The organism is Methylobacterium sp. P1-11 (assembly GCF_008329595.1).
Classification (GTDB): Bacteria; Pseudomonadota; Alphaproteobacteria; order Rhizobiales; family Beijerinckiaceae; genus Methylobacterium.
Genome location: NZ_NPKS01000028.1, coordinates 55,823 through 97,959, shown reverse-complemented (window position 1 = coordinate 97,959; position 42,137 = coordinate 55,823). Strand labels below are relative to the sequence as shown.

The following is a 42,137-nucleotide window of genomic DNA, read 5'->3' as shown; positions in this document are numbered from 1 at the left end:
ATCCGGCCTCCGAAGGGGCCGCTTCCGCGAGGAGGCGGCCCCTTCGCCGTTGCGGCCATCCCTGATGCGCCAGGAGTGCGGGAGGACCGGATGAGGACCCCACCAGGACCGCGCGCCCATACCATGGACGAAGGCCGCTGCCGGCCGTGACGGTCGCACCGATCACGGGGATCGCCGACGTGGAGACGACCGGGGCGTGGGCGACCCGGCTCGCCTGAACCGGCTCAGTAGCCCTTCCAGAGGCCGGGGGTGGCGAGTTCGAGCAGGTGCCCGTCCGGATCGCGGAAGTAGACGCTGATACCGCCCCTCGGCCAACGCGTGCGCCCCTCGATGGCCACGCCGGAAGCCGCGAGATGATCCTCCCAGGGCGCGAGGGCATCGGCGTCGATCGCGAACGCGATATGGGCCGGACCGCGTCCGTCATGGGGCGGGATGAGGCCGCCCGGCGTCTCGATCGGCTGCAGGGATCCGCCTTCCGGAAACAGCAGGAGGACGCCGCGGCTGCCGACGTCGAAGGCACGCATGCGGAAGTCGGAGTAGAGGCAGGACAACCCCATCGTGTCGCAATAGAAGGCTTCCGCGCGGACGAGATCCGCGACGTACAGCGCCGTCTCCAGGATGGCGTTGAGCTTGGGCACGGCGATCTCCGGTCGACGGTGCGGGTCTCACGGTCCGCCGGCAACGGCGCCCGCGATCACCATCAGCAGGGCCTCGAGGTCGATCCGTCCCGTGATCCGCACGTAGCCGGGCTCCGACAGGTCCACCTGCGGCGCGGGATCCTCCGCCTCGGCCTGACGCTTCAGCTCTGCCACGATGGCGTCCCGCAAGGCGTTGTCCAGGTTCATGGTTCCGGCTCCCGGTCCTCGACGCGCCCGGCAGCCGGGCCCCGATCCGGTGCGGATCGGCCCCGTGCCGGACGATGGCTGCACCAGGGCCAACCGTCCGGTCCGGACCCGGTTCGCGACCGGACCGGGTTCAGGCCGCCGAGGGGCGCGGCGCGCCCTGATCGGGCCGCGGGGCCCGGCCCGGCACGAGCGATAGGCCAGCGGAGAGCAGCGCGAAGATCACCAGGGGCACGAGGCTCAAGGTGAAGCTGCCGGTCCCGTCCTTGATCGCGCCGATCAGGTAGGGGCCGAGGAAGCCGCCGAGATTCCCGACCGCGTTGATGGCCGCGATACTCGCCGCCGCCGTCGCCGGCGGCATCTGCTCGGTCGCGAGCGCCCAGAACGGGCCCTTGAGCATGTAGACGCCGACCGCCGCGATCGTCAGAGCCGCCACGACCGGACCGAGCCCCGAGAGGACTGTCCCGCCCGCGAGCCCGAGCGCCAGGACGATGAACGAGAGCGCGAGGTGCCAGCGTCTCTCGGCGGTCCGGTCGCTGTGCCGGCCCCAGAGGACCATGGCCACCGACGCGAAACCGTACGGGATGCTGTTCAGGAGCCCGGTCTCGATATTGCCGAGGCCGAAGCTCTTGACGATCTGCGGTGTCCAGAACGACAGCCCGTAGCTGCTCGCCGTCGAGCCGAAATAGATGGCCGCGAACAGCGCCAGCCGCCGGTCGCGCAGGATCTCCCACAGCGGCGGCTTCGCCGCCTGGCCGCGCCTCGCGTTGCGCGCCGCCTCGGCCTGGAGCTGTCGCTGCAGCCAGTCCCGCTCGGCCGCCGGCAGCCAAGCCGCGTCCCGCGGGCCGTCCGGCAGCAGCCACAGGACCGCGACGGCCAGGAGCACCGCCGGCAGGCCCTCGAGGATGAACAGCCATTGCCAGCCGGCGAGCCCCAGCCCCGTCACGTTGAGCAGCGCGCCGGAGATCGGCGAGCCGAGGAACGACGAGATCGGAATCGAGATCATGAAGATCCCGATGATCCGCGCCCGGTAGGCGGAGGGGAACCAGTAGGTGAGGTAGAGGATTACGCCGGGGAAGAAGCCCGCCTCCGCGAGCCCCAGCAGGAAGCGCAGAGCGACGAACGACCACGGCCCCTGCACTAGGGCCATGGCGGCGGAGATCAGCCCCCAGGTCGCCATGATCCGGGCGATCCACAGGCGCGCCCCGAAGCGCTCCAGCATCAGGTTGCTGGGGATTTCCATCAGGAAATAGCCGAGGAAGAAGATCCCGGCGCCCCAGCCGAAGACGGTCGCGGACAGGCCGACATCATGGTTCATCTGGATCGCCGCGAAGCCGACATTCACGCGGTCCAGGAAGGAGACGAAGTAGGCGAGGATCAGGAACGGCACGAGCCGCCAGCTGATCCTGCGTATCGCCGAGCGTTCCAGGGCAGCCTCGTCCGGGGAGCCTGTCATCGGGCCTATCCTCGTCGCGCGTCGTGGGATCGGGATCGATCCGGGTCAGCGATCCAGGTCGTGGCCGGCCTCACACGGACGGATAGCGCCGATCGCCGCCACACGGACGGGGGGGTACGCAGGCCATCTCGGGCTTCCTCGCGGGCCGGTCATCTCTGCGGTGACCTGTGCGGACCCTGCTTAACCCGTTCCCGATGCGGCTGGGAAGCGCTCGCGACGCGTAGAAGCATCGGATCCGTTGAGCATGAGGGCGTATTCGTAAGCCGCAATGCCGTTGAAGATCGCCCGGCTGGGCCTTGCCGGCCTCCTGCAACGCTATCGGTTGGCCCTCGTCTTTGGGCGCAGCGCAGAAACCCAGGGCGTCACGCCGCTGGATCGCTGCGCCACGTCCGCAAAGATCGGGAGGCGGGCGGCGCTCGACCGCCCGCACCGCCTTCAGCCCTTCTTGACGTTCCAGAACACCGGCACGCCGTTGAGCACGCCCGTCAGGGACGGCTTGAACGAGGTCTGGTTGAAGTATTGCCCGAGGGGCAGGTAGGGCAGATCGGTGAAGGCCTGCTGCTGAAGGGTCCCCGCGAGCTGTTTGCGCGCGGCGGCGTCGGGCGCATCCAGCCACTGATCCCGCAACGCCTCGATCTTCTCGCTGGTCGGCCAGCCGACCGCGGCGCTCTGGCCCGTCCCGCGCAGGAAGGCGCTGACCGCCGGGTTGGCCTGATCGAGCCCGGCCCAGAAGGTGCAGAAGGCGCTCCAGCCGCCCTGGGCGACCGGATCCTTCTTGGCGCGCCGCTGCACCACCGAGCCCCAATCCATGACCTGATAATCGACGTTGAAGCCGGCGCGCGTGAGCATGTCGGCCGCCACGTCGGCCAGCGCCTTCAGGCTCGGGAAGTCCGAGGCGCCCATCAGCACCACCTTCTCGCCCTTGTAGCCCGCCGCCGCCAGCGCCTTCTTGGCGCCCTCGTAATCGCGCTTGCTCGTCAGGACGTCGAGGCCGACATCGCTGGCCATCGGCAGTCCGGGGCAGAAGAAGCCGGTCGGCACGTGGATCAGCTTCGGGTCGGTGCCGGTCACCGCCTGCATGAAGTCGGTCTGGTCGACGACCTTCAGCAGCACCTGGCGGATCGCCGGATTGTCGAAGGGCGGCTGGAGCTGGTTCATCCGCAGGCAGCCGATGAGGCCGGTCGGGTCGGTGATCCGCGTCGTCAGCCCGCGGAGGGTGGGCACGAGGTCGGCCGGCGGCTGCTCCCACCAATCCATCTCGCCCGTCTGCATGGCCGAGGCGGCGGTGGCCTGATCGGGGATGACGTTCCACTCGATCCGATCGACGAAGACGCGCTTCGGACCCGAGGTCCATTGCGGCTCGCCGCCCTCGCGGGGGACGTAGCCGGCAAAGCGCTCGTAGACCACCCGGGCGCCGACCACGCGCTCGTCCGCCTTGAAGCGGAACGGGCCGCTGCCGACCATCTCGGTCACCTGCGTGAACGGGTCTGTCTTGGCGAGCCGCTCCGGCATGATGGCGCAGATCGAGGAGCCGATCTTGCCGAGCGCGTCCGGCAGGAGCGGGAAGGGTTTCTTCAGCCGGAACTGGATCGTCCGGTCGTCGGGAGCCGAGAGGTCGTCCGTGTAGGCCATGAGCGTCTGGCCCATTGCGTCGCGCTTGCCCCAGCGGGCGATGCTCGCCACGCAGTCGCGGGCCAGCACGGGGCTGCCGTCGTGGAAGGTCAGCCCGGGCCGCAGGGTGAGCCGCCACAGCGTCCCGTCAGTCTCCACCGTGTGGCCCGCCACCATCTGCGGCTGGGCGGCGTAGCTGGCGTCGGTGCCGTAGAGCGTGTCGAACACGGCGAGCCCGTGGTTCCGGGTGACGTAGGCGGTCGTCCAGATCGGATCGAGCACCGTCAGATCGGCCTGTGGGATGAACTTGAGCGTCCGGGCGGCGCTGCCCTGTGCCAGGGCTGGAGCCGCGAGTGCGGCGCCCGACAGGGCCATGAAGGATCGTCTGTTCAGCATGCCGACTCGCCCAAGCGTTGCAATCCGGCGGAGGTTAGCACGTGGCGGGCCAAGGGCATCACGCGCGCGCTTGGCATTTTCGGTCCGCCAGCCCCGCAGGCCACGACCGTCGCCTTGAGCGATCCGGCGCTGAAGGCCCGGGCGGATGCGCTGCTGTCGGCCCCGGGGCGGCTGGCATGGCCGCAGGGCGTGGAGCGGCGATGGCGTCTGACCTGAAGGCAGACCCATCCGTACCGACGCGTTCGCAAAGCACTGAAATCGAGCAATCAATTCCGGGCGCTCTTGCTTGAAAAGCGGGCACGAACAAGCTTTCGTCAAGATAACGACTCTATTAGCGGCGAGCAGGCGCGAGGACGCGGGATGTCGAGGCCGCCATGCAGCCCGCTCCTCATCCGCACGCCGTTGCCGTCCGATGTCCGCCGGGGCTCGGAGTTCCAGGATTGCCGTCATGAACTTCACCGTCACCGCACGCCTGTCCGCGCGCCGGATCGCCTACCAGCACGCCTCGGTTCTGACCGCCCTCGATCAGGGCATGAGCCTGATCGCGGCCGGCATGGCCGAGGTGACGATCACGGACGGTAGCGGCCAGGCCCGGACACCAGCCGCACTGTACCAATCCCTCTTCGGGGCATCCCGTCCCGCGTCGCTGCAGTGCTGGCCGGCCGCCGCGCAGGCGCAGGCCGCCTGATCGGGACAGATCCGGTGCTGCGCCGCCTCTTCCGCACAGTGGAAGGGGCCCGCCGCGTCAGTCCGGCCCGGATGCGCCCATCTTCCAGCAGAGCGCAACGCCTTCGGGGGCGGCCTCTGGCAAACACGACTTCCGCTCCCGGGCTCATTGCCTGGATAGGACGGCAGCCGATCTCAACTACAAAGAAATCTGACCAGTACGGGTCCGTCTTTCTGGACAACGGCCGAGATCAGGCTTAACCTCAGTGTGTTCGTGCCGCCGAAGTGCGGGTTCGAATGCTTCCAAGGATCAACTTACATGAAGCGCCGTAGCGCGCGACCGTTCATGGTCGAAGTCAAGCAGACTCGTTCGGCCCGCACATCGCTGACTGCCACCACGGCGCGCCAGCGCCCGGACAAGAGCCTCTGGCCGGAACTCGCCCAGGCCGCGATGGAGCCGCCCGCGCCCGCCCCTCAAGCGGCGCCGGCTCCGCGTCCGGAGCGGAAGGCGCCGGACGCACCGGTCCGCCGGGTCCTGCCGAGCCTCGTCCCGATGTTCGAGATCCCGGCCGAGCCGGCCACGGAAGCCGCGACTGAAGCGGTGACCGCGCCAGCGGCCGAGACCGCTCCCCGAGTGCGGCGTGTGCGCAGCGCGCGGGTCGCCGCGGCCGGACAGGACCTCGCCCCTCGGGTGCAGACGGCAAAGCCGCATCAGGCCGCACAACCGACTCCGCCCGTCGACGAGGCGCCGCCCGCCTGCGCCGCGCCGGCCGCGTCCGGTCGGGGTCCGTCGTCGCGGCCGACGGCCGGGCGGCGGGCGAACGAATTGCGGCTCGGGGAACGCTGGAAGCGGCGCCTACCGCATTTCCTGCGCTGATCGGGCCCGTTCGGGCTGCGCCGTCAGGCGAAGAACGGCCTGAAGTTCTCGAGCCATCCGCGCAGCCAGGCTTCGCAGCCCTGCTTGGCGCCCTCGGCATCCTGGCCGTGGCCCCAGATGTCCTCGGTCAGCGGGCTCCACCAAGTCCAGAATCGGCTCGATCCGTCGTACGCGCAGATCCCAACGACGACCACCCCGACCCGCCCGACAAAGCGCGGAAGTGGAACGCCGGCGGTCTCGTCCTGCGTCCAGGTGATCAGGCTCCGGGGCATCCCTCTAGAACGGCGACCGCCTCCGGATGTTCAACCGAGCAACTTCGCGCGGCGCGGCGCGGGCTTACGCCGCCTGCCGCTCCGGCACCGGTCCCGCGGCCAACCGCGAGTTGCGGTAGCGCGCATCGTCGGTGACCTCGCGCTCGACCCACGGGGGCAGCACCACCGGTTGGTCCTCGCGCTCCAGCTCGATCTCGGCCAGGATCAGACCCGTGAGGTCGCCGCCGAATACGTCGACGTCCCACACCGCCCCGGCATGCGCGACCCGGAAGCGGGTCTTCTCCAGCCGCCGACCGGGCGGCACCGTTGCGAGGAGGGCGGCGCCGTCCTCCGGCGCGATGGCGAACTCGATCTCGTCCCGGCAGGCGCCGCGACGCGGGCTCTTCCACGTGATGAGCGTGCGCTCCCCGGCGCGGCGAATCCGGATCGTGTTGGCCGCGTCGGTGAAGAGATAGCCCTGAACGAAGTGCGTTCCCGCCCGGCACAGCGCCAGAACCGACGGGTCCGCAATGAACTTGCGCTCGATCTCGACAGCCATGCCGCGCCTCGTGGACGTTTGACGCGCAAGCCTTCGCGGACAAGCCGGCCCGAGACAAGCCGGCTGGCGGGGATGAGCACAGCGTTACAGACATGGCTCGGTGCCGATGCACCCGGGATGCATCGGGATCGTGTTAAACTTATGTAAAAGCGCGAGGAACCTATCGCTTGCACAAACATCATCAGACATCGCAGCCCCCCCGCCCCAGAGGTCGGCACTGAAGACGGCATCCAAACGGCCAAATTTGAAGAAGCTGCTCCGGAGGGCGCATGTCAAACCGCTCAAGCAGGTGGCGGCCCTGCCGTTTCGCGTCGGCTCGGACGGTCGGATCGAGGTTCTGCTGATCACCTCGCGGGATACGGGCCGCTGGATCATCCCGAAGGGCTGGCCGATGACCGGCCGCAAGGCCCATCAGGCCGCCGCACGGGAGGCCTTCGAGGAGGCCGGGCTCGAAGGACAGATCGCCGCGAGCCCGGTCGGCCGGTACCAGTACCAGAAGCGGTTCGATCACGGCCGTGCCTTTCCCTGCATGGTCCGCGTCTACCCGCTGCGGGTCGAGGCCCAGCACGCGCGCTGGCCGGAGCAGGATCAGCGCACGCTGCAATGGTTCCCGCCCGAGGAGGCGGCGCGCCTCGTCCATGAGGACGAACTCCAGGAACTCCTGGCTGGCTTCGAGGCGCGGCCGGTCGACGAGCGCGGCTGAAGGCCGGCGCCTCTGGCCCATCACCACGACCCGAAAGACAACCCTAGATCGATAGCCTGGCCGTCAAGGGTCGGCGCGCGCGTTCGCTCGCCTGACCGCGGAACACACCGGCCGGGCGGTCGCTCCGGCGGCCTGAGCGTCGACTTGGTGGCGGCGCCCGAATCCGGGACGGATGCGGAGCCCCTGGACCGCGCCTCGCCTCGAGCGAGGGCCAAGGCCCGCGATGCGTTCTCGATCTTCACCCCACCATGGACGAGGTGGCCGAGGCGCGACGGGTGCTCGAGCGCGACCGGCACCGCGCCCGCGACGACGAAGCCCCGAGCCTGCACGACCAGCCGCAGGTGGACCGCCACAGGGGGTCTCCGCGTCGGGTCCGAGGCGCTGCTGCGCGGGACGCGCCCGGTTCACGGCGGCATTCTGCCGGCCATCTTCGGGTCATTCGCCGAGGAGACCGGCCTGATCGCGGCGGAACTCTGGCATCCGGATCCGCATGGATGCCTTCACCTGAGCGGAACCGCCGGCTCCCCGGCCGGGAACCCACCGGATCCCCGCGACGTTGGCCCGACAGTTTGGATCTTTTCTAAGGTCCAAGCCCTCCGTTCCCTGCCGGGACGGCCCACGGGCCGCTGGCCTCACAGGAGCCTGACCATGAACGCCAAGTGCGAGACCTGCCGGTTCTTCGACGAGCACAAGGGCAACGGCGCCGTCGCGCAGAACGATGCCGGCCTGTGCCGCTTCAACCCGCCGGTCAGCCAGCCGGCACCCGAGTCCAAGGGTCTCTGGCCGGTGGTCGCCGCTCAGGACTGGTGCGGCCACTACACCCCCGAGATGACGGCGGCCGAGTAAGAATTTCCGCAGCGCGGACGATCGGGGCCGGCCTTCGGGTCGGCCCTTTCGTTTGGGAGCGCCACGCGACCGGGACTCCAGCGCGGCTCTTGAACCCATAGCCGCATCCCCCCTGACCAACGCGGGCCCGGGCACTACCTTGGAGCTGATCCAGGGTGTCGGTGTTTGCCCGAAGCCCCCGCCCTCGCGCCGGCACGCGTCGACCGCCGCGCCGGGCTCGGAGACCGAGATGCTCCGTCCCGCCTTTGTAAACTGAACCGGAGAGAGACTTGATGGTGGGAGCTGCCGCCGCACCCAGGGACCCGGGTGCCAGAACCGCACGGACCGATGCACCGGTTCTCGTCACGGTCACGTTCACAGTTAACGGCGAGCGGCGCACGCTCGAACTCGACACCCGCACCAGCCTGCTCGATGCCGCGCGCGAGCACCTGCACCTCACCGGATCCAAGAAGGGCTGCGACCACGGCCAGTGCGGCGCCTGCACGATGATCGTCGACGGCCGGCGCATCAATGCCTGCCTGACGCTGGCGATCATGCACCAGGGCGCCGAGATCACCACCATCGAGGGGCTCGGCCAGCCGGACAACCTGCACCCGATGCAGGCGGCCTTCATCCGGCACGACGGCTACCAGTGCGGCTACTGCACGCCGGGCCAGATCTGCTCGGGGGTCGCGGTGCTGGAGGAGATCAAGTCCGGCATCCCGAGCCACGTCACCGCGGATCTCGGCGCCGCCCCCCAGGTGACCGAGGCGGAGATCCGCGAGCGCATGAGCGGCAACATCTGCCGCTGCGGCGCCTATTCCAACATCGTCGAGGCGATGACCGAGGTCGCGGGAGCGCGGGCATGAAGTCCTTCACCTACGAGCGCCCCAGCTCGCCCGCCGAGGCGGCCGCCGCCGTCGCGGCCATGCCGGACGCCAAGTTCATCGCCGGCGGCACCAACCTGCTCGACCTGATGAAGCTGCAGATCGAGACGCCACGCCACCTCGTGGACGTGAACGGGCTGGGCCTCGACACGGTCGAGCCGACCGAGGAGGGCGGCCTGCGCGTCGGTGCGCTGGTGCGCAACACCGACCTTGCCGCCCATCCGCGGGTGCGCAAGGATTACGGGGTTCTCGCCCGAGCGCTCCTCGCGGGCGCCTCCGGGCAGCTGCGCAACAAGGCGACCACCGCCGGCAACCTGCTCCAGCGGACCCGCTGCCCGTATTTCTACGACACCGCCCAGGCCTGCAATAAGCGCCGGCCGGGCTCCGGTTGCGCGGCGCTCGACGGCGTGAACCGGTCGCTTGCGGTGATCGGTGGCAGCGAGGCCTGCATCGCCACGCATCCGGGCGACATGGCGGTGGCCATGCGGGTGCTCGACGCGACGGTCGAGACGGTCGACGCCTCCGGCACCGCGCGCCGGATCCCGATCGCCGCATTTCACCGCCTGCCCGGCGACGCGCCCGAACGCGACACCAACCTCGAGCCCGGCGAGCTGATCACCGCGGTGACGCTGCCGAAGCCGGTGGCCGGCACGCACATCTACCGCAAGGTCCGCGACCGCGCCTCCTACGCCTACGCGCTGGTCTCGGTGGCCGCCATCTTGGCCAGGGACGGCACCGGCCACGTCGCCTTCGGCGGCGTCGCCCACAAGCCCTGGCGGGTCGAGACCGCCGAGGCCGATCTCCCGAAGGGCGCCAAAGCGGTGACCGATCAGGTCTTCGCCGACGCCAAGCCGACGCCCGAGAATGCGTTCAAGCTGAAGCTCGCCGAGCGGACCCTCTCCGCGGCGCTCAACCAAGCGAGGGCCTGAGCCATGAAGTTCGACTCCCCCGCGGGCCTGAATCCGATCGACCGCCTCAAGGTCGTGGGCCAGCCCACCGACCGCATCGACGGCAAGTACAAGACGACCGGCACCGCGCCCTATGCCTACGAGCGCCACGACGTGGCTCCTGACGCCGCCTACGGCTACGTGATCGGCTCGGCCATCGCCAAGGGGCGCGTGCGCCGCATCGATACCGCGGCGGCTCAGGCTGCCCCCGGCGTCATCGCGATCGTCACGACCCTCGACACGCCCCGGATCGAGCGCGGCGTCATGAATGTCGCCTACCTGTTCGGGGGCGACGTGATCCAGCACTACCATCAGGCGATCGCCGTCGTGGTGGCCGAGACCTTCGAGCAGGCGCGGGCGGCCTCCTTCCTGGTCAAGGTCGATTACGCCCCCGAGGCCGGCGCATTCGACCTCACTGAAGCGGCGAAATCGGCCGAGCCGGTCCCGGCCGATAGCGGCGAGGGCAGCGGCGGGAACGGCGAGGAGCGCGTCGGCGATTTCGAGGGCGCCTTCGCGCAGGCCCCCGTGACCCTCGACGCGACCTACACGACCGCCGACGAGAGCCACGCGATGATGGAACCGCACGCCACCACGGCGGCCTGGCACGGCGACAAGGTCACGCTCTGGACCTCCAACCAGATGATCGGCTGGGGCCACGGCAGCCTCGCCAAGATGCTCGGCCTGCCGAAGGACAAGGTCCGGCTCGACGCGCCCTATGTCGGCGGCGGCTTCGGCGGCAAGCTATTCGTGCGCGCCGACGCGGTGCTGGCGGCGCTGGCCGCGAAGGCCACCGGGCGGCCCGTGAAGGTGGCGCTGACGCGCCCGCTGATCGCCAACAACACCACGCACCGCCCGGCCACGATCCAGCGGGTCCGAATCGGCGCCACGCGGGACGGCACCATCACGGCGATCGCGCACGAGAGCACGTCGGGCAACCTGCCGGAGGGCGATCCCGAGACGGCGGTGAACCAGACCAAGTACCTCTACGCGGGGGCGAACCGCCTGACCGCCATGAAGCTCGCCCGCCTGGACTTGCCCGAGGGCAACGCCATGCGCGCGCCCGGCGAGGCCCCCGGGCTGGCGGTGCTCGAGGTCGCCATGGACGAGATGGCGGAGAAACTCGGCCTCGACCCGGTAGAGTTCCGCATCCGCAACGACACGCAGGTCGTCCCGACCCAGCCGGACCTGAAATTCTCCCACCGCGACCTCGTCGGCTGCCTCAAGCGCGGCGCCGAGACGTTCGGATGGGCCAAGCGCAACCCGAAGCCCGGCCAGGTGCGGGAGGGGCAGTGGCTCGTCGGGCACGGCATGGCGGCGGCCTTCCGCGACAACATGGTGCTGAAATCGGGCGCCCGGGTGCGGCTCTCCGCCGACGGCACGGTCACGGTCGAGACCGACATGACCGATATCGGCACCGGCAGCTACACGATCATCGCGCAGACCGCCGCCGAGATGATGGGCGTGCCCCTCGACCGGGTCGTGGCGCGGCTGGGCGACTCGGACTTCCCGGTCTCGTCGGGCTCGGGCGGCCAGTTCGGCGCCAACTCGTCGACCGCGGGCGTCTACGCGGCCTGCGTGAAGCTGCGGGAGGCGGTCGCGCAGAAGCTCGGCTTCAACGCTACCGACGCGGTGTTCGAGGATGGCGAGGTCCGCGCCGGCAACCGCGCCATCCCGCTGGCCCAGGCCGCCGCCGACGGCGAGCTCGTGGCCGAGGACGCGATCGAGTTCGGCAAGTTCTCGAAGACGCAGCAGGTCTCGACCTTCGGGGCCCACTTCGTCGAGGTCGCGGTGGATGCCTATACCGCGGAGGTTCGGGTGCGGCGGATGCTGGCGGTCTGCGCGGCGGGCCGCATCCTCAACCCGAAATCCGCCCGCAGCCAGGTGATCGGCGGGATGGTCATGGGCACCGGGGCGGCCGTGATGGAGGAGCTGGCCGTCGACACCAAGCGCGGGTTCTTCGCCAACCACGACCTCGCCGGCTACGAGGTGCCGGTCCACGCCGACATCCCGCACCAGGAGGTGATCTTCCTCGACGAGGTCGACCCGATGTCCTCGCCCATGAAGGCCAAGGGCGTGGGCGAGCTCGGCATCTCGGGGGTCGGCGCCGCGGTGGCGAACGCGATCTACAACGCCACCGGCATCCGCGTGCGCGATTACCCGATCACACTCGACAAACTCCTCGACCGCATGCCGGACGCGGCCTGAGCCGGTCTGCGGGGACGCCCGGCACCGGGCGTCCCCGCGAAGGCCCGCTCTACGGGTCCACGATGTGGAAGCTGGCCCGGGCCCGCATCACGAGGCGGCCGTCCTCGTCGTAGGCCCGGGCGGTGAAGTCGTTCACCCCGGTCGCCTCGCTCTCGTCGTGCAGGAGCGCCGTCAGGGTCCGGCGCAGCAGGTCCCGCAGGGCCGCCCGGTCCGCCAGCACGGTGCCCTCGTCGTCCCGGACCTCGACGTGGTCGACGGTGTCGATGAAGTAGCGCGGCATGGAGATCTCCGGGACCGGGATGATCGGGGCGGGGGCGCCCGCAAGCCTCACCAGCGGCCGATCATGGATACAGATCGGATCGGCGGCCGCACTTATCTGAGTTTGAAATACCGGGCCTTATCTCTCGGCCGCGAAGACCCCTAGACCTGATGAATCCGGGGACCCTTCCATCGTCGTTTCCTGGACGGGATCAGTACTTCCGGATGATCGGCTCCGGCGCCATCGGCACCGGATCCGCCCCGAACCGGTAGGTCAGGCCGGCGTAGATCGAGAGCGGCTGCGCCAGGGTCGTGGTCCGCGGCTCGTTGATCGACAGGTTGCCGGCGACCGTCCCCGTCTCCGCGAAGGTGCCGAACGTGGCGTAGCGGTTGTTGGTCAGGTTGGTGATCAGCCCGAAGATCTCCAGGTTCTTGCTGACCTGATACTTCGTCGTCAGGTTCATCACGTAGTAGGCCGGCAGCTTGCGGTTGAGGTTCGATTCGTCGCCCCGGTAGTAGGACGACGAGAAGGCCGAGACGTTGAGGCCGAAGCGCCAGTTCGGGGTGATGCTGTACTCGAAGCCCGCCTTGATCTGATGATCGGGGATCAGCGGGATCTTGTCGCCCGGCCGGACGCGGATGCCGCCGTTCGGGATCACGTCGCCGCCCACGGTGCCGCCGGCCGCCCCCGTGCTCGCCAGCGGGTTGTTGGGCGACGAGAGGGTCGCGTTGAACTGGAAGGTCGCGTCGACCAGGGCATAGTTGGCGTAGATCAGCAGGTCAGGCGCGACCGCGTACTCGGCGCTGACCTCGATGCCCTGGCGCCGGGTCGCCGGGACGTTGATGTAGTAGGCGCGGGCGGCGTTCCCGGCGACGGCGACCTGATAGAGGTCGTTGCTGAGGTCGGTGCGGTAGACACCGGCCTTGTAGGTGAGGGCGCCGCCGGACAGGAAGGCCGGGATCACGCCGCGGAAGCCGGCCTCGTAGGTCCGGCCGGTAACCTGCTTGAGCGGCGGATCCGCCACCAGCGAGTTCGGCAGCAGGCACGGCTGGGTCGGGCTTGAGCAGGACAGTTCCAGCGGGGTCGGCGCGCGGTTCGACTCCGAGTAGCTGCCGTAGAGGTTGAGCGCCGGGTCGAACTGGTAGGTCAGGCCCGCGAGCGGGTTGACCTTGGTGTACTCGTGCACGCCGGTCACGTCCGGCGAGAATCCGGTCTGGTCGCGCGTCTGGATGCGGGCGTAGTTGAGCCGGAAGCCGCCGGTCAGCGACAGCCGGTCGGTCACGTCCAGCGTGTCGGTGGCGTAGAGGCCGAGATACAGGGTCGAGCCGCTGACATTGCTCGGCGCGAGGCCGATCGCCCCGAGGGTGCGGATGTCCGGCGTGCCGAGGCCCGGGATCGTGCCGTAATACGGGTTGTTCGGGTCGGTGGTGATCGACAGGTTCGGGTTGATCACCCCCAGCTGGCTGGACGACTTGAACGCGAAGGTGGAAGCGTCGACGCTGCCACCGACCACGAAGGCGTTGTTCAGGCCGAAGATCCGGTCGCGGTTGGCCGCCTGGAGCGAGCCGCCGTAGGATTCAGCCTGGGTGAGGGTCGTGTCGATCGTGCCGTACGGGATGCTCCGCAGGAATGGGATCGTCCGGTTGTTCAGGCCGAGGATCGCGAACTGGTTGGCGTAGGCCCGGCGCGCCGCCACCTGGCTAGTGGGCGGCGCGTTCACGTTGAACGCGTCGTCTTGGTAGCAGAGCGAGCCCCGGAAGCTTGAGCGGCTGCTGCAATTCTCGAAGTTGCCCTGGTTGCCGTCGACGTAGGTCTCGCTGAAGCGCCGGTAATAGGCGTTGCCGGCGAGGTCCCAGGTCGGCGAGAGGTCGACCCGGCCGGTCAGCTGAAGCGTGCCGACCTGCGTCGTCTGGGTCTGCGGGTAGGTGAAGATCGCCCGCGGATCGACATGGGTGAAGTCGACCGGCGTGGCCGCGGCCGCGCCGTAGAAGCTGCGCGCGGCGAGCCCGATCAGGTGGAACTCCGAGTCCTGCGAGCGGTAGCCGATATCGCCGTAGAGCCGGCCGATCGTGCTCGGGTTCTCATAGCGCCAGCCGCGGTCGTTCAGGCCGTCGCCGGTGAAGTAGAAGCTCCAGGGGCCGGAGATCTTGCCGTACTCGAGGTAGCCGGCGGTGCGCGCGTCCGAGCCGCCCCAGGCCGAGATCTCGGTGCCCTGCCAGGTGAAGCCGTTCTTCATCTGGATGTTGACCGCGCCGCCGATGGCGTTGAGGCCGAAGACCGGGTTGCCGGTGACGACGTCGATGCGCTGGATCGCCTGCGGCGGGATCAGGTCGAAATTGACGACGTCGCCGAAGGCCTCGTTGATGCGCACGCCGTTCTGGTAGACGGCCAGCCCCTGCGGCACGCCCTGCACCGACGAGGCCGTGAAGCCGCGGTAGCTGAGGTCGACCCGGTTCGAGTTGCCCTGCGAATCGTTGAGGTTCACCCCGGGGGTCCGCCGCGCCAGCGTGGCGATCACGTTGTCGGAGCCCTGATCGGCCGCGATCTGCCGCGCCGTCACGGTCTCGACGGTGCTGGGGATCTTGTTGAGCGGCTGCTCGGAGCCGCGCAGCCGCACCCCACCGGCCGGGGCCGGCAAGGTCGGCGCGGCCTGGGCGACAGTATTGAGATTCTGGGCACCGCTGGACGTGCCGCCGCCCGCACCCACTGGCGACGTCGAGACGACGCTGATCTCGCCGAGGGTGACGGCTTGTTGAGCCTGCGCGACACCGGGCAACAGTGCCACGGACGCGATCAAGCTGCCTCGTAGGGCACGCATATCTTCCCCCAACCTGCATTCAAGGCACGCGCCGCTTCTCGTCGGCTGCGTGAGCCTCACTGATCTCGGGTCGGGTCGCGACCTCAATTCACATTCTGTTTAATCCCTGCCGGGGACGGCCTGGAGGCGCGAATGATCGGGCCCGTGGCACAAAGACCACAAAGCGCAAAGCTTAGCGCAAGTCTTCGGGACTATTGTGAAGGAAATACCGGGATAATTGCGCAATGAGAGCGGTGGCCAGCGGCGTCCGATGCCCCGCGCCCGGCCGCCGGGACAAGACCCGGGCTCACAGCGGGGGCAGGCGGACGGCGACCTCGTTCCGGCGCAGGAACGGGATCGCGAAGGGCGGGTCGTACCCCATGACGAACGGCGCCCCCGCCGGTGCGCGGCCGGCCGCCGCCAGGACCGCGGCGAGGATGCGCGCCTGCGCGGCCCGCGCCTCCGGGGTGAGGCGGCCGGAGAAGCGCAGGGCCGCGATCCGCTCGGCCGGGACCTCGACCAGCCGGACCCCCGGCTCGGTCGGCGCCGGCGCCCCGGCCGCCGCCGCCGAGCGCGGCAGGAAGAACCGCATCGTGCCGGTCCCGGCCTGCTCCACCGGGACCGTCATGGCGATGCGCTGGCCGCCGCTCTCCACCGGCGCCGTCATGGCGATGCGCTCGCCCGCCCGGTTCGCGCCGGTGATGTAGCGGAACAGCCGCCCGAAGGCGTCGCCGTCGCCCTGCCCGCGCGCGTCGGTCTCGACCGCGCGGCGCGGCGCGTAGGACCGGATCTCGACCCCGCGGTCGAGGCGCTCGACGACCGTGTAGGCGGGCTGCTCGTAGAGCGCCCGCACGCCGAAGATCCCGAGGATCGCCTCCACCAGGGTGACGAGCGCGTACATGACCCTGTCCATGGCGGAACCTCCGGGAGCCGGCGCGGGCGACGCCCGTGCGGCCTTTCGCACAGATGGCGCCGCGTCTGCCGGTCGCCTCCGGGTTGCGGCATCAGGCCCCCATCAGATCGGGGATCGCGCTCCGGAGGCGGAAGAAGCCGCGGGTAGCCAGGGGCCAAGCCCGGGAATCCCAGGATCGGCGGACCCGAAGGCAGCCCGGCGGCAGGGCCTCCGCCGAGGGGCCGACCGGTGCCCAGGGGGTTACCACAGGCAGCGCGCCGGCCCAGCCGTCGTCCACGGGCGCGGCCGGGCAGCCGAAATGGGCCTCGGCGCGGGCCAGGGCATCGGCCAGAGCCGCCGAGTCGGCCGCGCGGACTTGATCGACCGCCCCCTCGGCGTGGGCGAGCAGGCCGCCAATGCGGGCCACCCCCGCGGGCCCGAGGGGAAGGCTCTCGGGATGCAGGTCGTCGAGATGCAGCAGGAGGGCGACCGCGCCGTCCGGCGGGGAATCGGCCGGGGCAAGGGGCACCTCCCGCGGCGGCATCGCCTCCTCCAGCGGCGCGGCGGTCTCGTCGAGCCCGGCGGGATCGTGGCGCCCGTCGGTGTAGTGCCGGATGTTGTCGCGTCGCGCGCGGTAGGGTTTGCCCCGGGTGTGGAGGCCGGCCACCCACCGCCAGGACAGGGTGTTGCTGGCCGGGTCGCCGTCGAGCAGGTGCCGCAGGAACAGGTCGGCCCCCAGCTCCCAGGGCAGGCGCAGGGTGAAGATCCAGATCGAGGCGAACCACATGCGGGCGTGGTTGTGCAGCCAGCCCTCCTGGGTGAGCTGGGAGGCCCAGGCATCGAACCCGTCGAGGCCCGTGCGCCCCGCCGCAGCCTGTTCGTAGGTCCGGCGCAGGCCGGGCTCGGCCGAAAGGCGCGCCCGCGCGGCCGCCAGCCCGTCGCGATAGGCCGTCCAGGCGCCAGGATGGGTTTCGAGATGGCCCTTGAAATAGGTTCGCCAGAACACCTCCGAGACGAAGGCCGTCGCACCCGCGGGGCCGAAGGCGCGCTGCGCCGCCCGGGCGACCTCGTCCTCGGTCAGCAACCGGCGGCGCAGGTAGGGCGACAGGGCGGAGGTTGTCGGCGTCGCGCCGGGCCCGCGATCCGTGTTGCGAGCCGCGGCATAGGCGGCGCCGGGACCGGCCAGGAAGGCCGCCAGGGCCTCAAGGCCGGCCGCGCGGGTCATGGGAAACGGCGGGGACATGGACCTGATCTAGGACCCCGATCCCGCCCGGCAGCGGCCCGACGCCCGGCATGTGACGATTCGGTCCCGGTGCAGGTCCGCCCCGGCGGGATCCGCCGGTGCGTCAGGTCCGCGTGGGTTTCGGCCGCGCCCGCCTCCTGCCGATGACCTTGCGCAGCACGCGCGAGACCTGGTCGGCCGAGTATGGCTTGTGCAACAATTCGAAGCCGCGGGTCCCTTCCTGGGCGAGGACATGGCTGTAGCCGGATGCCAGCACCACCGGCAGGTGCGGCATCCGCCGACGGAGGATCCGGGCCAGTTCGATCCCGCCCATGCCGGGCATGACCACGTCCGAGAACACGACGTCGAAGGTCGCGCCGTCGGCCCCGAGCTGATCGAGCGCCTCCTCGGCATTTGCCGCCCAGGTCGTGGCGTAGCCGAGATCCTCCAGGATCTGCGTGGCGAAGCGGCCGACCTCGATATTGTCCTCCACCACCAGCACCCGTTGCCCCGCGCCGCCCGGATCGATCTCGGCCGCCTCCGCGGCAGCGTCGCCGCCGGACGACTCGGGCTCGACCTGCGGCAGGTAGAGCGTGAAGGTCGCGCCGCGGCCGGGCGCGCTCTCCACGGCGACGTCGCCGCCCGACTGCTTGGCGAAGCCGAAGACCTGGGACAGGCCGAGGCCGGTGCCCTTGCCGACCTCCTTGGTGGTGAAGAACGGCTCGAACACCCGGGCCAGGACGTCCGGCCCGATGCCGGTGCCGGTGTCGACGAGGGCGATCGCCGCGAACGGGCCGGAAGCGCCCGCATGGCCGCGGATCGGCGGCAGCGCCGCGCCGCAGCGCAGCCGCAGGGTCAGCGTGCCGGCACCGTCCATCGCGTCCCGGGCGTTCACCGCCATGTTGACCAGGGCGGTCTCGAACTGGCTGAGGTCGACCCGGACGAAGCAGGGATGGTCCGGCAGCTCGGTCACCACGGTGATGCGGGCCCCCGTGACCGTATCGAGCAGGTCGGCCACGCCGCGCAGCCGCGCCCCCACATCGAGGGTCTCGGGTTTCAGCGCCTGCCGCCGGGCGAAGGCGAGGAGCTGCCCGGTGAGCTTGGCCGCACGGTCCACCGTCTCCGAGACGGCGTTGAGGTAGCGGGACCGGCGCTCCTCCGCGAGATCCGGCCGGCGCAGGAAGTCCACCGACGAGCGGATGATCGTCAGGAGGTTATTGAAGTCGTGCGCCACGCCGCCCGTGAGCTGGCCCACCGCCTCCAGCTTCTGCGATTGCCGCAGCGCCTCTTCGGCATGCCGGAGCGCCTCGGCCTGGGCCTTCTCGGCGGTGACGTCGCGGCCGTAGGCGTAGACGCGGTCGCCCTCCACGGAAGTGCGCCAGGAGATCAGGCGCGGGGTGCCGTCCTTGTGCCGGTAGCGGTTCTCGAAATCGGTCAGGTCGCGCGCGGCCGCGGCGGCTTCGAGCGCCGCCTGGGTCAGGCCCGCATCCTCGGGCCAGATGAAGTCCAGGAAGCTGTGGCCGACCACCTCGGCCGGCTCGTGCCCGAGAATGGTGTGCCAAGCCGGGTTGACCGCGCGGAAGATGCCGTCGGCCCCGACGACGGCCAGCAGGTCGCGCGAGTTGCGCCAGACCCGGTCATGCTCGGCGGTGCGCTCGGCGACGCGCTGCTCCAGGGTCTCGTTGAAGCGCACGAGCTCGGCCATGAGCCGCTTCTGGTCGTCGATGTCAGTGCTGGTGCCGACCCAGCGGGTGACCGTGCCGTCCGCCGCCAGGACTGGCTGCGCCCGGGCCAGGAACCAGCGATAGGTGCCGTCGGCGCGCCGCAGGCGGTACTCGGCCTGGTAGTCGGCCTGCGACCGGACGGCCGCCAGCCATTCGGCGGCGACCCGGTCCCGATCGTCGGGATGGATGATCTCCCGCCATCTTGCCCCGTCGAGGGTGCCGGGCTGCCAGCCCGCATAGGCGTAGACGCGCTCGTTGAACCAGTTCGCCGCCCCGGCCGCATCGGTCGCCCAGACGAAGTTCGGCAGCACCTGCGACAGAACCCGGAACTGCGCCTCGCTGGCACGCAGGGCCTCCTCGGCCTGCTTGCGGGCCGTGATGTCGATTGCCGTGCCGATCACCCGCACGCAGCGTTCGGCCTCGAAGATCCCGCGCCCCTTGGCGGCAATCCAGCGCACGACCCCGTCCTCCTTGCCGACGGTGCGGTACTCGACGTCGTAGACGGTGCGCCGCGCGGGATCGAGGGCGGAGGCGTAGGCCGCGCTCGTCGCCTCCCGGTCCTCGGGATGCAGGCCCGCGTAATAATCGGCCATCGAGACCGGCACCTCGGCCGAGATTCCGAACATGGCCTTGACCCGCGCCGGCCAGAATAGGGTGTCGGCGACGACGTCGACGTCCCAGAGGCCGATCTCCGCCGACTCGGTGGCCAGCCGCAGGCGCCGCTCGCTCTCCCGCAGCTGCTCCTCGGTCCGGCGGCGCAGGGTGTCGTCGAGATGCAGCCCGTCCCAGACCAGGGTGTCGCCGACGCGCCGGGGGGCCGAGATGATGCGCGTCCAGACGCGGGTGCCGTCGGGCCGGCGCATGGGCGCTTCGACGTCGAAATGTGCGACATCGCGGATCGCGGCGGCCTCGGCCTCGGCGATGGCGGCCCGGTATTCCGGAAGGATGAGGTTGTAGGCGACGGCCGGGTCGGCGAGCACCGCCTCGGCCGGCACGCCGGTCATGCGCTCGAAGCCCTGCGAGACGTAGACGAAGCGCCGGTCCGCGCCATCCGGGCCCGTGGCGAGCTGATAGACGTAGCCGCCCGGGAGGTGGTCGGTGAGCGCCCGGATCCGCGCCTCCGCCTCGCGCAGGCGCGCCTCGGCCTGGACGCGGCCGGTCGTCTCCGTGCAGGCGCAATGCAGGCCGACGACCCGGCCGGCCTCGTCGCGCACCGGCGCGTACGAGAAGGTGAACCAAGTCGGCTCGTCATAGCCGTGCCGGTTCATGGTCAGCGGCATGTTCTCGGACCACGTCGCCGCGCCGGCGAGTGCCCGGTCGATCAGGGGGCCGATCTCCGGCCAGATCTCCGGCCAGACGTCGCGGAAGCGTGCACCGAGCGCCGCGGGATGCTTTTCGCCGAGGATCTCTGCATAGGCGTCGTTGTAGAGGAAGATGAGGTCGGGCCCGAACGCCACGAACATCGGGAACCGCGATCCCAGGATCAGGCTCAGCGTCGCCTGCAGGCAGGGACGCCAGGTGTCTGGCGGTCCGAGGGGCGAGCCAGACCAGTCGTGGGCGCGCATCCGGGCGCCCATCGCCCCGCCCTCCGCGAGGAAAGGCAGATCCGCGGTCCTGACGGTCTCAGACATGGGACAGGGACAGGCTCCACGAAGGGCATCGCTCGGCCTGACGCCACCCTTCCGGTCGCAGGGCCGGCTGACAGGGCGGCCTCGCACCGGCGCGGAGGGGCCGTACGGTGCCCGCAGACCCATCGGTGCCCCAGCGCGCGGGCCGGTGCAACCGCCTCGATCAGGTCAGGCCCTCCGATGGCCGCGACCCGTGTGGAGGACGCCCTGACGACGCCCTGACGACGCCTCAGGCGCTCCTGTCGCGGCCCGAGATCAGGCGGAGCTGCGCCGTTGGGCGGGACGCCAGGGCGGCGGCCACCTTGCCCTCGAGTTCGCCGACCCGGAACGGCTTCAGCACGATCCCATCGATGCCGACGGCGCCGGCCTTGGTCAGGGCCGTGGTGTCGGCGAAGCCGGTGACGAACAGAACCGGCAGCGCCGGCCAGCGCTTCCGGACCTCCAGAGCCGTCTCGGCCCCGTTCATGCCGGGCATGGCGAAGTCCATCACGACGAGGTCGATGCCCGGATCCGCTTCGAGGGTGGCCAGCGCCTGGAGGCCGGAGGCGGCCTCGCGCACCGCGTAGCCGGCCTCGATCAGGCGGGTCGTCGTCACCTCGCGCACCTCGGCGTCGTCATCGACCACCAGGAGCCGGGGCCCGCCGCCGGGCGGATGCGTCCGCGTGATCTCGGACGGGACAGGCATGCGGGGCACATGTCCCTCCGCCTCCACGGCCCGGGGGAGGTAGACCTTGATCGAGGTGCCCTCGCCGGGGACCGTGTCGATGCGGATGCCGCCGCCGGATTGCTTGACGAAGCCGTAGACCTGGGCGAGCCCCAGACCTGATCCCTTGCCGACCTCCTTGGTGGTGAAGAACGGCTCGAACACCCGGGCCAGCACGTCCGACGTCATCCCGGTGCCGGTATCGCTCACAGCCACCATGACGTAGGCGCCGGGCGCCGGCTGCTCGGGCCGCGTCGGCGCCCCGGTGACGCTGACATTGGCGGTCTCGATGGCGAGCCGGCCGCCGACCGCCATCGCGTCGCGGGCGTTGATGGCGAGGTTGAGGATCACGAGCTCGATCTGGGTGGCGTCAACCAGGGCGGCCCACAGGTCGGCCTGCAGGGTCGTCTCGATGCGGACCGCACCGCCGATCGAACTCTGCAGCAGGTCCCGCATCGAGGCGACCGTCTGGTTGAGGCTGATCGGCTTCGGCTCCAGGCGCTGGCGGCGCGAGAAGGCGAGGAGCTGCGCCGTGAGCCGGGCGCCGCGCTCGGCGGCCCCGCGCATCATCGCAAGGCGACGCTTCGAGCGGGTGTCGGAGACGGCGCGCTCTAGGAACTCGATATTGCCGGCGATCACCGTGAGCAGGTTGTTGAAATCGTGCGCGACGCCGCTCGTGAGCTGCCCGACCGCGTCCAGGCGCTGGGCAAGCCGCAGGGCATCCTCTGCCCGCTCCCGCTCGACGATCTGGGCCTGGAGGGCCTCGTTCGCCTCCGCGAGTTCCCGGGTCCGCTCGGCGATGCGCGCCTCCAGGGTCTCGTTGAGCGCCTGCAGGGCCGCCTCGGCCTCGCGCTTGTCGGCGCGCGACCGCGCCTCGGCCAGCGCCCGGACGATCGTGCGCGGCATCCGGTCGAGTCGCTGCTTGACGACGTAGTCGGTGGCGCCGTTCTTGAGGGCCTCGACGGCCACATCCTCGCCGAGCGTGCCCGAGCAGAAGATGAACGGGGTGTCCGGGCATTGCGCCCGGGCGATCCCGAGGGCGCTCACCCCGTCGAAGGTCGGCAGGACGTAATCCGCCAGGATCAGATCGTGCCGGCCGGCGACCGCCGCGCGGGCGAAGGCGTCGCGGGTCATCACCCGCTCGATCGCGATCGGATGCCCGAGCGACTCCAGCTCGGCCTCGATCAGCTCGGCGTCGAGGTCGCTGTCCTCCAGGTGGAGGATGCGCAGTGGGCCCGCGGAATGTCCGATCACGCGTTCGATGGCCAGCCTCCCCGGTATGGCGGCGGCTCGTTGAGGAGGGCCCAGAACACGCCGATCTCCTTGATCGCCGCGAAGAATTCCTCGAAGGCGACCGGCTTCACCACGAAGGCGTTCACCCCGAGGTCGTAGGATCGCACGAGGTCGGTCTCCTCGCGGGAGGAGGTCAGCATGACCACGGGAATCGTGCGGGTGACCGGGTCACTCTTGATCTTGGCGAGCACCTCCAGGCCGTCGAGCTTCGGGAGCTTCAGGTCGAGCAGCACCACCGCGGGATCCTGGGCCTGCCGCTTCTCGTGCGCGCCCCGCCGGTAGATGAAGTCGAGGGCCTCGGCCCCGTCGCGGCAGATGACGATCTCGTTGGCGAGCTGGCTCGATTCGAGCGCCGCGAGCGTCAGCTCGATGTCGTTCGGGTTATCCTCGACGAGGAGGATCGGCTTCAGGCCTGCCATGTCGGTTCCGTCATGTCAGTGCGCCTCCTCCCGGATGGGCAGGGTGAAGTAGAAGGTGGCGCCCTCACCGAGCTTGCCCTCGGCCCAGGTCCGGCCGCCGTGGCGCTCGACGATGCGGCGGACATTGGCGAGGCCGATGCCCGTGCCCTCGAACTCCTCGACCCGGTGCAGCCGCTGGAAGACGCCGAACAGCTTGTCGACATAGGCCATGTCGAAGCCGGCGCCGTTGTCGCGCACGAAGTAGACCGCTTCGCCCTCCCGAGGCGGGAGGCTGCCCATCGCGATCACCGCCTCCGGAGTGCCACGGGTGTATTTCACCGCGTTCGACAGCAGGTTCTCGATGACGAGCCGCAGCATGACCGGGTCGGCATAGGCGCGGCCGAGCGGCGCGATCTCCCAGCGGATGGTCCGATCGGCGGTAACGTCGCGCAGGACCTTCCGACGGACCTCCTCGACCAGGGCATTCATGTCGCCCCAGACCTTGTTCAGGGCATGCCGGCCCATCTGCGAGAAGCTCAGGAGGCTGTCGACCAGGGTTCCGGCCGAGAAAGCCGCCTCAATGATGGTCTCCACGTAGTGCCGACCCTTGTCGGAGAGCTGGGCGCCCTCGCGGGTCTTCAGCAGGTTCGCGTAGCCGACGATGTGGCGGAAGGGGGCGCGCAGATCGTGACTGACGGAATAGGAGAACGCCTCCAGCTCCTTGTTCGAACGCTGCAGCTCCTCGCTCATGGCGGCCAGTTCCTCGGCCCGGCGCAGGACGATGCCGAGCACCGAGGCGCGCAGATCCTTGGCGGCCTCCACCTCCGGGACTGACCAGGGCAGGGAGCGGCTCTTCACGGTCTCCTTCCAGATCTCGAACGACTTGCGCGGGTGCAGCCGGTCTGCGCCGCCGTCCGGGTCGGGCTGGACGGCCTTCACGGGATTGCCGCCCCACTTCACCGTCCGCACCACCTCGGGCCTGAACCAGAGGATGTAGCTCGCGTATTTCTTCGAGACCGAGATCGCGAGGAGACCGCTCGCCCGGTCGGCGAAGTCAGCGGCCGCTGGAAACGCCTCCGACAGGGCCTCGGAGATGAAGACCTCCTCGGCGTCGTCGCGCTCCGACAGCCACCGGTACAGGCCGCGGACCTCGCGCTCGGACGGCGTCGCTCCGAGCAGCCGGCAGCGATCCGCCGTCACCACCGCGGCGCCGGTGGCGTCCACCAGGGCCAGGACGTCGTCGGGATGGTTGAGCAGGCCGTCGACGAAGCTGTCCTCCTCGGCCATGAATCCGAGGAGGCGCGCCTGTACGGCGCCGAGCGCCAGACGCGTCTCGGACTGCGCACCGCGCTCGCGGGCCGAGAGCTGGAGCGCGAAAATCTGGGTGAGCACGTCGCAGGCATTGCGCGCCTGCAGCGGCACGCGCTTGGGCACACGGTTGTGGCAGGAGATCAGGCCCCAGAGCGCGCCGTCCACGAGGATCGACACCGACATGGAGGCCATCGTGCCCATGTTGCGCATGTACTCGACATGGACCGGCGAGACCGAGCGCAGCACCGACTGGCTGAGATCCAGCGGCATGCCGGAGGGCGTGGTGGCCGGCCGGATCGGCACTGGGACGTAGCCGGCATCGGGGATGATGCGCAGCCGGTTCCGGCGGTAGAGCTCGCGCGCCTGGACGGGGATGTCGGAGGCGGGAAAGCGCAGGTCGAGGTAGGAGGGCAGCACGCCGTTGCCGGCTTCGGCCAGCACCGTGCCGTGCCAGTCGCGGTCGAACCGGTAGACCAGGGCGCGGTCGAGGCCGGTGATCTGGCGGATGTCGTCGGCGACGAACTGGCAGAGGTCCTCGACGGTGAGGGCTGTCTGCAGGCGCTCGACGAAGGCCCGCAGGCGCGGCGTGAGCACGTCGACGCCGATCTCGGCCGCGTCCGTATCGATCTCCTCCAGTTCCAGCACCACGAGGTCGTCGACCCGATGGGCCGCCACCTCGTAGGTTTGGCGGCCGCCATTGGTCTCCAGCGTCACGGTGCGGAGATAGAGGGCGCCATCCTGGGGCTCCGCCGCCGCGAGGTGGCGCCGGACGATGGCCGCGACCTCGGGCAGAGCCGCGTCGAGGTCGGTCCCGACCACCGCCGCCGCGGGGGCGTTGGCGCTCGCCTGGACGATGGCGAGCGACCGGACATCAAGGCTGAGCAGGAATCCGTGCGGCTGGACGCTGCCGACGATGTGGATGGGCTCGCGGTCGCAGGCGGTCAGGTCGAGACGCTGGGCTGCGCCACTTCGAAGGTTCAAGCCGGGTTCGCCTCCTCATCGGGTCGGCTGCAAAGTTAACGCGTGTTAGCAGCCGATCCGGGTGGTTCCTATAGGCTTAAAGAACCGGTTCGCGCCGGGTTCCCGTCTCTTTGGCGGAGTGCCCCTGGGCAGCCAAGGCGGACGGGCACCCGATCCGCCTCGCACGCGCGACGCCAGGTCACACGGTCGGCGCGCACGGTGAACCCGCACCGGATTCCGGATCTTGCCGGACCCCGCGAGGGGTCCTGTGGCAGCGTCCCGGAGACCCGGGAGCCTAGATCGGAACCCAAGGGGCCAGGGCAATCAGGACCAAGGGCATCGCCGCCAGGGCCAGAAGGGTCTGCGCCGCCGTGATCCCCGCCATCAGGGGGGCATCCCCGCCGAGCTGCCGGGCCAGGATGTAGGCGGAGGAGGCGGTCGGCAGGACCTGGAAGACCAGGGCGGTGGTCAGCGCCGGGCCGTGCAGACCGAGGCACAGAGCCACCAGAATCGTCGCGGCCGGCATGGCGACGAACTTCATCGCCGAAGCGGCGAGGACGGGCCCGGCCCAGCGCCGGGCCGTGCCGAACTCGAGCGCCGCTCCGACGCAAAGCAGGCCGAGCGGCAGCGATGCGGCCCCCAGGGCCCGCAGCGCCGGTTCCAGCCCCGGCGGAAGGCCGAAGCCGAGCCCCTGGAACAGGATTCCGCCCAGCGACGACACCACCAGCGGGTTCGTGGCCAGTTGCCGGGCAATGCCGCGGGGCGTCATCCGTATTGTGCCGTGTCGGGCGAAGACCAGCACGCAAAGGATGTTGACGGTGGGGACGATCGCCGCGTTGCAGATGGCCGCCAGCGCGATGCCCTGCGGCCCGAACAACCCGGCGGCCAGCGTCACCCCGACATAGTTGTTGAAGCGGACGCTGCCCTGGAACACCGAGGTGAAGGCCGGTCCGTCGAGCTTCAGGCACGGACGCAGGGCGATCACGAAAGCCGCGACTGCGAGGGTTGACAGGATCAGCGTCAGCGCGAGGGTGCCGACCGGCACGGCCTCGATCCGCGCCGTCGCGAGGCTGTGGAAGAACAGGCTCGGCAGCAGCACGAAGTAGCCCAGCCGCTCGGCCTGCGGCCAGAAGCCCTCGGCCAGGAAGCCGCGCCGCCGCAAGGCCAGACCCAGGGCGGTCAGGATCACGATCGGCAACAGGGCGAGCAGCACCGCGCCGATCACGGGAGAGGGTCCAAGGCCGCGTCGCTTTCAGCTGCGCCGGTCGGGTACGCCGCAGCACGGGCGGGCCGGCCGCACGGTCAGCCGCGCCCGAGCGTGTAGAATTCGGGGTTGGGCCGCAGGCTGGTCACGTTGGCCAGCCGGTTCGACAGGCCGAAGAAGGCCGCGATGGCGGCGATGTCCCAGGCATCCGCGTCGTCGAAGCCGTGGGCCCTCAGCGCCGCGAACGCGGCCTCGCCGACCTGATGCGCGGACTGGCTGACCAGCATGGCGAAATCGAGCATCGCCTTCTGCCGATCGGTAATGTCGGCCTTGCGGTAGTTGATCGCGACCTGATCGGCGATCAGCGGGTCCTTGGCGCGGATCCGGAGGATCGCACCATGGGCGATCACGCAGTACTGGCACTGATTCATGGCCGATGTCGCCACGACGATCATCTCGCGCTCGGCCTTGGTCAGGTTGCCCGGCTTGTCCATGAGGGCGTCGTGATAGGCGAAGAAGGCCCGGAATTCCTCCGGACGATGGGCGAGGACCAGGAACACGTTCGGGATGAAGCCGGACTTCTCTTGGACCGCCTCGATCCGCGCGCGGATGTCTGCCGGCAGCGCCTCCAGGCGGGGGACCGGGAAGCGGCCGATCGGGGCGTCTTCGGCTGACATGGGCGCGCTCCTCGCAGATCGAGCCGGCGCCCGAGGCCGCCGGCCGTCCCGCGCAGCGGATAGACCGAACGGTCGCTTCAACGCAATCGACCGCGGCGGCACCTTCGTCGCCCTGCGCATCCGCTACCCCGCGGGTGAACGGGCGCGACGGCAGGTGGCCGTCACCACGGCCGCGAATGCGCTGCACCTGACCGGATCGAGCCGGGGACCGCGCTGACGGGCGCGCCGGGCACCGGCTCGGTGCAAGACCGCCTTGAAGACCGCCTTGAAGACCGCTTTGGGCCGGCGCCCCGCCTACGCGACGCGCCCCGATCACCGCGAGAAGGTCGTGGCCGTCTGTGCAGTCGAGACCATCGTGTTGTAGTCGTTGACGATCCAGGTCACGTCGCGCCCGGCGCCGCGGCGGGCGTCGCCTTTGGCCCTGGCGAGCTTGGCGTCGAATTCGCGCAGCTTACCCAGGAGCGAGCGCGGCCGGCTCTCGAACACGTGGAAGGAGTTCGGATTGGCGGCGCTGTACCCGTCCATGTCCTTGACGGCGACCGCGTAGCGCCCGAGTGCGGCCTCGAAGGCGGCCATGTCGACGACCGGCTTGGCGTCGGTGGGCAGCAGGTCCATGACCTTGCGCGCCTCGGTCATCACGTTCGCGACGTGCCAGCGGGCCTTGCGACCCTCCCGCGCCTCGATGGCGGCGAGTTCGAGGGCGTCGCTCTTCTCCTTCTCGACGCGGAACACGGCGTCGACCTTGGCGCGCGCGGCCAGGAAGGCCGGCCCCGCGACGGCGAGCTTGGCGTGGAGCGCCTTGCCCTGCTCCATCTTGTCCGCGCGATAATCCTGCCGCTCGTAATAGCCCTCCGCCTCGGTGATCGTCGGGGCGAGCGCCTGGTAGGTGGTGATGTAGTTCTTCATGGCGCCGTCGAGTTCCGGCATCGCGGGCGGCTGCGCCATCGCGGCCTCTGCCTTCGCGATCTCGCCGCGCACGTCGTAGAGCCCGTAGAGGCCGTAGATGGTCCGCTCGCGGCCGGTCGGACCGGTCTTCATGTTGACCCAGCTCTGATAGCGGCTGAGCGATTCCTGCGCCCGCAAGGTCCGGTTGAGGAGCCCGACATAGGCGTTGAGCTTGCGGATCCTCTCCTGCGCGGGGTCGACATCGGGCTTGGCCGTTTGCCCCGCCGGGGCGGGGGCAGGCGCGGGTGCCTGCGCGAGGGCAGGGGAGGCGGCGAGCAGCATCGTCACGACCCGCCAAGTGGCCGCTGTCAGGGTCCTCGTTCTCATGGGCGCAGGGGATCCTCCAGATTCGTTCGGCCCATGTAGCCGGCGTCCGGCATGAAGACCAGATGCGAAAACCCGTGTCATTCGTGCAGTAGATACCCGAAGACCAACAAGGGCGCTTCATTGCAGAAAATCAAAAGTCACATGCTTGATCATTTATACGAAGATGCTGGTCTCGCCAGACTCCACAGAATCGGCCGTCGGACGCGCAATTCTGATTGAGCCGGGCCGTCCATTCGGACGTTAGGATGTCCGCCGGGGCGGAATCGCATGGGTCGGACGTCGCAGCGGTCTCGGATCCTGCCACATCCGGCCGATCCGTGGTCGGCGGGCTCCGGGCATGATTGCGCGCGTCGGACCGGCAGAGAGGCACCGCCGGCAGCCTGACCTCACACCAGGAGCATCGATGGCCGGAGGCTGCCCGACATACCCCTTCGCTCGGACGGGGCGTCGACGAGCCCGGGACCGGCGCGACCCTCGTCCCGCGGACGCGGATCAGATAGAGGATTGGACGATGCTCGACCGCCATCCCCGCATCCTGGCCAATCTGCGTGCCCGGTTGGCCGAGCCGCAGCGCGTCTATCACGCCCAGGCGCATGTCGACGCGCTGCTAGAGGCGTTCCGCGCCCACGGCGCGACTGTCCGGAGTCCCGACGCCGTAGAACTGGCGATCTGGTTCCACGACGCCGTCTACCGGCCGGGCGCCTCCGACAACGAGCGCCGCGCTCCTGCGGACGCTCATGGACGGCCTGGTCCCGGCGACCACGCTGGCGGCGGCCGAGACGATGATCCGGGCGACCGAGCGGCATGCCGTCCCGGACGGTCTCCCGGCCGCGCTCGCCGCGGACGTCGCCGTCTTCCTCGACATGGACATGGCGATCCTGGGGGCGGCGCAAGCCGCCTACGACGACTACGCTGCGGGCGTGGCACGGGAGTTCATCCCGGCCGTCGGCGAGGCGGCCTACCGACAGGGGCGCACGGCCTTCCTGCGGGGGACCCTTGAATCCGGCCGGCCGCTGTTCCTCACGGACCAGGCCCGGGCAGAGCTGGAGGGGCCGGCGCGGTCGAACATGCGGCGCGAGTTGGCGACGCTGGACCGAAGACGCGAAGCGGCCCGGGCCCGCGATCCGGTCACGGATCGATGAGGTGCGGTACGAAGCGGGCTCGGTCGGTCGTGATGAGGCCGTCCGATTCGCGCAGGCAGAGGCCGGCGGGTCGATCCCCGACCATCCAGCTGCCGATCAGCGCGCGCCGGCCGGCGAAATCGGGCAACTCGGCCACGGCCTGCCGCACGTAGCCTTCGCCGCCGTAGGGACCCGCGCCATGTGCCGCGACGGCGCCGTCGCGCACGATCAGCACGTTGGCGCCCTCGCGCCCGTAGAGGGGTTTCCTGACGAAGCTCCGGCCCAGCGCGGCCTTGGCGGCGTCCTCCTCGAAAAAGGTCGGCAGCAGGTTGGGATGGCCGGGCTCCATCGCCCAGAGATGCGCCAGCAGCCCCTTGTTGGAGAGCACCGCCTTCCAGGGCGGCTCCAGGAAGCGGGTCGCCACCGTGCCGACCGCGCGGCCGAACGGGTCGGCGAACATCCATTCCCATGGATAAAGCTTGAACAGGCAGCCGATCGGGGCTCCGGCCTCGTCCACGAAGCGCCCGTCCTCCGCGAGCCCGATCGCCTCGATCGACAGGAAGGGGGCGGCGCGGCCGGCCTGGAGCGCGCAATCCTGGAGATAGGCCAGCGTGCCGCGATCCTCCGGCGCGTCGGGGAAGCCCGCGAAGGCGACACCCTCCGGCGGCGCCACCGCGGCGAGCCGCGCCACCAGCGCCTCGTGCAGGGTGTTGAACTGGTCGGCGCCGGCGGGGAGGCGCCCCCGCGCCAGCCCGTCCTCCAGCCACAGCCACTGGAAGACCGCGCTCTCGTAGAGGGCGGTCGGCGTATCGGCGTTGTACTCGAGGAGCTTGGCCGGCCCTTCGCCCCCGTAGCTGAAGTCGAAGCGCCCATACAGGCTGGGATCGCGCCGCGCCCAGCTCGCCCGGATCGCGTCCCAGGCGTGCTCCGGGATCCGCAGCGAGCGGAGGATCGCCTCGTCCCGGACCGCCCGGTCGACGAAGGCGAGGCAGAGCTCGTGCAGCGCGGCGCTCGGCGCCTCGATGGCGTCCTCGATCTCGGCGAGGCTGAAAGCGTAGTAGGCGCTCTCGTCCCAGTAGGGGGCGCCGTCGAACGTGTGGAAGGTGAAGCCGGCCCGCGCGGCGTGGCGTCGCCAGTCGGGCCGCTCGGGGATCGGCACGCGGCGCATCAGCCGCCTCCGGTTCCGCCCGCGCGGCCGCCCGAGCCTCCGGAGAACGCCGTCGCGCGCCCGGTGCCGCCGAAGCCGCCGCGGCTGATCGTGCGCGGGGTCGTGCTCGTGGTGCGGGCGACGGAGGCAGGGACATGGACCCGCGAGGCGCCGCCCGCATAGGCGACCCGGCCGCCCGCGCCGGTGCAGTACCCGCCCCCGTGTCCGGCCGTCCCCGCCGCGTCGCGCTCCTCTTCGGGCGCGTGCGCGTAGAGCGGCTGGATCGGCAGGTCCTGAGCGTCCGTCCGCCCCATCATGAAGGCGGCCATGACCGGCAGGTAGCGGCCATTCGCGGCCGCCGTGACCTGCTCGCCCGGCGTGCAGCCGCCGCTCCCGTGGTGGCGCTGACAATCGGCCTCGGTCTCGTAGCGCGGCGCCGTCGCCGCGTACGTCTCCTGCGCGGTCTTGTAGGCGGTGATGCAGGCCTCGGCGCTGCGCAGCTGCTGGGCGATGCAAGCGCCGAGACTCCCGTAGACGAGCGCCTCCTCCTCCCGCTGGGACGGGTCGAGGCCGCCGAGGGTCAGGGCGGCCGCACCCGCACCGGCGACCAGAACCAGCGACACGGCGGCCGAGCGCTTGGAGCGGCGGGTGGCGGCGGAGCCGGTTGCTGGCGCGCCGGCGGCTTCGGGAGCGGGCGCGGTCTCCATCACCGGCCGCTCAATAGGTCATCGAGGCGGCATTCACGACGCCGCCCGCCAGCGAGGCCGCGCCGAGGAGGATCGCGGCGGCGGAGCGATCCTCCTCGATGCGGCGCGACAAGTCCGGCACCGCGAGGCGCACGAGCCAGTAGATCGCGATCTGGATCACGAGGGCGATCAGGCCCCAGATCAGGCAATCGAGCAGAGACCGGGCATTGTAGATCGCCACCGCCAGCGGCAGGGTGAAGCCGATCAGGCTTCCGCCCAGCGCGATGGCCGCGGCCGTCACGTCCCGGCGGATCAGCGCGATCTCGTTATGTGCGGTGGCGAGAGTGTAGATCAGCAGGTAGAGGCCGATCAGCCCGGTCGCAGTGCCGAGATAGAGCAGGAAGTCCGGCAGCCCGGAGACCAGGGTCACGCAAGGCTCGCCGTCTCGTCGGCTCCGGTCGTCGAAAGCACCGAAGCCGGACAGGTATCCCGGACGAACCGCACGACAAGCGAGGCGAATGTCAGGGCGGATTGCTGCGTGCGGGATCGATTCACGCCTGTGAATCCACGCAATTTCCCGCGCGGTGTCAAGCTTGTCGCGGATTTCGGACGGTTAGGCTGGCGGCCCTGTGCCGAGGTCCCGCCCGCCTCGGAGGACGGGGCGCCAGACGGGCGCTACCAGACCAGCCGTTCGATCATCGCGTCGGGATGCACCGCCTGCCGGCCGAGCCATGCCGCCACGTCGCCCAGGCGGTGATGCGCGGCCGTGACGCCGAGTTCCTCAGCGTGGATGCCGCGGGCCACCAGCAGGCTGGCGACGCCGAAGCCGCGGGCCCCCGCGATGTCGGTGCGGATCGCGTCGCCGATCGCCAGGACTCGCGCCGGATCGACCGGGGCCCCGATGAGCGCCGTCCCCTTGGCGAGTGCCGCCTCGTAGACCGGGCGGTGCGGCTTGCCGGCGTAGACCACGGGGCCGCCGATCTCCGCATAGGCCGCCGCGAGCAGGCCCGCGCACGGGATCAGGCGGTTGCCGCTCTCCACGACGAGGTCGGGATTGGCGCAGATCATCGTCAGACCACGGGCGGCCAGACGCTCCAGTTCCGGACGGTAATCGTCCGGGGTCTCGCTGCGGTCGTCGAACAGGCCAGTGCAGACGACGAGGTCGGCCTCCGCCTCCGGGACGAGGCTGAGATCGAGGCCCTGGAAGATGCCGAGGTCGCGCTCCGGCCCGAGATGCCGGATCCGCGCACCGGGGCGCGCGGCGATCAGATCGTGGGTGAGGTCGCCCGAGGTCAGGATCGCGTCGTAGGCCTCCCGCGGCACGCCGAACCGGTCGAGGATGCGGCCGACGCCGTCGCCGGGCCGGGGTGCGTTCGAGACGAGGACGACCCGGCGCAGCCGCGCGCCCGGGAGACCGCGGAAGCGGATCAGCGCCTCGCCGGCGGCCCCGTGGGCCTTCTGGCCGTCGTGCAGCACGCCCCAGACGTCGCAGAGGATCAGGTCATACCGGTCGGCGACCTCGGCGAGGCCCTGGAGGGTCGGGATCGGTGCGGGAGTGGTGCTCATGGAAGGTCCTGGATTCAAAAGGTCCGGGACCTTTTGTGGGTGCAGGGCAAAGCCCTGCGATACATCAGGTCTGCGCCCTGACAACTCGCCGGCGTGCGTCGTCCTTCGGAAATTCCTTACGGGCGTTGGGCTGGTCCCAGCCGGTGCTCGGCGAAGAAGTCGAGCATCGCCCGTGAGGCGTCGGGCCCTTCGGGGTCGGTGTAGCTGCCGTCGGAGCGGCCTCCGGACCAAGCGTGGCCGGCACCGCGCACCCGCCAATCCTCGACGACGACCCGACCCGCCTCGTCCCAGTAGCGGGTGCGGGTGAAGGGATGGCCGCGGCCCTCGAAGGTCTCAGATCGGGCTGTCAGCCCGGCGACCTTGGCCTGGGACAGGACTTGGTCGGCGTTGCGCACGCTGACCGTGCCGTCGTCCTCGCCGTGGAAGATGATCGTCGGCACACGGGCCGCGGGGGCGGGGCCGCCGAAGGCCGTCGGGGCACCGAGACCCGGGGCGCCGACCTGCATGGCCATCAGCGCCGAGCCGAGATCCCGGGCGCAGCCGGCCGCAAGGCCCGAATGCACGCCGACGGCCGCGTAGAGATCCGGGTAGGCGCGGGCGATGTTGAGAGCCGCAGCGCCCCCCGCCGACAGGCCGGCGATGTAGACTCGGGCCGGGTCGATCGGGTGCTCCGCCAGGATGGCGTGGGTGAGGCCCGCGATGATCGCCGGCTCGCCTGCTCCGCGGCCCTGGTCCCGGGGCTCGTACCAGTTCCAGCAGCGCTGGGCATGGGCGTGGCGGCTCTGGGCCGGGTAGGCCACGAACACGCCCGCGCGCTCGGCGAGGGTGTTCATGCCGGTGCCGGCGGCGAAATCGTCCGGATTCTGCGTGCAGCCGTGCAGCATCACGATCAGCGGCGCCGCCCGGTCCGGATGGCCCGGGATGAACAGCTTGTACTCGCGCGTGCCGGCGGGCTCGGCATGGGTCAGGGACACGAAGCGTCCGGTCCCGCCCGCCCGGGCGGCCGGCGGCGGAGGCGGCCGCAGCGGGTTGCCCAGGCCCTTCAGCACCGGTGCGAGGCCGCGCACGACCTGCCCCACCACCTCGCGCATCCGCGTGCCGGTATCCGCTGCCGAATTGCGCGCCTCCGCGGCCGCATCGTCGTGATTCGCGGCGATCTGCGGTGGAGCGGCGGTCTGTGCTGCGGGTGCGGCTCTCGGGCCGCCGAGGCTGCGGTGGATCAGGGCGGTCGCCTCCTCGAGCCGGCCGAGCCCGGTGAGGCGGGTGGCCTCGATCATGTCGGCGAAGGGCCACGGGCCGGTCTTGTCGTCGCGCTCTCCGTCGCGGCTGCCGAATTCCTCGGTCATGCGTGCGCGCCTCACTGCCTCAGCATCTCTGTCCAGGCGGGCCCCGGTACGGCTGTGCCGACGCTTGGGCCGGACCCGCCATCCTGTGAGATGGTACGCCGACAGCCTATTGTGCATTGCAATAAACGCCCCGGTGCAATGCGGCAACAGCCGGTATCGCGCGGCAGGGGTGGATCGGACGGGCGGGTCAGACCGGCAGATCAGACCGGATCATCCGCCCCGATATAATCGCCCCAGATCGCGGCAGGACCGAGGCTCGCCCGGAAGCTGTCATGGCGGGCGCGCTCCGCATCCGTGAGGCGGCTCCGATAGGCACGGGGTGCCGCCGGAGCCGCTACCTGGGCGAGGGATCCGGCGACCGGGGCGGCAGCCCCCGCCTCCAGGAGCCCGAGGCTGGTCTGCTTGCCGCCGAGCAGCTCGACATAGACCTCCGCTAGGATCTGCGCGTCGAGGAGCGCCCCGTGCTTGGTGCGCCGGGTGTTGTCGATCCCGTAGCGGGCGCAGAGGGCGTCGAGGTTGTTGGCCGCGCCGGGATGCTTGCGCCGCGCCATCGGCAGGGTGTCGACCACATCCTCCAGCTGGATCGGGGGCGGGGCGTTCGTGCCGAGCCGGGCGAATTCCATGTTGAGGAAGCCGATATCGAAGGGCGCGTTGTGGATGACGAGGCGCCCGTCGGCCAGGAAGGCCAGCAATTCGCCGACGATCTCGGCGAAGACCGGCTTGTCGGACAGGAACGCGTCGGACAGGCCGTGGACGTTGAACGCGCCTTCGGAGACTGCCCGCTGCGGATTGCAGTAGCGGTGGAAGGTCCGGCCGGTCGGGATGTGATTGAGGAGCTCCACCGCGCCGATCTCGATCAGCCGGTCGCCTCCTTTCGCCTCGGTGCCGGTGGTCTCGGTGTCGAGGACGATCTCGCGCAGCATGGGTCTCGCGACTCGCGGGGTGGGGGCGGACCCTAGCGGGATACGGCGGAGGGGTTAAGCTCCCGTGCCCCTCACCGGGACGTGTTGCGGTAGACGCAGACGGGACCCCGGTCCTCGTAGCCGCCTGGGCAGGCGGTCACGCAGGCGCCGGCCGCGAACTTCTTCGGCGGCGGGCAGCTGGCGGCGTACTGGGCCTGCGCGGGCACGGCCGCCAGCAGCACGACCGGCAGCACGAGAAGGGCCGCGTCCCGGATGCCGCCGGACCGAACCGGATCAATCCCGCCCAAGCGCCGCGCCATCACGTCCATCCTGCCGCTCGTGTTCCCCCCGGAACACAACGGCAGATATTCAATCCTCCGGGCGTTTCATCCGTCGCCGCGGTGCGGCGGCGCACGGTGCGCCGTCAGATGCTCGACGATCCGCGCCACCTCGGCCTCGGCGGCGGCGAAACCCCGGCCCGTGTCGATGACGAAATCCGCCCGGGCGCGCTTCTCGGCGTCGGGCATCTGCTTGGCCAGGATCGCCGCGAAGGCCGCCTCGGTCATGCCGGGGCGGGCGAGCACCCGGTCGCGCTGGATCTCGGGCGGGGCGCTCACCACAGCGACCGCGTCGCAGCGGCCCTCGCCGCCGGTCTCGTAGAGGAGCGGAATGTCGAGGACGACCAGCGGCGCCGCCGCGTGCCGCGCTAGGAAGTCCGTGCTGGCCGCCCGGACCAGGGGATGGACGATGGCCTCCAGCGCCGCCATCCGGTCGGGGGCGTCGAGCACCGCGGCGCGCAGCCGCGCCCGGTCGACGCCGCCGCCGTCGCCGAGCACGCCGGGAAAGGCCGCGCCGATCGCCGCGGCGGCCGCGCCGCCCGGACCGTAGAGGGCGTGGACGGCGGCGTCGGCGTCGTGAACCGGGACGCCGCGATCCGCGAACATCCGGGCCGTGGCCGACTTGCCCATGCCGATCGAGCCGGTGAGCCCGAGGATGACGGGTCCGGATCCGGCCTTCGGGATCATCCGGCGAGATCCGCCACGATCCGGTCGCGCAGCTCCGGGGTGACGGCGGGCCGCGCGCCGAACCACGCCTCGAAGCCCGGCACCGCCTGATGCAGCAGCATGCCGAGTCCGTCCACGGCGGAGAGCCCCCGCCGCCGCGCCGCCGCCAGGAGCTCCGTCTCCAGGGGCGCGTAGACGATGTCGGCCACGGCCGCCTCCGCCGGCAGGGGTGACAGGTCGAGGGCGAGGGGCGGCTGGCCCCTCATGCCGAGCGACGTGGTGTTGACCAGGAGGCCGGTTCCGCCGAGCGCCGCCGGCAGGTCGTCCCAGGCCAGGGCCGCGCCGATCCCCGGCGCGAGCGCCGCCACCGCCTCCGCCCGGGCCGCGGTGCGGTTGGCGACCCAGATACGCCGCAGGCCCCGCTCGGCGAGCCCCACCACGATCGCCCGTGCCGCCCCGCCGGCTCCGAGCACCAGGGCGGTGCCGCCCGCCCGCGCCGGCCAGGCTGAGCCGAGGCTGTGGTCGAGATGGGCGCAGAAGCCCGGCGCGTCGGTGTTGTCGCCGCGGATCCGCCCGTCGGGCTCGACCACCAGGGTGTTCACCGCCCCGATCGCCTTCGCCCGCGGCGTTAGAATGTCGGCCCGCGCGAAGGCCGCCTCCTTGTGGGGGATCGTGACGTTGCCGCCCCGGAAGCCCGAATCCGGCAGGGCGCGCATGAAGTCCGGGAACGCCGCCGGCGTCACGTCGCGGCGCTCGTAGGAGCCCGGGATCCCGTGCTCGGCGAGCCAGTGGCCATGGATCAGCGGCGAGCGCGAATGGGCGATCGGATGGCCGACCACGAAGGCGCGGGGCGTGGGATCGCGCAGGACAGAATCGCTCATGCCGCACAATCCTGCGCGAGGCGGCAGGCCGGGCCGCCGGCCTCCTCGATCTGCAGGGTGACGTGGCCGATGCCGAACCGCGCGCGCAGGCCCTCGGCGGTCCCGTTGAGGAAGCCGTTGCCCGGGAGGCGATGGGCCTGATGCCCCTCTGCCATCACGAGATGGACCGTCAGGGCGACGCTGGTGGTGCTCATGGGCCAGATATGCAGATCGTGAAGGCCGGCGACGCCCGGCCGTCCGAGGAGGAAGCTGGTCACCGCATCGGGAGAGATCTCCGGTGGCACGGCGTCGAGGGACATCGCCACGCTGTCGCGCAGCAGGCCCCAGGTCGCCCACACGACTAGAGCCGCGATGACGAGGCTGACCGCCGGGTCGAGCCAGGCGAATCCGGTGAGCTGGATCACGAGGCCCGCCACCACGACCCCGGCCGAGACGGCGGCGTCGGCCATCATGTGGAGGAACGCCCCGCGGACGTTGATGTCGCCCTTGGCGCCGCTGGCGAAGAGCCAGGCGGTGAGGCCGTTGACCAGGATTCCCACCGCGGCCACCACCATCACGGTCGTGCCCGCGACGGGCTCCGGATGCGCCAGCCGAACCAGCGCCTCCCAGATCACCGCCCCCATGGCGATCAGCAGGAACACGGCGTTGAACAGGGCGGCCAGGATCGACGAGCCGCGATAGCCGTAGGTGAAGCGCGCGGTGGCGCGGCGGCGCACCAGGATCGCGGCGATCCAGGCCGCCGCGAGGCCCAGAATGTCCGAGAGGTTGTGGCCGGCATCGGCCACAAGGGACATGGAGTTGCCGAGATAGCCGTAGGCCGCCTCGATCACCACGAAGGCGGTGTTGAGCACGATACCGACGGCGAAGGCCGTGCCGAAATCCTTCGGGGCATGCACGTGCCCGCCGAGGCCGCCATGGGTGTGCCCTGCGTGGGCGTGGCTTCCATGGGCATGGCCGCGGTGCGAATGGCCGTTACCGGAAGAGTCGTCGTGACAGGGACCGCCCTGAGAATGGCCGTCCTGCGAATGGTCATGCCCGGCCAAGGCGAGGCTCCCTCAAAAATCCAGGACCCCGGCGCCGCGCAGGCGGGCGAGGAGCGGCAGCAGCGGCAGGCCCAGCACGGTGCTGTGGTCCCCGACGACCGATTCGAACAGGTGGATCCCCGGCCCTTCGAGCTGGTAGCCGCCGACGCTCGACCGCACCCGCGCCTCGCCGGCGCAGTCCACATAAGCCGCGATGGCCCGGTCATCGAGGGGACGCAGGGTCAGCCGGGCGGTCTCCACGAAGGCGTCGTCCACCGCGCCGGCCATGACCACGGCGGAATGCAGGGCATGGGTGCGGCCGGACAGCCGGGCGAGCTGGGCCCGGGCGGCCTGGGCGTCGGCCGGCTTGTGGAACACGATGCCATCGAGATCGAGCACCTGATCGGCGCCGATGACGATCCGGCCGGGGTGGCACGCTGCCACCGACTCGGCCTTGGCGCGGGCGAGCACCAGGGCAAGGTCGGGCGGAGACAGGCCGGCGCTCTTCGCTTCCAGGGCGCGCTCGTCGACCTCCGGGGCGGCGGTCTCGACCGGCAGGGCGGCGCTCTCCAGGAGGAGGCGCCGGGTCGGGCTGGTCGAGGCGAGGAGGAGCGGTTGCGGACCGGTCCAGGGCGAGCGGGGCATCGCGCCAGTGTCACGGATCCGGTGAGTGGCGCAAGGGAAATGGATGCGCGTCGGGGCGGGGGCTGCGACGAGCCCCGCCGCCGGGATGGACCGGTCGGCGGGGCTGTCGCGGGGCCGATACGCAACCTGGCGCCCGACGATGATCCTGGCAGGGAGCGGTTAGGGGAAGGTCAACGGCCCGATCGCGCGGTCGGTGGTTTTCGTGTCGCGGCGGGACAGGGGCACCGGCCCTCCGACCCGCGCCTCAGGATGAGGTGGAGGGTCGGGGTGCCCGTCGAGCCGCCGCCTCAGGTGTTCATCGAGTCGAAGAAGTCGCTGTTGCTCTTGGTCTGGCGCAGCTTGTCGAGCAGGAACTCGATCGCATCGGTGACGCCCATCGGGTTGAGGATCCGGCGCAGCACGTAGGTCTTCTTGAGCGCGTCCGGCGGGACCAGCAGCTCCTCCTTGCGGGTGCCGGAGCGGGTGATGTCGATCGCCGGGAAGATGCGCTTGTCGGAGACCTTGCGGTCCAGGATGATCTCGGAGTTGCCGGTGCCCTTGAACTCCTCGAAGATCACCTCGTCCATGCGCGAGCCGGTGTCGATGAGCGCGGTGGCGATGATCGAGAGCGAGCCGCCCTCCTCGATGTTGCGGGCGGCGCCGAAGAAGCGCTTGGGCCGCTGCAGGGCGTTGGCGTCGACACCGCCGGTCAGCACCTTGCCGGAGGACGGCACCACGGTGTTGTAGGCGCGGCCGAGGCGTGTGATCGAATCGAGCAGGATGACGACGTCGCGCCCGTGCTCCACGAGGCGCTTGGCCTTCTCGATCACCATCTCGGCGACCTGCACGTGGCGGGTGGCCGGCTCGTCGAAGGTCGAGGCGATGACCTCGCCCTTCACCGAGCGCTGCATGTCGGTGACCTCCTCGGGCCGCTCGTCGATGAGCAGCACGATCAGGTAGCACTCGGGATGGTTCAGGGTGATCGACTGGGCGATGTTCTGCATCAGCACGGTCTTACCCGTGCGCGGCGGCGCCACGATCAGGGCACGCTGGCCCTTGCCGATCGGCGAGACGATGTCGATGATCCGGGGTGAGAAATCCTTCTTGGTCGGATTCTCGAGTTCGAGCTTGAAGCGCTTCGTCGGGAAGAGCGGCGTCAGGTTGTCGAAGTGGACCTTGTGCTTGATCTTCTCCGGGTTCTCGAAGTTGATCGTGTTGACCTTCAGGAGCGCGAAGTAGCGCTCGCCGTCCTTGGGACCGCGAATCGGGCCCTCGACGGTGTCGCCGGTCCGCAGGCCGAAGCGGCGGATCTGGGTCGGCGAGATGTAGATGTCGTCGGGACCCGGCAGGTAGTTCGAGTCGGAGGAGCGCAGGAAGCCGAAGCCGTCCTGCAGCACCTCGACGGTGCCCGAGCCGATGATCTCGACCTCCTTGGCAGCGAGCTGCTTCAGGATCGCGAACATCAACTCCTGCTTGCGCATGGTCGAGGCGTTCTCGACCTCGACCTCCTCGGCGAAGGCCGTCAGGTCGGTGGGCGTCTTCGACTTGAGGTCCTGGAGCTTGACCTCGCGGACGCCCTCGAGGGCGGCAGGCATGGTGGGCCGATCGGTGGGCGCATCGGCCGGCTCCGCGGTCTCGATGTCGGCGAGGGCGTCGGGGTTTGGCGTCATGGGGTGTCTTGCAACCGACGGAAGAAGGTGGGAGGGCCGGTTCAGTGCCAGGCACCCGGGGGATGGGCGCCGGAGAGCGGGCCGCGCTGCGGCGAGGGGCCCGGGTCAGATTGGCGAAACCGATGAGGCAGGTCCCTCGCGGCTCACGGGCGCGCTGCGGCGCAGACCTTGTGATGAGGGCCACACACAGATAACGCCTTTTTCTCCTGCACTCAAGGGCCTCGCCGGGGCGCCGTGCCGGCGCTAGGCAGACGGGCCCGGGGACGGGGTCATCGGAACCGGGCCGGCGCGCGGCCGTTCCCCGTCCCGGCGCTGCAGCGCAGCAGACCGTCCAACCGAGAGTTCCCCTGACCGCCATGCGCGACGACGCCACCGGACGCACCCTCACCACCCACGAGCCGCGCCGGATCCCCTGGCTCGACATCATCTTCGGCTTCGGCCCCATGGTGCCGATCGCTCTCGGCACCGCGGTGGCGTGGTGGCTGAACGGCCAGCCCCTCGACTATCTGGTGGCGCTGTTCACCCTTCTCTATGCGGCCTCGATCCTGCTGTTCCTGGCCGGGGTACGCCGGGGGGTCAGCTTCCGGACCGAGGGCGGGCCGCAGGTGGCGCAGATCGTGACGATGCTGGTCCTGTACGGTCTCGGGCTGGCCAGCCTGTTCGCCGCCGTGATAGGCAAGGCGGTGCCGGCGCTCGCGATGCTGATCCTCGGCTACGCCGCCATCGGAATCCTCGACCCGATCGCGGCGCGCGCCGGCGAGGTGCCGCTGGCGCATGGCCGCCTGCGCCCGCTACAGATGCCGATCGCCGTGGTGAGCCTCGCTGCCCTGCTCTGGCTCAAGCTGACGGCACCGTACTGAGCGTCGCACCGACAACCTTGCCGCTCGCCGCCGTCATGCTTTAGAGCCCGGCCTCAACATCCCGCCCCGTCGGGAACGCGTCACTCCGGATGCTGGACCCGGATTCCGGGCCCGCAAGAAGCGAAGACGACCATGTCCAAGGCCGAGAGCAAGGCCGAGACCCTGAAGCCCCGCCTGCCGCGCGGCTTCGTCGACCGGCGCGCCGGCGAGATCGCCGCCCAGGGGCGAATGCTGGAGACGATCCGAAGGAGCTTCGAGCTCTACGGTTTCGAGGCCCTGGAAACCCCCTTCGTCGAGTACACCGAGGCGCTCGGAAAATTCCTGCCCGACCTCGACCGCCCGAACGCGGGCGTGTTCTCGTTCCAGGACGACGACGAGGCGTGGCTGAGCCTGCGCTACGACCTGACGGCGCCGCTGGCCCGGTTCGTGGCCGAGAATTACGACGCGCTGCCCAAGCCCTATCGCAGCTACCGGGCCGGCTACGTCTTCCGCAACGAGAAGCCGGGGCCGGGCCGGTTCCGCCAGTTCATGCAGTTCGACGCCGACATCGTCGGCGCCGGCAGCGTCGCGGCCGATGCCGAGACCTGCATGCTGATGGCCGACACCCTGAACCGCCTCGGGCTCGGCGGCCAGTATGTGGTCAAGGTCAACAACCGCAAGGTGCTCGACGGCGTCATGGAGGCGATCGGGCTCGCCGGTCCCGACAAGGCCGGCCAGCGCCTCACCGTGCTGCGGGCCATCGA

General features: G+C 70.6%; 39 protein-coding genes (1 of these 39 cut by a window edge). 10 read left to right on the top strand and 29 right to left on the bottom strand.

Features of this window, described 5'->3' with window-relative positions:
* Positions 1 to 224: 224 nt before the first annotated feature.
* From CIW48_RS24455 to CIW48_RS24440, 4 genes are all read right to left on the bottom strand, one after another.
* Entirely contained in the window at positions 225 to 638 is a 414-nt protein-coding gene (locus CIW48_RS24455; protein ID WP_149313067.1) for a VOC family protein, read from the bottom strand.
* Between the two features lie 27 nt (positions 639 to 665).
* The gene (locus CIW48_RS24450; protein WP_149313066.1) at positions 666 to 845 is read right to left on the bottom strand and encodes a hypothetical protein; all 180 of its coding nucleotides are present in this window, start codon (positions 843 to 845) and stop codon (positions 666 to 668) included.
* Positions 846 to 975: 130 nt separating this feature from the next.
* The gene (locus CIW48_RS24445) at positions 976 to 2,298 is read right to left on the bottom strand and encodes an MFS transporter (RefSeq protein WP_149313065.1); all 1,323 of its coding nucleotides are present in this window, start codon (positions 2,296 to 2,298) and stop codon (positions 976 to 978) included.
* A gap of 435 nt (positions 2,299 to 2,733) precedes the next feature.
* Positions 2,734 to 4,305 carry an ABC transporter substrate-binding protein gene (locus CIW48_RS24440; RefSeq protein WP_149313064.1) on the bottom strand — a complete coding sequence of 524 codons (1,572 nt, stop codon included), beginning with the start codon at positions 4,303 to 4,305 and terminating at the stop codon, positions 2,734 to 2,736.
* Positions 4,306 to 4,753: 448 nt separating this feature from the next.
* Here CIW48_RS24440 and CIW48_RS24435 point away from each other — a divergent pair, with 448 nt between their 5' ends.
* Together CIW48_RS24435 and CIW48_RS24430 are read left to right on the top strand one after the other, a co-directional pair.
* Complete coding sequence (locus CIW48_RS24435) at positions 4,754 to 4,993, top strand: hypothetical protein (RefSeq protein WP_149313063.1); 240 nt, start codon at positions 4,754 to 4,756, stop codon at positions 4,991 to 4,993.
* A 297-nt stretch (positions 4,994 to 5,290) separates the two neighbouring features.
* Positions 5,291 to 5,848 (top strand): hypothetical protein, encoded by a 558-nt coding sequence (locus tag CIW48_RS24430; protein ID WP_149313062.1) that lies wholly within the window; start codon positions 5,291 to 5,293, stop codon positions 5,846 to 5,848.
* 23 nt (positions 5,849 to 5,871) lie between these two features.
* Here the strand turns inward: CIW48_RS24430 and CIW48_RS24425 are convergent, their stop codons facing one another.
* The gene (locus CIW48_RS24425; RefSeq protein ID WP_091782756.1) at positions 5,872 to 6,120 is read right to left on the bottom strand and encodes a hypothetical protein; all 249 of its coding nucleotides are present in this window, start codon (positions 6,118 to 6,120) and stop codon (positions 5,872 to 5,874) included.
* Positions 6,121 to 6,184: 64 nt separating this feature from the next.
* A complete protein-coding gene (locus tag CIW48_RS24420) occupies positions 6,185 to 6,658 on the bottom strand; it encodes a CYTH domain-containing protein (protein ID WP_149313061.1) in 474 nt (157 codons plus the stop codon).
* Positions 6,659 to 6,902: 244 nt separating this feature from the next.
* Here CIW48_RS24420 and CIW48_RS24415 point away from each other — a divergent pair, with 244 nt between their 5' ends.
* From CIW48_RS24415 to paoC, 5 genes are all read left to right on the top strand, one after another.
* Entirely contained in the window at positions 6,903 to 7,361 is a 459-nt protein-coding gene (locus CIW48_RS24415) for an NUDIX hydrolase (protein WP_149313060.1), read from the top strand.
* Between the two features lie 648 nt (positions 7,362 to 8,009).
* Positions 8,010 to 8,207: a hypothetical protein gene (locus CIW48_RS24410; RefSeq protein WP_091782746.1), complete on the top strand. Its 198-nt coding sequence runs from the start codon at positions 8,010 to 8,012 to the stop codon at positions 8,205 to 8,207.
* A 272-nt stretch (positions 8,208 to 8,479) separates the two neighbouring features.
* Complete coding sequence (gene paoA / locus CIW48_RS24405) at positions 8,480 to 9,055, top strand: aldehyde dehydrogenase iron-sulfur subunit PaoA (protein ID WP_149313059.1); 576 nt, start codon at positions 8,480 to 8,482, stop codon at positions 9,053 to 9,055.
* Positions 9,052 to 10,002 carry a xanthine dehydrogenase family protein subunit M gene (locus tag CIW48_RS24400; RefSeq protein ID WP_149313058.1) on the top strand — a complete coding sequence of 317 codons (951 nt, stop codon included), beginning with the start codon at positions 9,052 to 9,054 and terminating at the stop codon, positions 10,000 to 10,002. The genes paoA and CIW48_RS24400 overlap by 4 nt, the downstream gene beginning before the upstream one ends.
* Positions 10,003 to 10,005: 3 nt before the next feature.
* Positions 10,006 to 12,225: an aldehyde oxidoreductase molybdenum-binding subunit PaoC gene (gene paoC, locus CIW48_RS24395; protein WP_149313057.1), complete on the top strand. Its 2,220-nt coding sequence runs from the start codon at positions 10,006 to 10,008 to the stop codon at positions 12,223 to 12,225.
* A 49-nt stretch (positions 12,226 to 12,274) separates the two neighbouring features.
* Here paoC and CIW48_RS24390 read toward each other — a convergent pair whose 3' ends face one another.
* The 11 genes from CIW48_RS24390 to CIW48_RS24340 form a co-directional block, all read right to left on the bottom strand.
* The gene (locus tag CIW48_RS24390) at positions 12,275 to 12,505 is read right to left on the bottom strand and encodes a hypothetical protein (RefSeq protein ID WP_149313056.1); all 231 of its coding nucleotides are present in this window, start codon (positions 12,503 to 12,505) and stop codon (positions 12,275 to 12,277) included.
* A gap of 190 nt (positions 12,506 to 12,695) precedes the next feature.
* Positions 12,696 to 15,302, bottom strand: a complete 2,607-nt coding sequence (locus CIW48_RS24385) for a TonB-dependent receptor (RefSeq protein ID WP_149313055.1) — start codon at positions 15,300 to 15,302, stop codon at positions 12,696 to 12,698.
* A 286-nt stretch (positions 15,303 to 15,588) separates the two neighbouring features.
* On the bottom strand, positions 15,589 to 16,194 hold the full coding sequence (locus CIW48_RS24380; protein ID WP_149313054.1) for a heme-binding protein: 606 nt from the start codon (positions 16,192 to 16,194) through the stop codon (positions 15,589 to 15,591).
* A gap of 91 nt (positions 16,195 to 16,285) precedes the next feature.
* Positions 16,286 to 17,416 (bottom strand): FAD-binding domain-containing protein, encoded by a 1,131-nt coding sequence (locus tag CIW48_RS24375; RefSeq protein ID WP_149313053.1) that lies wholly within the window; start codon positions 17,414 to 17,416, stop codon positions 16,286 to 16,288.
* 103 nt (positions 17,417 to 17,519) lie between these two features.
* The gene (locus tag CIW48_RS24370) at positions 17,520 to 20,750 is read right to left on the bottom strand and encodes a PAS domain-containing protein (RefSeq protein ID WP_149313052.1); all 3,231 of its coding nucleotides are present in this window, start codon (positions 20,748 to 20,750) and stop codon (positions 17,520 to 17,522) included.
* A gap of 226 nt (positions 20,751 to 20,976) precedes the next feature.
* Complete coding sequence (locus tag CIW48_RS24365; RefSeq protein ID WP_149313051.1) at positions 20,977 to 22,704, bottom strand: response regulator; 1,728 nt, start codon at positions 22,702 to 22,704, stop codon at positions 20,977 to 20,979.
* On the bottom strand, positions 22,701 to 23,162 hold the full coding sequence (locus CIW48_RS24360; RefSeq protein WP_149313050.1) for a response regulator: 462 nt from the start codon (positions 23,160 to 23,162) through the stop codon (positions 22,701 to 22,703). The genes CIW48_RS24365 and CIW48_RS24360 overlap by 4 nt, the downstream gene beginning before the upstream one ends.
* Positions 23,163 to 23,177: 15 nt before the next feature.
* The gene (locus tag CIW48_RS24355) at positions 23,178 to 25,433 is read right to left on the bottom strand and encodes an ATP-binding protein (RefSeq protein WP_149313049.1); all 2,256 of its coding nucleotides are present in this window, start codon (positions 25,431 to 25,433) and stop codon (positions 23,178 to 23,180) included.
* A gap of 274 nt (positions 25,434 to 25,707) precedes the next feature.
* On the bottom strand, positions 25,708 to 26,637 hold the full coding sequence (locus CIW48_RS24350) for an AEC family transporter (protein WP_149313048.1): 930 nt from the start codon (positions 26,635 to 26,637) through the stop codon (positions 25,708 to 25,710).
* Positions 26,638 to 26,714: 77 nt separating this feature from the next.
* A complete protein-coding gene (locus CIW48_RS24345) occupies positions 26,715 to 27,293 on the bottom strand; it encodes a peroxidase-related enzyme (protein ID WP_149313047.1) in 579 nt (192 codons plus the stop codon).
* A gap of 312 nt (positions 27,294 to 27,605) precedes the next feature.
* Entirely contained in the window at positions 27,606 to 28,565 is a 960-nt protein-coding gene (locus CIW48_RS24340) for a YiiG family protein (protein ID WP_149313046.1), read from the bottom strand.
* 737 nt (positions 28,566 to 29,302) lie between these two features.
* Between CIW48_RS24340 and CIW48_RS34235 the strand changes: the two genes are divergently transcribed.
* Entirely contained in the window at positions 29,303 to 29,707 is a 405-nt protein-coding gene (locus CIW48_RS34235) for a hypothetical protein (RefSeq protein ID WP_246695402.1), read from the top strand.
* Here CIW48_RS34235 and CIW48_RS24330 read toward each other — a convergent pair.
* From CIW48_RS24330 to rho, 12 genes are all read right to left on the bottom strand, one after another.
* Positions 29,694 to 30,854: a glutathionylspermidine synthase family protein gene (locus CIW48_RS24330; RefSeq protein WP_149313045.1), complete on the bottom strand. Its 1,161-nt coding sequence runs from the start codon at positions 30,852 to 30,854 to the stop codon at positions 29,694 to 29,696. The two genes, CIW48_RS34235 and CIW48_RS24330, sit on opposite strands and share 14 nt — an antisense overlap.
* Entirely contained in the window at positions 30,854 to 31,540 is a 687-nt protein-coding gene (locus CIW48_RS24325; RefSeq protein WP_149313075.1) for a DUF1190 domain-containing protein, read from the bottom strand. The genes CIW48_RS24330 and CIW48_RS24325 overlap by 1 nt, the downstream gene beginning before the upstream one ends.
* Positions 31,541 to 31,550: 10 nt before the next feature.
* Positions 31,551 to 31,949, bottom strand: a complete 399-nt coding sequence (locus CIW48_RS24320) for a DUF350 domain-containing protein (protein WP_091782693.1) — start codon at positions 31,947 to 31,949, stop codon at positions 31,551 to 31,553.
* 245 nt (positions 31,950 to 32,194) lie between these two features.
* A complete protein-coding gene (locus CIW48_RS24315) occupies positions 32,195 to 33,085 on the bottom strand; it encodes a TIGR01459 family HAD-type hydrolase (protein WP_149313044.1) in 891 nt (296 codons plus the stop codon).
* Between the two features lie 116 nt (positions 33,086 to 33,201).
* Positions 33,202 to 34,431, bottom strand: a complete 1,230-nt coding sequence (locus tag CIW48_RS24310) for a PHB depolymerase family esterase (RefSeq protein ID WP_149313043.1) — start codon at positions 34,429 to 34,431, stop codon at positions 33,202 to 33,204.
* A 200-nt stretch (positions 34,432 to 34,631) separates the two neighbouring features.
* Positions 34,632 to 35,354 carry a DNA polymerase III subunit epsilon gene (dnaQ, locus tag CIW48_RS24305; protein WP_149313042.1) on the bottom strand — a complete coding sequence of 241 codons (723 nt, stop codon included), beginning with the start codon at positions 35,352 to 35,354 and terminating at the stop codon, positions 34,632 to 34,634.
* A 71-nt stretch (positions 35,355 to 35,425) separates the two neighbouring features.
* Positions 35,426 to 35,653, bottom strand: a complete 228-nt coding sequence (locus CIW48_RS24300; protein WP_149313041.1) for a hypothetical protein — start codon at positions 35,651 to 35,653, stop codon at positions 35,426 to 35,428.
* A 66-nt stretch (positions 35,654 to 35,719) separates the two neighbouring features.
* Positions 35,720 to 36,358, bottom strand: a complete 639-nt coding sequence (coaE, locus tag CIW48_RS24295) for a dephospho-CoA kinase (RefSeq protein ID WP_149313040.1) — start codon at positions 36,356 to 36,358, stop codon at positions 35,720 to 35,722.
* Positions 36,355 to 37,218: a shikimate dehydrogenase gene (locus tag CIW48_RS24290; protein ID WP_149313039.1), complete on the bottom strand. Its 864-nt coding sequence runs from the start codon at positions 37,216 to 37,218 to the stop codon at positions 36,355 to 36,357. Before CIW48_RS24290 ends, coaE begins: the two co-directional genes overlap by 4 nt.
* Complete coding sequence (locus tag CIW48_RS24285; RefSeq protein WP_149313038.1) at positions 37,215 to 38,261, bottom strand: cation diffusion facilitator family transporter; 1,047 nt, start codon at positions 38,259 to 38,261, stop codon at positions 37,215 to 37,217. Before CIW48_RS24285 ends, CIW48_RS24290 begins: the two co-directional genes overlap by 4 nt.
* A 12-nt stretch (positions 38,262 to 38,273) precedes the next feature.
* Entirely contained in the window at positions 38,274 to 38,885 is a 612-nt protein-coding gene (locus CIW48_RS24280; protein WP_149313037.1) for a Maf family nucleotide pyrophosphatase, read from the bottom strand.
* Positions 38,886 to 39,172: 287 nt separating this feature from the next.
* Positions 39,173 to 40,459 (bottom strand): transcription termination factor Rho, encoded by a 1,287-nt coding sequence (gene rho, locus CIW48_RS24275; RefSeq protein WP_091782820.1) that lies wholly within the window; start codon positions 40,457 to 40,459, stop codon positions 39,173 to 39,175.
* Between the two features lie 431 nt (positions 40,460 to 40,890).
* On the opposite strand from rho, the gene CIW48_RS24270 reads away from it, so the two are divergent.
* Positions 40,891 to 41,394 carry a DUF3429 domain-containing protein gene (locus tag CIW48_RS24270; protein ID WP_149313036.1) on the top strand — a complete coding sequence of 168 codons (504 nt, stop codon included), beginning with the start codon at positions 40,891 to 40,893 and terminating at the stop codon, positions 41,392 to 41,394.
* Between the two features lie 132 nt (positions 41,395 to 41,526).
* Positions 41,527 to 42,137, top strand: the 5' portion of a protein-coding gene (gene hisS, locus CIW48_RS24265; protein ID WP_149313035.1) for a histidine--tRNA ligase. 925 nt of this gene lie beyond the right edge of the window; the window shows 611 of its 1,536 coding nt (coding positions 1-611); the start codon lies at positions 41,527 to 41,529; its stop codon lies beyond the right edge, outside the window.

Excerpts from the sequence above, each read along its gene's own strand:
- coaE (WP_149313040.1), bottom strand. The coding sequence starts at position 36,358 with ATGATCCCGAAGGCCGGATCCGGACCCGTCATCCTCGGGCTCACCGGC.
- paoA (WP_149313059.1), top strand. The coding sequence starts at position 8,480 with ATGGTGGGAGCTGCCGCCGCACCCAGGGACCCGGGTGCCAGAACCGCA.
- CIW48_RS24445 (WP_149313065.1), bottom strand. The coding sequence starts at position 2,298 with ATGACAGGCTCCCCGGACGAGGCTGCCCTGGAACGCTCGGCGATACGC.
- paoC (WP_149313057.1), top strand. The coding sequence starts at position 10,006 with ATGAAGTTCGACTCCCCCGCGGGCCTGAATCCGATCGACCGCCTCAAG.
- CIW48_RS24310 (WP_149313043.1), bottom strand. The coding sequence starts at position 34,431 with ATGACCGAGGAATTCGGCAGCCGCGACGGAGAGCGCGACGACAAGACC.
- CIW48_RS24290 (WP_149313039.1), bottom strand. The coding sequence starts at position 37,218 with ATGAGCGATTCTGTCCTGCGCGATCCCACGCCCCGCGCCTTCGTGGTC.
- CIW48_RS24280 (WP_149313037.1), bottom strand. The coding sequence starts at position 38,885 with ATGCCCCGCTCGCCCTGGACCGGTCCGCAACCGCTCCTCCTCGCCTCG.
- CIW48_RS24345 (WP_149313047.1), bottom strand. The coding sequence starts at position 27,293 with ATGTCAGCCGAAGACGCCCCGATCGGCCGCTTCCCGGTCCCCCGCCTG.
- CIW48_RS24380 (WP_149313054.1), bottom strand. The coding sequence starts at position 16,194 with ATGGACAGGGTCATGTACGCGCTCGTCACCCTGGTGGAGGCGATCCTC.
- CIW48_RS24420 (WP_149313061.1), bottom strand. The coding sequence starts at position 6,658 with ATGGCTGTCGAGATCGAGCGCAAGTTCATTGCGGACCCGTCGGTTCTG.
- dnaQ (WP_149313042.1), bottom strand. The coding sequence starts at position 35,354 with ATGCTGCGCGAGATCGTCCTCGACACCGAGACCACCGGCACCGAGGCG.
- CIW48_RS24315 (WP_149313044.1), bottom strand. The coding sequence starts at position 33,085 with ATGAGCACCACTCCCGCACCGATCCCGACCCTCCAGGGCCTCGCCGAG.
- CIW48_RS24450 (WP_149313066.1), bottom strand. The coding sequence starts at position 845 with ATGAACCTGGACAACGCCTTGCGGGACGCCATCGTGGCAGAGCTGAAG.
- CIW48_RS24390 (WP_149313056.1), bottom strand. The coding sequence starts at position 12,505 with ATGCCGCGCTACTTCATCGACACCGTCGACCACGTCGAGGTCCGGGAC.
- CIW48_RS34235 (WP_246695402.1), top strand. The coding sequence starts at position 29,303 with ATGGACGGCCTGGTCCCGGCGACCACGCTGGCGGCGGCCGAGACGATG.
- CIW48_RS24330 (WP_149313045.1), bottom strand. The coding sequence starts at position 30,854 with ATGCGCCGCGTGCCGATCCCCGAGCGGCCCGACTGGCGACGCCACGCC.
- CIW48_RS24360 (WP_149313050.1), bottom strand. The coding sequence starts at position 23,162 with ATGGCAGGCCTGAAGCCGATCCTCCTCGTCGAGGATAACCCGAACGAC.
- CIW48_RS24425 (WP_091782756.1), bottom strand. The coding sequence starts at position 6,120 with ATGCCCCGGAGCCTGATCACCTGGACGCAGGACGAGACCGCCGGCGTT.
- CIW48_RS24370 (WP_149313052.1), bottom strand. The coding sequence starts at position 20,750 with ATGTCTGAGACCGTCAGGACCGCGGATCTGCCTTTCCTCGCGGAGGGC.
- CIW48_RS24340 (WP_149313046.1), bottom strand. The coding sequence starts at position 28,565 with ATGAGAACGAGGACCCTGACAGCGGCCACTTGGCGGGTCGTGACGATG.
- CIW48_RS24300 (WP_149313041.1), bottom strand. The coding sequence starts at position 35,653 with ATGGCGCGGCGCTTGGGCGGGATTGATCCGGTTCGGTCCGGCGGCATC.
- CIW48_RS24410 (WP_091782746.1), top strand. The coding sequence starts at position 8,010 with ATGAACGCCAAGTGCGAGACCTGCCGGTTCTTCGACGAGCACAAGGGC.
- CIW48_RS24385 (WP_149313055.1), bottom strand. The coding sequence starts at position 15,302 with ATGCGTGCCCTACGAGGCAGCTTGATCGCGTCCGTGGCACTGTTGCCC.
- CIW48_RS24440 (WP_149313064.1), bottom strand. The coding sequence starts at position 4,305 with ATGCTGAACAGACGATCCTTCATGGCCCTGTCGGGCGCCGCACTCGCG.
- CIW48_RS24375 (WP_149313053.1), bottom strand. The coding sequence starts at position 17,416 with ATGTCCCCGCCGTTTCCCATGACCCGCGCGGCCGGCCTTGAGGCCCTG.
- CIW48_RS24270 (WP_149313036.1), top strand. The coding sequence starts at position 40,891 with ATGCGCGACGACGCCACCGGACGCACCCTCACCACCCACGAGCCGCGC.
- CIW48_RS24430 (WP_149313062.1), top strand. The coding sequence starts at position 5,291 with ATGAAGCGCCGTAGCGCGCGACCGTTCATGGTCGAAGTCAAGCAGACT.
- CIW48_RS24325 (WP_149313075.1), bottom strand. The coding sequence starts at position 31,540 with ATGGAGACCGCGCCCGCTCCCGAAGCCGCCGGCGCGCCAGCAACCGGC.
- CIW48_RS24400 (WP_149313058.1), top strand. The coding sequence starts at position 9,052 with ATGAAGTCCTTCACCTACGAGCGCCCCAGCTCGCCCGCCGAGGCGGCC.
- rho (WP_091782820.1), bottom strand. The coding sequence starts at position 40,459 with ATGCCTGCCGCCCTCGAGGGCGTCCGCGAGGTCAAGCTCCAGGACCTC.
- CIW48_RS24435 (WP_149313063.1), top strand. The coding sequence starts at position 4,754 with ATGAACTTCACCGTCACCGCACGCCTGTCCGCGCGCCGGATCGCCTAC.